This is a genomic window from Spirosoma rhododendri (assembly GCF_012849055.1).
GTDB classification, from domain to species: domain Bacteria; phylum Bacteroidota; class Bacteroidia; order Cytophagales; family Spirosomataceae; genus Spirosoma; species Spirosoma rhododendri.
The window spans coordinates 3,381,716-3,439,386 of sequence record NZ_CP051677.1 but is presented as its reverse complement, the minus strand read 5'-3'; the positions used below and the strand labels follow the sequence as shown (position 1 = coordinate 3,439,386).

General features: G+C 55.1%; 47 protein-coding genes and 2 pseudogenes (1 of these 49 cut by a window edge). 29 read left to right on the top strand and 20 right to left on the bottom strand.

The annotated features are described in order from the left end of the window. The first annotated feature begins 281 nt into the window (after nt 1-281). Complete coding sequence (locus tag HH216_RS14175; RefSeq protein WP_169551390.1) at nt 282-482, top strand: hypothetical protein; 201 nt, start codon at nt 282-284, stop codon at nt 480-482. 587 nt (nt 483-1,069) lie between these two features. Here HH216_RS14175 and HH216_RS14170 read toward each other — a convergent pair. After that, nucleotides 1,070-1,234 carry a hypothetical protein gene (locus HH216_RS14170; protein ID WP_169551389.1) on the bottom strand — a complete coding sequence of 55 codons (165 nt, stop codon included), beginning with the start codon at nt 1,232-1,234 and terminating at the stop codon, nt 1,070-1,072. A 537-nt stretch (nt 1,235-1,771) separates the two neighbouring features. Between HH216_RS14170 and HH216_RS14165 the strand changes: the two genes are divergently transcribed. The 4 genes from HH216_RS14165 (at nt 1,772) to HH216_RS14150 (ending at nt 5,679) form a co-directional block, all read left to right on the top strand. Then, nucleotides 1,772-2,206, top strand: a complete 435-nt coding sequence (locus HH216_RS14165) for a BLUF domain-containing protein (protein WP_169551388.1) — start codon at nt 1,772-1,774, stop codon at nt 2,204-2,206. A gap of 87 nt (nt 2,207-2,293) precedes the next feature. Continuing rightward, complete coding sequence (locus HH216_RS14160) at nt 2,294-3,937, top strand: sensor histidine kinase (protein WP_169551387.1); 1,644 nt, start codon at nt 2,294-2,296, stop codon at nt 3,935-3,937. A 386-nt stretch (nt 3,938-4,323) separates the two neighbouring features. Continuing rightward, nucleotides 4,324-4,893 carry a methyltransferase family protein gene (locus HH216_RS14155; RefSeq protein ID WP_169551386.1) on the top strand — a complete coding sequence of 190 codons (570 nt, stop codon included), beginning with the start codon at nt 4,324-4,326 and terminating at the stop codon, nt 4,891-4,893. Nucleotides 4,894-5,223: 330 nt separating this feature from the next. Continuing rightward, complete coding sequence (locus HH216_RS14150) at nt 5,224-5,679, top strand: nuclear transport factor 2 family protein (protein WP_169551385.1); 456 nt, start codon at nt 5,224-5,226, stop codon at nt 5,677-5,679. A 528-nt stretch (nt 5,680-6,207) separates the two neighbouring features. Here HH216_RS14150 and HH216_RS14145 read toward each other — a convergent pair. From HH216_RS14145 to HH216_RS14130, 4 genes and pseudogenes are all read right to left on the bottom strand, one after another. Further along, a complete protein-coding gene (locus HH216_RS14145; protein WP_169551384.1) occupies nt 6,208-9,420 on the bottom strand; it encodes an ATP-binding protein in 3,213 nt (1,070 codons plus the stop codon). A 507-nt stretch (nt 9,421-9,927) separates the two neighbouring features. After that, nucleotides 9,928-10,874, bottom strand: a pseudogene (locus HH216_RS25995) (PLP-dependent cysteine synthase family protein). 81 nt (nt 10,875-10,955) lie between these two features. Continuing rightward, complete coding sequence (locus HH216_RS26885; protein ID WP_169551383.1) at nt 10,956-11,117, bottom strand: hypothetical protein; 162 nt, start codon at nt 11,115-11,117, stop codon at nt 10,956-10,958. Between the two features lie 80 nt (nt 11,118-11,197). Beyond that, entirely contained in the window at nt 11,198-12,046 is an 849-nt protein-coding gene (locus HH216_RS14130; RefSeq protein ID WP_169551382.1) for an SMP-30/gluconolactonase/LRE family protein, read from the bottom strand. Nucleotides 12,047-12,337: 291 nt separating this feature from the next. On the opposite strand from HH216_RS14130, the gene HH216_RS14125 reads away from it, so the two are divergent. The 4 genes from HH216_RS14125 to HH216_RS25980 all read left to right on the top strand — a co-directional run bounded on the left by HH216_RS14125 (nt 12,338) and on the right by HH216_RS25980 (nt 15,865). After that, nucleotides 12,338-14,071 (top strand): PAS domain-containing sensor histidine kinase, encoded by a 1,734-nt coding sequence (locus tag HH216_RS14125; RefSeq protein ID WP_169551381.1) that lies wholly within the window; start codon nt 12,338-12,340, stop codon nt 14,069-14,071. Between the two features lie 230 nt (nt 14,072-14,301). Further along, nucleotides 14,302-14,880 carry a nitrogen regulation protein NR(II) gene (locus HH216_RS25990; protein WP_254448433.1) on the top strand — a complete coding sequence of 193 codons (579 nt, stop codon included), beginning with the start codon at nt 14,302-14,304 and terminating at the stop codon, nt 14,878-14,880. Beyond that, nucleotides 14,877-15,494, top strand: coding sequence for a sensor histidine kinase (locus HH216_RS25985; RefSeq protein WP_254448432.1), 618 nt, complete (start codon nt 14,877-14,879; stop codon nt 15,492-15,494). The genes HH216_RS25990 and HH216_RS25985 overlap by 4 nt, the downstream gene beginning before the upstream one ends. After that, nucleotides 15,488-15,865 carry a response regulator gene (locus tag HH216_RS25980; protein ID WP_254448431.1) on the top strand — a complete coding sequence of 126 codons (378 nt, stop codon included), beginning with the start codon at nt 15,488-15,490 and terminating at the stop codon, nt 15,863-15,865. Before HH216_RS25985 ends, HH216_RS25980 begins: the two co-directional genes overlap by 7 nt. A 75-nt stretch (nt 15,866-15,940) precedes the next feature. Here HH216_RS25980 and HH216_RS14115 read toward each other — a convergent pair whose 3' ends face one another. The 3 genes from HH216_RS14115 to HH216_RS14105 all read right to left on the bottom strand — a co-directional run bounded on the left by HH216_RS14115 (nt 15,941) and on the right by HH216_RS14105 (nt 20,217). Then, nucleotides 15,941-16,390: a response regulator gene (locus HH216_RS14115; RefSeq protein WP_169551380.1), complete on the bottom strand. Its 450-nt coding sequence runs from the start codon at nt 16,388-16,390 to the stop codon at nt 15,941-15,943. A 42-nt stretch (nt 16,391-16,432) separates the two neighbouring features. Further along, a complete protein-coding gene (locus tag HH216_RS14110; RefSeq protein ID WP_169551379.1) occupies nt 16,433-18,943 on the bottom strand; it encodes a PAS domain-containing protein in 2,511 nt (836 codons plus the stop codon). A 959-nt stretch (nt 18,944-19,902) separates the two neighbouring features. Beyond that, on the bottom strand, nt 19,903-20,217 hold the full coding sequence (locus HH216_RS14105; protein WP_169551378.1) for a winged helix-turn-helix transcriptional regulator: 315 nt from the start codon (nt 20,215-20,217) through the stop codon (nt 19,903-19,905). Between the two features lie 117 nt (nt 20,218-20,334). On the opposite strand from HH216_RS14105, the gene HH216_RS14100 reads away from it, so the two are divergent. Next, nucleotides 20,335-21,204: an SDR family oxidoreductase gene (locus HH216_RS14100; RefSeq protein ID WP_169551377.1), complete on the top strand. Its 870-nt coding sequence runs from the start codon at nt 20,335-20,337 to the stop codon at nt 21,202-21,204. 215 nt (nt 21,205-21,419) lie between these two features. On the opposite strand, the gene HH216_RS14095 is transcribed toward HH216_RS14100, so the two are convergent. Next, entirely contained in the window at nt 21,420-22,979 is a 1,560-nt protein-coding gene (locus HH216_RS14095; protein ID WP_169551376.1) for a M81 family metallopeptidase, read from the bottom strand. A 283-nt stretch (nt 22,980-23,262) separates the two neighbouring features. Here HH216_RS14095 and HH216_RS14090 point away from each other — a divergent pair. The 6 genes and pseudogenes from HH216_RS14090 to HH216_RS14070 all read left to right on the top strand — a co-directional run bounded on the left by HH216_RS14090 (nt 23,263) and on the right by HH216_RS14070 (nt 31,497). Beyond that, a pseudogene (locus HH216_RS14090) lies at nt 23,263-24,689 on the top strand (S10 family peptidase). A gap of 105 nt (nt 24,690-24,794) precedes the next feature. Next, complete coding sequence (locus tag HH216_RS14085; RefSeq protein ID WP_169551375.1) at nt 24,795-28,592, top strand: hydantoinase B/oxoprolinase family protein; 3,798 nt, start codon at nt 24,795-24,797, stop codon at nt 28,590-28,592. Nucleotides 28,593-29,018: 426 nt separating this feature from the next. Beyond that, on the top strand, nt 29,019-29,945 hold the full coding sequence (locus HH216_RS14080) for a nucleoside hydrolase (protein WP_254448430.1): 927 nt from the start codon (nt 29,019-29,021) through the stop codon (nt 29,943-29,945). Between the two features lie 56 nt (nt 29,946-30,001). Next, nucleotides 30,002-30,358: a family 16 glycoside hydrolase gene (locus HH216_RS26695; protein ID WP_332871401.1), complete on the top strand. Its 357-nt coding sequence runs from the start codon at nt 30,002-30,004 to the stop codon at nt 30,356-30,358. After that, nucleotides 30,355-30,891, top strand: coding sequence for a 3-keto-disaccharide hydrolase (locus tag HH216_RS26690; protein ID WP_332871400.1), 537 nt, complete (start codon nt 30,355-30,357; stop codon nt 30,889-30,891). Before HH216_RS26695 ends, HH216_RS26690 begins: the two co-directional genes overlap by 4 nt. A 129-nt stretch (nt 30,892-31,020) precedes the next feature. Continuing rightward, a complete protein-coding gene (locus HH216_RS14070) occupies nt 31,021-31,497 on the top strand; it encodes a Dps family protein (RefSeq protein ID WP_174842716.1) in 477 nt (158 codons plus the stop codon). Nucleotides 31,498-31,556: 59 nt separating this feature from the next. Here the strand turns inward: HH216_RS14070 and HH216_RS14065 are convergent, their stop codons facing one another. Then, the gene (locus tag HH216_RS14065) at nt 31,557-32,240 is read right to left on the bottom strand and encodes an NUDIX hydrolase (protein WP_254448429.1); all 684 of its coding nucleotides are present in this window, start codon (nt 32,238-32,240) and stop codon (nt 31,557-31,559) included. Nucleotides 32,241-32,371: 131 nt separating this feature from the next. Between HH216_RS14065 and HH216_RS14060 the strand changes: the two genes are divergently transcribed. The 6 genes from HH216_RS14060 (at nt 32,372) to HH216_RS14035 (ending at nt 39,181) form a co-directional block, all read left to right on the top strand. Then, nucleotides 32,372-33,247, top strand: coding sequence for an alpha/beta hydrolase (locus HH216_RS14060; protein WP_169551374.1), 876 nt, complete (start codon nt 32,372-32,374; stop codon nt 33,245-33,247). A 7-nt stretch (nt 33,248-33,254) separates the two neighbouring features. Next, nucleotides 33,255-34,811, top strand: a complete 1,557-nt coding sequence (locus HH216_RS14055) for a carboxylesterase/lipase family protein (RefSeq protein ID WP_169551373.1) — start codon at nt 33,255-33,257, stop codon at nt 34,809-34,811. 32 nt (nt 34,812-34,843) lie between these two features. Continuing rightward, a complete protein-coding gene (locus tag HH216_RS14050; protein ID WP_169551372.1) occupies nt 34,844-36,472 on the top strand; it encodes a carboxylesterase/lipase family protein in 1,629 nt (542 codons plus the stop codon). A gap of 173 nt (nt 36,473-36,645) precedes the next feature. Continuing rightward, nucleotides 36,646-37,215: a Crp/Fnr family transcriptional regulator gene (locus HH216_RS14045; protein WP_169551371.1), complete on the top strand. Its 570-nt coding sequence runs from the start codon at nt 36,646-36,648 to the stop codon at nt 37,213-37,215. A gap of 76 nt (nt 37,216-37,291) precedes the next feature. Next, nucleotides 37,292-37,879, top strand: coding sequence for an HD domain-containing protein (locus HH216_RS14040; RefSeq protein WP_169551370.1), 588 nt, complete (start codon nt 37,292-37,294; stop codon nt 37,877-37,879). A gap of 99 nt (nt 37,880-37,978) precedes the next feature. Continuing rightward, nucleotides 37,979-39,181: an NRAMP family divalent metal transporter gene (locus HH216_RS14035; protein WP_169551369.1), complete on the top strand. Its 1,203-nt coding sequence runs from the start codon at nt 37,979-37,981 to the stop codon at nt 39,179-39,181. An 85-nt stretch (nt 39,182-39,266) separates the two neighbouring features. On the opposite strand, the gene HH216_RS14030 is transcribed toward HH216_RS14035, so the two are convergent. Next, nucleotides 39,267-40,265 (bottom strand): autotransporter outer membrane beta-barrel domain-containing protein, encoded by a 999-nt coding sequence (locus HH216_RS14030; RefSeq protein ID WP_169551368.1) that lies wholly within the window; start codon nt 40,263-40,265, stop codon nt 39,267-39,269. A 185-nt stretch (nt 40,266-40,450) separates the two neighbouring features. On the opposite strand from HH216_RS14030, the gene HH216_RS14025 reads away from it, so the two are divergent. Next, nucleotides 40,451-41,269 (top strand): hypothetical protein, encoded by an 819-nt coding sequence (locus tag HH216_RS14025; protein WP_169551367.1) that lies wholly within the window; start codon nt 40,451-40,453, stop codon nt 41,267-41,269. Nucleotide 41,270: 1 nt separating this feature from the next. Here HH216_RS14025 and HH216_RS14020 read toward each other — a convergent pair whose 3' ends face one another. Further along, nucleotides 41,271-41,519 (bottom strand): tetratricopeptide repeat protein, encoded by a 249-nt coding sequence (locus tag HH216_RS14020; RefSeq protein ID WP_332871399.1) that lies wholly within the window; start codon nt 41,517-41,519, stop codon nt 41,271-41,273. A 226-nt stretch (nt 41,520-41,745) separates the two neighbouring features. On the opposite strand from HH216_RS14020, the gene HH216_RS14015 reads away from it, so the two are divergent. The 3 genes from HH216_RS14015 (at nt 41,746) to HH216_RS14005 (ending at nt 44,283) form a co-directional block, all read left to right on the top strand. Then, nucleotides 41,746-42,483: an electron transfer flavoprotein subunit beta/FixA family protein gene (locus tag HH216_RS14015; RefSeq protein WP_169551365.1), complete on the top strand. Its 738-nt coding sequence runs from the start codon at nt 41,746-41,748 to the stop codon at nt 42,481-42,483. A 151-nt stretch (nt 42,484-42,634) separates the two neighbouring features. Next, entirely contained in the window at nt 42,635-43,597 is a 963-nt protein-coding gene (locus HH216_RS14010) for an electron transfer flavoprotein subunit alpha/FixB family protein (RefSeq protein ID WP_169551364.1), read from the top strand. A 92-nt stretch (nt 43,598-43,689) separates the two neighbouring features. After that, a complete protein-coding gene (locus tag HH216_RS14005) occupies nt 43,690-44,283 on the top strand; it encodes a bifunctional nuclease family protein (protein WP_169551363.1) in 594 nt (197 codons plus the stop codon). Here HH216_RS14005 and HH216_RS14000 read toward each other — a convergent pair. Continuing rightward, the gene (locus HH216_RS14000; protein ID WP_254448428.1) at nt 44,280-44,768 is read right to left on the bottom strand and encodes a PPC domain-containing DNA-binding protein; all 489 of its coding nucleotides are present in this window, start codon (nt 44,766-44,768) and stop codon (nt 44,280-44,282) included. The genes HH216_RS14005 and HH216_RS14000 overlap by 4 nt on opposite strands. 93 nt (nt 44,769-44,861) lie before the next feature. Between HH216_RS14000 and HH216_RS13995 the strand changes: the two genes are divergently transcribed. Further along, entirely contained in the window at nt 44,862-45,833 is a 972-nt protein-coding gene (locus tag HH216_RS13995; protein WP_254448427.1) for a transglutaminase domain-containing protein, read from the top strand. A 433-nt stretch (nt 45,834-46,266) separates the two neighbouring features. On the opposite strand, the gene HH216_RS13990 is transcribed toward HH216_RS13995, so the two are convergent. Both HH216_RS13990 and HH216_RS13985 read right to left on the bottom strand, forming a co-directional pair. Then, nucleotides 46,267-48,282, bottom strand: coding sequence for a hypothetical protein (locus HH216_RS13990; RefSeq protein WP_408641735.1), 2,016 nt, complete (start codon nt 48,280-48,282; stop codon nt 46,267-46,269). Nucleotides 48,283-48,691: 409 nt separating this feature from the next. Then, nucleotides 48,692-49,450: an HpcH/HpaI aldolase family protein gene (locus HH216_RS13985; RefSeq protein ID WP_169551362.1), complete on the bottom strand. Its 759-nt coding sequence runs from the start codon at nt 49,448-49,450 to the stop codon at nt 48,692-48,694. A gap of 411 nt (nt 49,451-49,861) precedes the next feature. On the opposite strand from HH216_RS13985, the gene HH216_RS13980 reads away from it, so the two are divergent. After that, nucleotides 49,862-51,832: a KUP/HAK/KT family potassium transporter gene (locus HH216_RS13980; protein ID WP_169551361.1), complete on the top strand. Its 1,971-nt coding sequence runs from the start codon at nt 49,862-49,864 to the stop codon at nt 51,830-51,832. Nucleotides 51,833-51,885: 53 nt separating this feature from the next. Here HH216_RS13980 and HH216_RS13975 read toward each other — a convergent pair whose 3' ends face one another. The 3 genes from HH216_RS13975 to HH216_RS13965 all read right to left on the bottom strand — a co-directional run bounded on the left by HH216_RS13975 (nt 51,886) and on the right by HH216_RS13965 (nt 54,286). Continuing rightward, a complete protein-coding gene (locus HH216_RS13975) occupies nt 51,886-52,191 on the bottom strand; it encodes a hypothetical protein (protein WP_169551360.1) in 306 nt (101 codons plus the stop codon). A gap of 73 nt (nt 52,192-52,264) precedes the next feature. Beyond that, nucleotides 52,265-52,441, bottom strand: a complete 177-nt coding sequence (locus tag HH216_RS13970) for a hypothetical protein (RefSeq protein WP_169551359.1) — start codon at nt 52,439-52,441, stop codon at nt 52,265-52,267. 378 nt (nt 52,442-52,819) lie between these two features. Beyond that, nucleotides 52,820-54,286, bottom strand: coding sequence for a gluconokinase (locus tag HH216_RS13965; RefSeq protein ID WP_169551358.1), 1,467 nt, complete (start codon nt 54,284-54,286; stop codon nt 52,820-52,822). A 94-nt stretch (nt 54,287-54,380) separates the two neighbouring features. Between HH216_RS13965 and HH216_RS13960 the strand changes: the two genes are divergently transcribed. Further along, a complete protein-coding gene (locus HH216_RS13960; protein ID WP_169551357.1) occupies nt 54,381-55,937 on the top strand; it encodes an FG-GAP repeat domain-containing protein in 1,557 nt (518 codons plus the stop codon). A 175-nt stretch (nt 55,938-56,112) separates the two neighbouring features. Here HH216_RS13960 and HH216_RS13955 read toward each other — a convergent pair whose 3' ends face one another. Continuing rightward, the gene (locus HH216_RS13955; protein WP_169551356.1) at nt 56,113-57,093 is read right to left on the bottom strand and encodes a type I phosphomannose isomerase catalytic subunit; all 981 of its coding nucleotides are present in this window, start codon (nt 57,091-57,093) and stop codon (nt 56,113-56,115) included. A 315-nt stretch (nt 57,094-57,408) separates the two neighbouring features. Then, nucleotides 57,409-57,671: the 3' portion of an IS630 family transposase gene (locus tag HH216_RS25975; RefSeq protein WP_254448426.1), read on the bottom strand. It continues 253 nt past the right edge of the window; the window shows 263 of its 516 coding nt (coding positions 254-516); its start codon lies beyond the right edge, outside the window; its stop codon occupies nt 57,409-57,411.

Genomic DNA, 57,671 nt, shown 5'->3' with positions numbered 1-57,671 from the left:
TACGCAGACCAAAACAACCTGATGATTAGTACAAGCTATGCGCCGACCCGATTGGCGACCAAACCTCATTTTCAAGTACTCGATGGATTGCGCGGGGTTGCCGCTATCAGTGTGCTTATTTTCCATTTCATGGAATTTGTGGTCCCTGACTACAGCAAGAATTTTATTGCCCGTTTCTGATCGCCCTGGGAGCCGCTACAACGACGAGCACGTTCTGGAGCAGCATGTGTAAAAAACTGGGGGATCTGTCGTATCCGCTTTACGTAATACACTACCCGTTTTTGTGGATCTTTTTGAGTTATGTAGAGGCTGAAAAGCCAACCCCGGATCAGTTACGTATTGTCGTCCCGTTGGCCGCAACCGGAATCATCGTACTGGCCTATCTGGTACTGACTTACATCGACGTACCCGTTCGACGTTACCTCATGCGCCCGAATGCGCCGAAACTAGCCAACAGCGACGTGGTTAGTCCGCAGAGCTAAAAGATCGGGTAGATGACACCGAAGCAAACTGTTGCTGGCAGGCAATATGGGTTTGAAAAATTGGCACCACCAAGAATACCGTACTAAGCTGTACGCAGTACATAAATTTTACGATAAATTCATTCTGTTTCCTGCCCCTATGTGCCTGAAATAGGTTAACCGCTCATAAACGTCTTCGTCCTTATGTCAGTGGTGTTATTGGCCCAGGCTACTTTTATGGCAGTGGTGGCCTTCTTACTACAAGTCAGCTTAACGGTTGCCTTCACGCGCCAGGCTGTGTTAACCAAAGAGGGTAGTTTTTGCCGGGTCAAGTGTACAATGGCGGCTTTTATGTACGGGGCAATTGCGGTACTGCTGGCGTGGTCTATACTGAACAAGTATGTCGGGTAAACTAACCGGGGAAGCGCACAGCATTAACTCATAAGCCACTTTTTGACAATCTTGCTTTTCCTGTTGATGGCTGTCGACAAACAAATGGACTGGCACACCCTACCCTGTAAGACGAAGGAGCGCTTGAATCTGTATTCGTGCGATACTCGATGTGGTGATCACTGTCATCCGGTGTGTAGCGGTGTTTGCCGCTTTGGCTACTGAGGTAGCAACCGAGCCTGTACGAACCAGAAACTACGGATGGCGGTCAAAAGAGCTTTCCAGTCACCATCCGTTTCAGGCTTTGTGTGGTAGGCTGCAATGCCCTGCTGATAATACTGGCTCACTTCAGTCGTGTTGCCGCCGTACTCCAGCAGCAGCACAGGACGGCCCAGAACGAGTGGATGCCCCGTAAAAGCCTCTAATTCATATCCCGGAGAAGTATTGTGCCGCTTGTAGCTAGCTGCCAGGATCAGCCGGGGGGCAACAGTTCGATTTTCCAGATGACGGATTGATTCACTGATTGTACTGGTTCGATAACAGTAGCCTCCGGAAATGAATGCGCTGTTACGCTGGCTATACAAGAAGCAACATCCTCATCCGACTCGATTAATGGATTCAGGCAGCTATCCGCGACGGCCTTGCCGAGCTACATCGCTACTCCCGTTTTTACTCCGGAATGGGCGATTAAGACGCCTGAGCAACGGTTGTCGCTTTTGATGATCGACACATTGCGCAACGATAGCCTAAATTTATTGTCATGGCTAACATCCAGCGTTTGGACTGGTTGTATCCCTTATAAAGAGTATAGCCTACTTATTCACCGGTGTGCTTGATCACGATGCATATATTATGGTCAACCTCGCCCCAATCATAGCGCACAGAAGCAGTTTAGTTAATAGCGTAGTTTACCAAGCAACATGGATTATTGCATCACTTACTTTAGTTCCGCCGTCGAAACAACCACCGAACAAATCGTTGTTGACATTGTCGACTTTAGTCGGGATAAGAATGCCCGGTTGGGCATTACGGGCGTATTGCTCTACATAAACGGGCATATAGTACAGGTGCTGGAAGGCCAGCAACAAGCCGTTGAAGCCCTTTATAACAGTATTCAGGCGGACCCCCGTCACACCGATGTTCGCACCGTTATCCATCGGCCCATTACCCAGCGCCTGTTCAGCCATTGGTACATGGGATATGAAACACTGACCACTCATCAGTACGCAGAAGTGCAGGACATTATTTCCATCGATCCACAGCACGAGTCAGCCTGGGACATCGACCAGCCGGTGGTTGTGCGCATGCTGCGCGGTTTTTTTGACCTTAACAGTCGCCAGCGTGCAAATACATAGCACTACCAGCCTACACACAGCGTCAACTAGTGATTAAAGCCAGCGCCAAGTCGGTTCACTCTATACGCACTTGAGCCCCGTCACTTCATGACCGAACAAGATACGTTATTCCCTTTCTGGTCGGGCCATCAGGCCGAGCAGCAACGACTGAGGTACGCTATTCAGGCAGCGCAGGTGGGCACCTGGAACCTGGACGTCGCCCATCAACGCGTGTGGTGGGACAAGCGTTGTCAGGAGCTTTGCGCTTTCGACGGTCACGACGTCGTCGACTACGAGCAGTTCTTGGTGCTGGTTCACCAGGAAGACCGGCCGCGTGTTGACCAGGCCATCGACGCCTGCCTGGACCCCTCCTCGGCGGGCTACTTCGATGCGTTGTTTCGGACCAGTGAGCATCAGCCCGACCAGACTCGCTGGATTCATGCCCAGGGCAGGGCCTACATAGACATTGTCGGAGCCGCCTATCGCCTGTCCGGGGTCATGCGCGATGTGACGGCGCAGGTGCAGACACGCCAGCAACTCGAAATCAACAAAGCGCGTCTTCGGAGTTTAGTGCTCGATTCGCCAAACGCTACGGCACTGTTTGCCGGCCGGGATATCGTCATCGAAACAGTCAACACACCCATGCTACGCCTTTGGGGAACCGATGAATCGGTGGTCGGTCAGCCGCTACAGCAGGTACTGACTAACCTGGCAACGGAACCCGCTGTTGAACTGCTCCAACGCATCTACGACACCGGGGAGTCTTATCAGCAACCCGCCACCCAAATACACGGAGTCGTCAACGGGCACCGGCAGGAATTGTGGTTCAACCTGGCGTATCAGCCGGTATACGCGCACGACGGCAACATCTACGGGGTGCTTAGTACAGCTACTGACGTGACGGCACAAGTAGTAGCGCTGCGGGAAAGCGAGCAGCGCTACCGGCTGTTGTCGAAGGAGTTAGAGCATCGGGTGGAACAGCGCACACGCGAACTAGCCCAGGCTAATGACCAGCTAAAGCGGTCGAACGATAGCCTACAGGAGTTTGCTTACGTTGCTTCGCATGATTTGCAGGAACCCCTGCGTAAGATTCAGCAGTTTGGCGATCTACTCAAGAATCGGCATGCCACCCAGTTGGGGGAAGGCGTCGATTACCTGGAACGCATGCAGTCGGCAGCGGGTCGGATGTCGAGGCTAATTCGGGACTTGTTAACCTTTTCGCGCATTGCTACCAGCCAGCCGGTCGCCATGCGTGTGCCACTAAACGATATTCTGGATCAGACATTGGTCGATCTGGAGCTACTACTCAGCGAGACACAGGCGGTCGTTGACAGGGCTCCCCTGCCCGTCGTAATGGGCGATGCGCTTCAGCTAGGTCAGCTGTTTCAGAACCTGCTCACCAACGCGCTCAAGTTCAGCCGCGTCGATCAACGTGGAACTCCTGCTGTTCCTAACATAGTCATACAAGCGCAACTAGTTGCGTTCAGCGATCTGCTGCCCAACGTGAAGCCTGCCCGTCACGCGGAAACGTATCATCGGATTACGATCAGCGATAATGGCATTGGCTTCGATGAGAAATATCTGGATCGTATTTTTCAAATTTTTCAGCGTTTGCACAGGCAAACTGAGTTTGCTGGTACAGGCATTGGCTTAGCCATTTGCCAACGAGTGGTAACCAATCATGGTGGGGCGCTAACGGCTAGTAGTCAACCCGGACAGGGCGCTACGTTTTGTGTGTACCTGCCCGCCTAGCTCCTTTTTACGGCAGATGAGCTCAGTGCATTCGAGATGAGATAGCAGACGTGCTCAAGTAGTGAGGGCGTTAGCCTACCGTTTGGTCCTTACAGCTTGAGCGTGGGGAGTTCTGAATTCTCAGTTCTAGATTCTTGCCGAGTCAGGATCGTTGCTGCTACCGGAATGTACGGCGTTGGGGCGTGGTCATCAACGTCTTTTTCGCCAGCCGAACTGAGGTTGACGACGGCTAGTCCACTGTTTGCCTAATCTCAGCAAACGCTGGTTTGTTAAAACTTCGTAACAGCTTATAACCGCCTGACCACCGACGATAGTACGGTGCCGGTAGGTAACACAAAGTTGCGTTTACGTCAGTTATGTAAGCGGTATTCAACACATCGCTCACTATGATCACTACGTACTTTCCCCTCATCACATGGGGCATCTTTTGGCTGGGCTGGGCCGTATGGGGGTATACCACGCGCCAGCGTGTGCAGGTTCAACAGCAAACCGACACGAGTTGGTATCGGCGAATCCATGTAGCGCTGGTCGTGCTATCCTTCATCCTGCTGCTCAATCCACTACCCCTGTTGTTCAACAAACCGTTTGCCGGGGTGCCGCACTGGGTGCACTTAGTAGGAATGGGTTTGATGCTGACGGGTATGCTGTTCGGGGCGTGGGCACGCCACGTGCTGGCTGATAACTGGAGTGGCGCCATTCAGCAGGTAGCCAAGCAGACCTTAGTCACCAGGGGGCCCTACAAATACATTCGTAACCCCATTTATACCGGTATCCTCTCAGCCGCGTTAGGGACTGCCCTGTATCAACTTAGCTGGTCAAGCCTGACTGGCTTGCTGATCTTGTTTACGATATACGCTGTGAAAATAAGCCGGGAAGAGCAGTTTTTGCAGCACGTATTTGTTGGCTACCCGGCCTACAGTAAGCATACGTGGCGTTTACTTCCCTTTATCTATTGAGTCCGCAGTTGACGAGACCTACCGTGATTGGGGGCTCACCCAAACGTCAAGGTTTCCAGGCATAAACTACGCCTGACTGCACCAAATGAGCTTTTTAAGCGAGGATCAAAACAGGAGTAGGAGCCGTAAGCCGCCCAAATCAACCAGCCTGTAAGTCCTCGCTTAACACAGATGACCACTCGCCTGCCGTTTACTAAGCTAAGTGCGCGGCCTGGCGTTTTGTAGGCCATATTTAGGTGAATCAATCCTTACCCCGCTTACTCGCTCCACCGTACCTATGAGCAAGGGACTTGCCCGCTGACAGCTTTCGGCTTAAAACAAACCACACTTATGCGCAAATGCTTACTGATTTACGGGCTTCTACTGACCGGTCTGATCAGTCAAGCGCAGACCAGGGCCGACGTTGAAAAAACGATTAGCGACCTGGAGCAGATCGGAGTGAAAGGTATCCTGACCGCCGACACCAGCTTGCTTGTTCGAATTTGGGCGCCTGAATTTATGGTCACCACGCCCCGCAATACCATCGCTCTAAATCGAGCGGCCGTCTTCAAGAATCAGAAGCAGGGCTTAATTGATTACAGCTCCTTTGAGCGAGTCATCGAACAGATGCAGATTCAGGAGAATGTGGTCATTACTATGGGCTACGAGCTGTTTGTGGCCAAACATGATCTTCAGGAAGCGAAGGCCGGCCAGCCGACCAAACGCCGGTTTACCAATGTATGGCTGAAGCGAAACGGGCAGTGGTTACAGATTGGCCGGCATGCCTCGATCATTTGTGTGCCATAGCCAGCGTTGTATTATGTATTGCTCCAGCCAGAGGGGGCTTGACAGCTGGGAGCCGGCCAGAAACTCAAAGCCTTTCCGATTGCGCATCTCGCCCCAATCCGCACTCATACGATAAAGAGTATCCGAGCCCAGGCTGATTAATAAACCAAGCTCAGGCTGGGTTTGCTCAACGGCCTTCCGGGCTGGCAAATTGGCTGGTGACTGAGCCCTCTCGTCGTCCTGGACCGTTGGGTTAGGCATATGGCCCCCCGCAGGCTGGTCTTGATTCGTACTCATTCGACATGGCAACGCAGGTTTTCCCTGTTGATTCTGTAGAGGTGAAGTCAAATCAAAAATGGTTCGAATGCTGGAGTGGGTACGGCTGGCGTGGACTAAATTTTTGTCAGGCTGGCCGGGCCGACCCGATTCTTACACCGTCATAGATGGCCTGATTGGCCATGCGATCGTAAAGCAGACGTGGACGTACTCTATTTAGTGAGGTAGCCACTATGCCCTGGTAAGAGTTGAGCCTTTATCGAGCGTTTAGACTTACGCCAGGCCAGTTCTGCCCGCGCCTTTGTCCAGCAAATCCGTCAGTAAGATCGTGAGTGCGCCCAGATCCACCGGCTTGACTAAGTGCCCGTCAAAACCCGCTTCCCTGGTGCGCTGCCGGTCTTCCTCCTGGCCATACCCCGTTATGGCGATTACCACCATAGCCTGACCCCAGGCCTGCTCCCGAATCAGTCGGCAGGTGGCGTACCCATCCAGCTCCGGCATGCCAATATCCAGCAGGATAGCCGCTGGCTGTAGCTGCTGGGCGGCTTCGATACCCGATCGACCACTGGTCCGGCTATGGGCTTCGTACCCGTTCAGCTTTAGCAGCATGGCCAGCGTAAACCCCGCATCGGCGTTATCATCGATCACCAGAATGCGCTGAGGTGCGGCAGGCTCTCCGGGCCGGGGAGCGGGTTGCGCCGTCGGTTCAGCAGCCTTTGTCAGCGTGGGTAAGTAAACCGTGAACGTGCTGCCCTGGCCGATCCCTCCGCTCTGGGCTTCTACGCGCCCCCCATGCAGTTCCACCAAGCGCTTCACCAGGGTTAGCCCCAAGCCTAAGCCACCTTTCGAGCGAGCCACCGAATTATCCACCTGCACAAACAGCTCAAAGATGACCGATAGTTTATCCTGAGCTAAGCCAATGCCATTATCCCGCACCTGTACGATCGCTTCCTGCCCACGGTGTTCGAGACTCAGCCAGACCTGCCCTCCCTCACCGCTGTAGCGCAAACCATTGGTCAGCAGATTAACCACCACCTGGGTCAGCCGAGTGGCATCGCCCGCCAGCATAACGGGTGTGTCAGGCAGGCGGACATGAAGCACCCTACTCTGCTGCTCAAACTGAGCCCGCATGCTCTGCTGAGCCTGTCGGACCAGGTCCACCAGATTCACCGGCTCCTGGTGGATCACAATCTTGCCCCGGCTGATGCGGCTGACATCCAGCAGATCATCGACCATGCGCACCAGGTGATCCGTTTGGCGACTCATCATGGTAACGATCTCGCTACTCATCTGATCGATGCCCGTGGTGCGGGTCAGGATCTGCAAACCCGAACGAAGGGTAGACATGGGATTCCGCAACTCGTGGGCCAGCATGGCCAGAAACTCGTCTTTACGCCGATCCGCTTCCTGTAGCGCCTGTTCAGCTTGTTTGGTTTGGGTGATGTCCAGCACGAACTCGACGATTTCATCCTCACTGACCCGCTTGCCTGAAAAAAGGCCCCACCACCGGGAGCCATCCGGCCGGCGGTATTGCTTTTCGTAAGGGGTGCTTTGGCCGTTACTCCACAATTCGGCCAGGGCGTGCTGACTGACGGCCACAAATTCAGGCGGGGTTAAGTCCTGCCAATGCACTTTTCCACCCACTAAGTCTTCAGGGGATAACCCGCTCATGTGCCGGAAAGCCGAATTGACGTCCTGAAGAACGCCGTGCTGGTTAAGGAAAATAACCCCTACGGTGTCAATGGAGAGCGCTTTTTGCAACCGATCGTTGCTGGCACGCAACGCTTCTTCGCTTTCCCGCAGGGCGGCTTCGGCCCTGGCTCGTTCCACGGCTGCCCAGGTGCGTTCGGCCGTTTCATATAAAAGGTCAACTTCATGGTCAAGCCAATGGCGTGGTGTTGTCTGGTGAACGGAGAGGTCGGCCACCAGCGTACCGTTTTTAATAAGCGGTACGGCCACAACCGCCAGCACATCGATGGCATAAAACGCTTTTTGGGAATCCTCATCGACCTCCCGACTGACATCGTGAATGACCAGGCTTTCCCCTTTTTTGAGTAGTTCGCCGGGAGGGCCAAATGCCTTGAAGGGAAAACGCCCCGTTACCTTTTGAACCGACTGACTGGTATAATTATCGGTGGCGTCAAACCAGTCTTCTTCAAGGTTGATCTCCGCGTAGATGGCCCGGTCGACCCCTAAGTGCTCTCCGAGGAGTCGCATGACCACCCGTTGAATGGCTATCGGATCAGCAAGCGGACGAAGGGCATCATTCAGGCGTAAACGATACTCCTGTTGTTGCTCCCGTTGTTTGCGTTCGGTAACGTCCTGGAAGACAGCCGCAATGAAGGAGCTGCCCGCCCCACCGACGGGCGAATAGTGGGCGGAGAGCCAGCGCTGGGTGTCCGTACTGAAGCCTTCTATCCGTTCGGGAACCCCCGTCTGATGCACGCGCTGGAGTGCCCCGAACCAGCCGGGCTCGACATGGGGAAAAACCTCACTCGCCCGTTTGCCGTTCACCTGAACAAAACCCGTGTGCCGTTCGAACGCCTGGTTGGCTTCACGGTAAATGAGATCGGTGACCTCACCATGCCGGTCGAAGAGCAGTTCCTGTACGCAGAAGCCCTCGTCGATGGTCTCGAATAAGATGCGGTATTTATCGGTGGCTCTCCTGGCCATCTCGTCTTTGAGCCGTAGAACTTCCCCCTCGGCCTGTTTCTGGCGACTTATGTCGCGGGTAGTCATGGCTACCCCATCGTCGGTTTTGACCAGTGCCTGGTAGAACCAACCATTAAACTGCTCATGGTCATAGAACTGTTCATGCTCGTAAGCGGCCCCGGTTTGGGCGACTTCGACCATGTGGTCAAATATACCGGTCGGCACTACGCCGGGGCTTAGCTCCAACAGCCTTTTGCCGATGACGGGCCCGTTTTGGACCTGGGCTCTGTGGTTATTCATCACCCAGATAAAGTCTACGATGGCGCCGGTCTCATCCCGCACGGCTTTGAATACCTGAATCACATCCAGGGAACTATCAATGACCGATTGCAACAACGCCTGATTCTGCTGAAGCTGCTCCTGGGCCCGTTTGCGGGGGGTAATGTTGGCGGTGGTAGTGGCCACGCCATCATTGAGCCTGACTACCGATTGAAGAAACCAGCCATCAAACTGCTCGTGGACATACTGCTTTTCATACTGCTGGGGCTCACCGGTTTCCACCACGTGTTTAAAGGCGTCAAAAATGCCTTCTTCCACCACGCCGGGTTGGTGTAGCAAAAGGCTTTTGCCCACCACATCGCCGTAGATTGTTTGGGCCGTATGATTATTGAGAATCCAGGTAAAATCGACAATCTGGCCCTGTTGATCACGCACGGCCTCGAACACCTGAATCATATCCATTGAGGAGTCCAGCGTTGCCCGAAGCAGTGACTGAGTTACTTGTGGGTCGTTGGTCTGTTGCCCAGGTGGGCCATCGGGTTGGGAAGATGCCATGCCGTTGCGGTTAGATAGCTGAGCAGGATACTAAACTAAGGCATTAACTGACGGGATGGAGTAGTAGCCTGAAAGGGTTTAGGAATGGGCTGGTAGCCCCTGAGGATACGGCTCGTCTATCGCTCGCCCCCCCCCTTTCGGCTAGCTCGCGGGGCCGTCGGCCCCCTGGGTCGCCGGGTGGAAAAAACAGCTGGTAAAGTAGTGATGTGCCCTTGCAATCAGGCGGGCTTATTTTCCAGCTCCATCTCCCAAAAGGCTGGATATAGCGCAGTAGCAGAAGGTCTACCTCTGGCTGGGCGTAGGGTAAGAAAACCCGAAAGCGATCCGGTTTTGCCAGAAGAACGGCTCTGTGGTTTCCGACAAGCCTATTTTCCGGGTCGGGGAGGGCGAACAGATCGATGTGCTGATGAAGAAAATGGTGAATCAGGGGGCGGGTTGATGGCCGGCTATTCCCGAGCCTGAAAAACACGGGCAGGAAACGGACGCAGACACCCCCTGCAAACGCCCTCAGCTCTCGTACAACGTACCGGCCAGGTACTTCATCCCTGAATCACAAGCCACCGTAACCACCCTGTGGCCGGGGCCCAGTTCCTGCGCCAGCTGGACCGCTGCGGCAATGTTGAGCCCGCTCGACGTACCCGCAAAAATGCCTTCCTCCCGCGCCAGCCGACGGGCCATCTGCCGGGCGTCGGCTTCCTCAATCGGGCGGATCTCGTCGTAAAATTCGTCGGTCAGCAACGGGGGTACCAGGCCAACACCGATGCCTTCCACGTAGTGAGAACCGGCCTGCCCTTTAGACAGGAGCGGTGCCGAGGCTGGCTCCAGACAAACGATCCGCGTGGACTGACCGGCCTGACGAAAAGCCGTGGAGACGCCCATCAGCATACCCGCCGTCCCGACCGCCCGCAGAAGGTATCGATGGGCTGGTTGAGTTGCGCTAAAATTTCCTCACCAATGCCTCTGTATCCCTTTTTGGCGTGGGTATTGGCGAACTGGTCCGTGAAATAGAAGCCCGGCTGCTGCCCCATTTCCCGCGCTCGTTCGCGCATGGCAGGAACCAGGTCCGGCGTTATTTTGCCGTCTTTCCCTGGCACGATAATCAGGTGCGCCCCGAAGGCGCGCATCGTCTGTAGCTTCTCCCGGGCATAGACATCGGAGGTAATCACTTCGAATCGATACCCCTTTATCGCGCAGACGAAAGCCAGCGACGCCCCCGTGCTTCCCCCGGTGCATTCTACCACGGTCATGCCGGGTTGCAGGATGCCGCTTTGCTCGGCTCCCTCAATCATAGCAAACGCCATCCGGTCTTTGTAGGAGCCGGTCGGGTTGTAATATTCCAGCTTTACATACACCTCAGCGCTCTGAGGGCCAACGACTTTGTTTAGCTTTACGAGGGGGGTGCGGCCAATTGCCTGGAGGGTGTTGCCGGCAACGGGTGGAGTTGACTGGATCATGGTAATCAGTTAGTTAGTACTATCTTGTGGATCGTTGGGGCGGTTAGCAAGCAGGAGTTGCATCCGCCTGTATCTGCTGAATCAGCCCGGTGAACACCTGATGGGGGCTGGCCTGCCTGCTCGTACCGGCACGGGTACCTGATCGGCAAGCTGAGGCAGCAAGGCCATCAGACCCACCTGCGGCAGCGGTTCCGTGTCCAGAAGCGTAACCCGGTGCCCGCCAGCCTCGACCCCCTGCGCCACGATGGCATCGACTCCGGCCCGTTAAAGCAGTATCCCTTCGTTTACGGACGTCGCCGTTCCGGTCATGACAACGTTCCGTCTTACTTCAGTCTGTAGGCCTTGACGGTGTTATGGAAAAACGTAGGCACATAAAGCATTCGGGTCGCAGGGTAGTAGCCAATGTCGGCCGAGCTTATTTTCTGGGGAGACGTATCCAGTTTTAGCTCCGTTTTTCCATCGGCGTGAACGTACCACACTTTCCCGGCCCACTCTGTCACCAGATAAGTCTTGTTGCCCAGGGCCACAATACCATCGATACCGCCTGTGACGTTGGCCAGCGTTGTGAGTTTTTTGGTCGTTGGGTCCAGGCTCAGCAGCGAACCATCGCCGTTACCGATTAGCAGTTGATTAGTGTCAAATAAGAGCCCATTCGTACCTTTCAGGGGGTCTCCCTCTAGTACAATGCCCGCTTTTCCATTCGTTATCGCCCAGACTTTACTGTCGTTCGAGTCAGTAACGTAGACCACGCCTTTCTGGGTGTCGACGGCAATGTCGTTGAGAAACTTAGCCCCTTCAATGGGATAGCGGTTGAGGATTTTTCCAGTCGCGAGGGCGATTTCGGCGACCTGGGTCATTTCGGTCACGTACAGTTTATCGCCAAGTATACCCATACCTTTGGTCGAGTTGAGGTTGTCGGTAAATTTCAGCTGAATCACTTTACCATCCAGTCCTACTTTGGCAATGAAGCTGCTGTTGTTTTCCAGCCTGGGCGCGCCATTGATACAGGCTACGTAGAGGACATTTTGCCTGGGATCAACCAGCACACTTTCCGGCGTACGAAGCGTGGTATCAGATTCCCAGACGGGTTGCAGCATAAGGGACTGTGCCTGCCCAAATGACGTTAGCTGAACAAGCAGCCCCGCCAGCAGGGTAAGGAATGACTTTGCCATGCGTTATCGAGTTTAGTAGTATGAAAGTAAGCAAGTTTGCCAGGCTTCTACTACCCGATTCATAAGCAACGGAGGATATTACGCCATAAAACGGGTGTTTTTAAAGACGCTTACGATCTAGGTCAAAACACTTCGTCCTTTCTGTAACTTTGCAGTCTGCCAGCTAAAACCATCCCGATGGCCAGTACGCCTGATTCAACCGGTCAAGCCTCGTCCGCTCCCCACCTCGCGGTAACACCACAGCAGATCGACTATCACACTCTCTTCGAAGCAATTGATTAAGGCGTCTTTTTGTGCGATGTAATCGTTGATGAGGCCGACCAGGCGGTTGACCTGCTTTACCTCGACGCCAATCCGGCCGCTACCCGAATGGTGGGTTCGGACTTCAGAAATCGACGCTTACGGCAGATTGACCCCAATTACGAGGAATACTGGTACGACATATTCGGCCATACGGCTCGTACCGGCGAAGCACAGCGTTTGGAACGCTATGCGGCTCCCGACCAGCGGTGGTATAGCTTTTATATCTCTAAAGTTGGCGATGAGGCCAGCCGGCATATCGCGGTTATCTTTCAGGACATCACCGAGCGCAAACGGGCCGAAGACCAGCAAGCCTTCTTATTCCAGTTCTCCGACGCCTTGCGGGTGCAGCCAACCGCCGAGACGCTCGCTAACCGAGCCCTCCAGCTGCTCGCCGACTATCTACAGCTCGACCGCTGTTACGTCGGGGTCTACCAGCTCGATCAGGACCGGGGCGAAATCCCCTATCAGGTCGGTAATGACCGGGTGCCACCCATGCCCGACGCGGTTCGCCTGTCCGATTTTCCCGACGCTCTACGGGTGACTTTTGACCGAACGCTGGTGATTGAGGACGTGATGACAACCGCCGGGTTGACCGAGATGGATCGGCAAAATATAGGCGCGCTGGGCTTGCGGGCGCTGGTGGCCTCGACGTTGCGGATGGGGGCGAACAATCCACTCTGGTCCATCGTGGCCGTTTCGGCCCGCCCCCGGTCCTGGAAGCCCCACGAGATCAAGTTGCTTGAGGACGTGACTGAACGCACCTGGGCGGCCCTGGAGCGGGTCAAAGCAGAGGAAGCCCTGCGTCATAGCGAAGCAAAGTATCGCTATCTGGCCGACCACCTCGACCAACAGGTTCAGCAGCGTACCCAGGAGCTGGCAGCAACTAATGAAGAACTGGCGGCCACCAACGAAGAGTTAACCGCTTCCAACGAGGAGCTGGAATCGAATAACGAGGAGTTTATCGCCATTAACCAGGAGCTGGAAGAAACCAATGGCTTATTGACCCGTTCGAACGAAAACCTACAGACCTTCGCCTACGTAGCCAGCCATGACCTACAGGAGCCCCTACGCAAGATCCGGCAGTTTGGTGATTTGCTGAAGACCCGCTATGCCGAATCCATCGGTGAGGAATTGATCTACGTGGAACGCATGCAATCGGCCGCGGAGCGAATGTCCATCCTGATTAAGGACCTGCTGAACTTCGCGCGGATTTCCACCCGACGAGACATTGATAACCCAGTCTCGTTACCGGGCGTGGTAGCGGACGTATTGACCACCCTGGAATTACCGATTGCGGAGCTGGGAACCCAGATTCAGGTTGGCCGGCTCCCGACTGTTTCGGGCGATGCCGCACAACTAAACCAGCTCTTTCAGAACCTGCTGAGCAACGCCCTGAAATTCTACCGCCCCGGCGTAGCACCCAGTATTGTGGTCAGTGCAAGTCTGCTGCCAGCAGACCAGTTACCGCCTGGCATCAAACCCGGCCGGGATACAGGGGCTTATCACCGAATAACGGTAATGGACAACGGTATTGGTTTTGACGACAAATACGCCGACCGTATCTTCCAAATCTTTCAACGGCTGCATAGTAAGAACCAGTACACCGGAACGGGAATTGGGCTGGCCATCTGCGAAAAGGTAGTTACCAATCATGGGGGTACCATTACCGCCACCAGTCAACCAGGGCAGGGGGCTACCTTTACGATCTACCTGCCGGCCTAGGTCGATGTGGCAGGAACTGTTTTACTGGTAACCGCCAGATCGGTCTATTTTTAGCCACCCCCACTTGCTACAGAAAGACTGTCTTCAACTAATCTCCCCCCATAAGCAGAGGGACCGTTTGTGTTCATGTGCTTTTGACAAGGACGTTTGGCGAACCATTGGCTCACTGAAATGGCTGGATCGAAACTCTTCGTTTGAGGGGGGATTTAGTCATAAATCCCCTATAGCTCATGACAAGCACCAACGATGAGGCCCCGAATCCGCCCCCCTGTCAGTCGCTACTCCAAGACTACTGTCAAGTCCTGTGCAATGCCAGTGATCAAGGCCTCTGCCTGGTCGAATTGGTAGTCGACCAGGCAGGTAAAATCACCGATCTTATCGTCCGTCAATACAATCAGGCCTTCAGTCAACAGTCGGGCCTGAGCAACGTCGTGGGCGAAGCCTATAGCCAGATACTGCCCCGGTTCGAAACCTACTGGTTTGAGGCCTATGCCCAGGTGGCCAAAACCGATAAGCCGATTCAACTGGAGCAATACGTCCAGGACTTGGACCGCTGGATCAGGACCAAATTATCCCGGGTAGGCCCGCTCGGTAGTCGGTTGGTGGTCGTAGCCTTCGATGATGTAACCACGATCAAGAAAAGGGAACTCGCCCTGCTGGACGCCGATCGGCGCAAAGACGAGTTTCTGGCCATGCTGGGTCATGAACTGCGCAATCCGCTGGGGGTGATCGCCAATACGCTGACCTATCTGGAGCTGTCCGGGGGGAGGACCCCCAACTGTCTTATCCATCCGGTGTTCAGCGCATGAGCCGACAGGTCAGGCACCTGAGCCGCATGGTCGACGATCTGCTGGAGGTTAGTCGCATCCGCCAGGGCAAGATCCGGCTGCTGCGCCAGCCGCTCGACCTGGGTCTGCTCTTATCCCAAACCGTTGAAGCTGCCCAATCGCTGCTTTCGCACTACGAACGACATCTGGAGGTAGCCCTGCCCCCCGAGCCGCTGATAGTTGATGGGGATGCTACCCGGCTTTTGCAGCTGGTGATGAACCTGCTGGGCAACGCGACGAAGTATACCGATGAAGGGGGACATATCTGGATCAGTCTGGAGCGGGAGGCTGATCAGGCGGTGTTGCGCGTGAAGGATGATGGAAAGGGCATCCCGGCCGACGAGCTGACGGCCATCTTCGAGCTATTTGTGCAGGGGGAGACCTCCATCGATCGCCCGCATGGCGGCCTGGGTCTGGGCCTGGCCGTGGCCAAACAGATTGCCCTGGGCCATCAGGGCCACATCCAGGCCCGAAGCGGGGGCCCCGGACAGGGCAGTGAGTTTATCCTCCGCTTACCCTTGCTCACGCAGGAGACAATTCCCTCAGTGCCTGAAGCCGAAGCCCCCCGAAGTCCCGCGATGCGGTACGGGTGCTGATCGTGGATGATAATCGGGAGTTAGTTGACCTGATGGGTAAGATCATGGAGCGGCAGGGCTATGAGGTGCATCAGCGTTATAATGGACAGGACGGCATTGGGGCGGCCGAATTGCTAAAGCCAGACGTGCTGCTGCTGGATATTGGCATGCCGCAGCTGGATGGATATGCCGTCTGTGCGCATATTCGTCGGCAATCCTGGGGGAAGCAGCTGCCCATCATCGCCCTGACGGGCTACGGTCGGGAAGCCGATAAGCAGCGCAGCTGGGCTGCGGGTTTTGACGGGCATGTGCTGAAACCCATCGATTACGCGAGCTTACCCGAGCTATTGGCTGAGACGATAGCGGCCAAAAAAGACGAGCTGGATAAATAACGCTCGTAACTCAGTTAGTGCGCCTGCCGGGTACGAATGAACGGCCCTCCGGCTGCTTCCCAATCCGGGCATTTCTCATTGAAAACTTCGCGGGTGTAAACACCGCTTCCAATAAGCCACGATCAGGCTGAGTTCAGCCTGTAGCTCGGCAAAACTTCGGCCTTTCAGGTGATAGCCCTGGATGGTGCCCTGGTAAGCCTTATTGACCAGTGCATTGCTACCCCAGGTCGAGAAATAAACAAACGGAATTGCCTTCATCCGCAGCACCGGATCGGCATCGATCCGGTCGCGTAGTTCAAAACCATCCATGCCCGGCATGAGTACATCACACAGGATGACCAGCGGGACTTCGTCGGTCGCCTGTAAATACTGAAGCGCCTGTTGGCCGTCTTGAAAAAAACGAACCGGATTTGCAATCGACGCAGCACCGAGGGCTTTTTTAAGTAGAATATGATCATCGGCATCGTTCTCGATATGAATGATCGGCATCTGGTCCAGGGGATCGACTTTATCTGAATCTACCATCGAAGGGTATAGGGTAAGGGAATGAGCGGGTAAAGTTGATAATTAAGCGGGTAAGTACACACAGAAGGTAGCTCCCTGCCCCACCTCACTGGAGGCCGTGATACTCCCACCGTGGTTTTCTACCACGCGCTGGCAAATCGCCAGGCCAACGCCCGTACCCGCATACTCATTTCGGCCGTTGAGCTGTTGAAAGACCTGAAAAATACGACTCAGGTATTTGGTGTTGAAGCCAATGCCGTTGTCGGTCACACTGATCTGATGATAGAACGGAACCGTTGTGGTCGGGTGAACTTCGGCCGGTAACTCATCGGCCGAACGATGCGTATACGCCACCTGAATGTGGGGCTGCTGGTCAGCTTTCACAAACTTGAGGGCGTTACTCAACAGGTTGCCAAACAGCTGCGCGAGCTGCGACTTATCGCCCCGGGCAGTGGGGAGTTCGGCCACCTCCAGTTGGGCGTTTGTACGCTGAATCGTCTTGTAGAGGCTGGCTACGACACCCGCCATGATCTCACTCAGCGACACGGACCCGAACGCCTGCTGACGGGTTGAGACGCGCGAGTAGGTCAGCAAGTCCCGAACCAGGGCGGACATGCGGGCGGCCGCGGCCGCAATGCGTCGTAGATGGTCACCCACGGCGGGGTCGGCATGGGTAGCCAGCTCTAATCCCAGCAGGTCGCTGAAGGTTTGAATCTTGCGCAGGGGCTCCTGCAAATCGTGGCTGGCAACGTAGGCGAACTGCTGCAAATTGTCGTTAGACCGTTGTAGGTCGTTGTTAAGCCGGGTCAGTTCCTGCGTGCGGACCTGTACCCGGTTGTCCAGCTCGGCGGCTAAGTCCCGATAGCGCTGTTCGCTTTGCCGCAGTTGCTGACTGGCCAGATACTTGTCGGTAATATCCACGGCCATGTTCAAAATGGCGTACACCTGCCCCTGCCCATCCACCAGCGGCTGATAGACGAAATTAAACCAGCGGGTTTGCAGCCGACCATCGATCAGCAGATCGGCAGCCTGTTCGGTGCTACGGTAGGTCTCCCCCGTCGCGTAAACGACCTTCAGCAGTGGAATGAAGGGCTGATCGGCTAGTTCGGGCAAGGCGTCGGCTATTTTCTGGCCGATCACCGCGGTGGTCTTACCCCATAGATTGACGATGGTCTCATTGGCCAGCGTTATGTGCATATCCGCTGTCTCGAAGACGGCAATGCCAAAGGGGGCATCCTCCACCAAACGGCGAAACCGCTGCTCACTTTTTTCAATGGCCTGCTGGGCCAGCACTTGCCCGGTTACATCAACGGCCATAATCAGGATGCCGCTAATTTGTCCGGCGGTATCCCGGATGGGGGAATAACTAAAGTCAAAATATACCTCTTCGAGTCGGCCCTGCCGGACGAGTTTGGCCAAAACCGCCTTCCCGTAAAAGGGAACACCCGTCTCGAAAACGGTGGCCATCAACTCAATAAAGGGCTGCCCTTCCAACTCCGGTATTGCTTCCACGATGGGTCTGCCAACGATCGATGGGCCTTTACCCCATACTTCAAAAATGCGCTCGTTGCCCAGCTCGATGATCATTTCCCGACCTTTGAGTTGCCCGATGGCCATGGGCGCCTGTTCGACAACGTTACGAAACCGGGTTTCCCGCTCGGCCAGCTGCTGACGGGCTACGACCTGCGCCGTTGTGTCAAGAGCAACATTGATAACTCCGTAAATCTGGCCCTGCTCATCAACAAGCGGATTGTAGGCATGGTTGAAGTAGACCTGCCTGGGCTGGCCGTTTTCGATTACGTGAGCCATGCCTTCCTGGTGAAGAAAGGGTTCTCCCGTGTCAAAGACATGCTGCAACTGGGCCAGAAAAGGCTGTCCCTCCAGTTCGGGTATCGCCGTGTGCAGCGATTTACCGATCACCCTGTTGTCTTTACCCCAAATGGCCAGCATGGGCGGGTTGACCTGCTGGATGACCATCTCGCGGCCAACGAAGACCGCCGTGGCCGTGGGAGTCGCCATTACCAGATTCTGGAAGCGGGCTTCGCTGGCTCGCAATTGTTGCTGCAAGCGGGCCTGCTGAATCATTCTTCGACGGGCCGTCAGCAAGGTCACCACCTGGTTAGCCAGAATTTTTAGTGCCTTCAACTGCCCCTCGTCCAGCTGCCGCACTTGGAAATCGATCACGCACAGCGACCCAAGCGTGAAGCCATCATCATCAAGCAGCGGTTCGCCAGCGTAGAAGACAATATGAGGATCGCCGGTGACCAGGGGGTTGTGCTGAAAACGCGCGTCCTGCCGGGCATCTTCCACGACGAGGGAACTGCTTAGGGCCTGTAGATTATGGGCGCAGAAGGACTGCTCGCGGGGCGTTTGCCGGAAGGAAAGGCCCCGGTTGGATTTGAACCACTGTCGGGCCTGATCGACGAGCGTAATCAGGGCTACTGGCGTTTGGCAGATTTGGGCGGCCAGCCTGGTAATGTCTTCGTATTCTTGCTCGGGTAACGAATCCAGCACAGCGTAGCTTTCCAGGGCCGCTAATCGCTTGTCTTCTTCGTCCGACGAGGGTATATACATCTAGGTATGGGTCACAGTTTACCGGTAAAAATACGGTAAATTAATCGGCATGCTAACCGGCTCCCCGATACAGACAACCGGGCTGGTTAGCTACAGTGTCTGAACCCAGGCAATGACAGGTTAGCAATTGCGTCAGATACCTCTGACAGACAGGCCTGATGACGCACCAGTTGCTATCTGTATTGGCTGGGTTGGTGGCTGACGCAGGTGGGCCAGTACTGGATAAATGCCACGTTGGGTCATCGCCCTAATCGATGACTGCGGCATGAAGCGGGGTACGGGGAGTAGGGTGAACATGGCTGGTGGAGGGCTCAGTACCCATAAAAACCAGAGCCAGGCGGGCTTAACGCTTGCTGTCACGCTACCCAGGGGAGCCGTGATAATGTTCGTGGTGGCTATACTGAACTTGGCAAACGTACTGAACAGTAAGTAGTTCTACCAGGTGGTGTTCAGGCAGGACCCTACCTTGACCGGCCTCTCTAGGCGGACGGGGGCTTCTTTTCAGCTGCGTATCAGCCCTGTTGTAAGCATTTAAGCTCATCTGACACGATCTCTATCCTAAGATCAATCCCGGCAAGGCGTACCCTCATCCGCTCCTGACGATCCATTGACCGTTGCGTGATCTGCCTGCACATCTGCGTGGTGGCAGCTGTTGTCTGTAGTAATTCGCGAACGGTGGGATGGTCCATGAACAGTGAGAAGCCCGTGACGAGTCGTTATCTACCCCCATAGGTACGCAGGAAAACCCTGATTTTCAACTACTTTGTCGTTTTAGATCATTTCACCCTGGCTTCCGTCGCTGACAATCTGGAGTGGTGCGCTCCCCATATCACGTTGATGACACAATCTACGTTGCGGATTAGAACTAAGAACCAGCCATCCCACAAAACACTCCACCTGAGACAACCTTCTATGGATGCACTCGAAAAGCTCGCAAAATGTAAACTTTCCGAGTTTGACTAGCTAACACCATTTTTCAGATCGGCCATACGTGCCAACAAAGGGCAAAGATTATGACCAAAACCGGTGAGCGCGTACTCTACCCGGGGAGGACGTTCCTTATACTGTTTCCTACTGATTAAGCCATCCGCTTCAAGCTCTCTGAGTTGTTGAGTTAACACCTTCCTGGAAATAGCGGGTATCCGAACAAGGATTTCCCCAAAACGCCGATCGTGTCGGAGAAGCACGTGCAGAATAGTCAATTTCCACCTTCCTGCAATCAGATCGATCGTCGCCGTAACAGCGCAGTCATTGGTGTCTATCTTTTTTGCCATTAGTCACGTTTAGGTTACCACTTTTTGTTTTGACGCGAACCATCACTAGTCACTTTTAATAAGCTATATCGGTTGTTCATGGGATAAGTAGCTTATCGTTAATCGTAAATAAAGATCATGATTTTAGTAACGGGTGCAACAGGCAATTTAGGGAAAGCAACCATTCATTCACTAGTAGACAAGGGTATAGCTACATCCGACATCACGGCGTTGGTACGAGATGAAACAAAGGCAGCCGACTTGAAGGCAAAAGGGGTTCAGGTGAGACTCGGTGACTACCAGGATGTTGACTCATTGAAAAAGGCGTTCCACGGTGTAGACAAGCTACTGCTAATATCGTCTTCAGCCGATATTGCTTACCGGTTTGGGCAGCACAAGAATGCGATTGATGCCGCCAAGGAAACGGGAGTCAGTCACCTTATTTATACGAGCTTCGAGATGAACGATTTAAATCAGGGCACAGCGACGGAAAATGTTCAATACCACGCCTATACAGCTGGCTATTTAAAGCAGGCAGCCATTCCTTATACCGTGATGAGTAATACACTGTATGCTGATTTGATTCCTTTTCTTATTGGAAAGGACGTGTTGGATAAGGGAGTCTCTATCCCTGCCGGAGCCGGTAAAACCCCCTTTTTACCCCTAACAGAAATGGCGGAGGCATTGGCCGTTGTACTAACTACTCCGGATCACGAAAATAAGGAGTACGTTATCGCAGCAGAAACCGCTTTTTCGTTTGCGGAAATTGCTGCCATGTTATCCGATAGTACCGGGAAGACGATCGCCTATCACCAACCTGAAACAAGTTTATACATTGCGCAGCTTGTGGAGGCTGGCCTTTCCGCAGATGATGCAGCCTACATTGCCCGGTACGCCAAGGCGATTGCGCACGGGGAGTTTGATACGGGTAAAAGTGACGTAAAGCACCTTCTGGGTAGGAGCCCGGTCAGGTTAGACGATTTTTTGAGAAACCTATACGGTGAATAAACTTTTTAAGAACGCTGTCATCATAGGCTACTACCCATCCTTGACCGTTGTTAAAAAAACAATCATCTCAACAAAGGCTCATTTCACACAACACGTCCACGATCTATTGAGCGCGATGAAACGGTCAGCTTATCGTAATCAACAGATTGTCTATTTCAACACGGAGGCACAAAGACTTTTCTCCGTGGTCTCTGTGCCTCCGTGTTGAAATAATTTTACTTCGCGTCGCCCGATACGGGGATCCAGCGGGTCGAGAGGTCGGGCGTTTTCATCGTCGCGGCATCCAGCGGGAACATGGGGCGCTGAATGCGCTTGTAGCCCAGGCGGCTCAGGTCCTGATCAACACCGCCGGGCGTCAGCGCCATCATCCAGCCTTTCTGCATGGCGTACAACTCGGGTTCCAGATAACCAATTTTCACGACGACCAGACCTGCCTCGCGCGGCTTCAGCCCTAGCCGGGTAAAATCGGCTTCCCGATGGTAAGGCTTCCGCTTTTTGGTCACGATCACATGGGCGCTACCTACCTTCACCACCGCTTCCACCTCGGCATCCCGATCGCCGTGTACAATTGACTCGACCGTACCGGTCAACCGAACAGGCGGGGCAAACCGGTGATCGACGACAGCGCCCGCCGTGCCGTCGACAGTACCCCCTACCCCGGCGGCAATCGCTTTTTTGATGAACAGCGAATCCGGAATCGACGCATAAATCAGGGCGGGGCTATCCGCCTTTTTAAACTCCGGCCGGGCCAGCAACTGCGTAATCGTCCAGGTTACGTCGCCAGCACCACCAGCGGTCGGATTGTCGCCCATGTCGCTGATGAAGTACGGGTGCGTCGGGCTTTTCATGGCATTTGCCAGACAATCTTCCAGCGTACTCGTTGGGGCCACGAACGCGAACTGATTTCGAACGTCCCAGAATGCCTTCGCCAGCGTTTCCGCCGACTGACTTACCTTCGCTTTATCGTCGCCGGTTACCATCACCACGGCATGGTTACGCGGCTCGTCGGCCCAGGCATAGCCAATCCAGATCGCGGCATCGACAATACCCGGCTGATTGGCGATCGGCGCTACCTGCGCGTACAGGCTCTTCCCCGGCTCGACACGCGTACTGGTTTTTTCGCCCGGCAACAGAATCGGCACCGGAATCCAGGCTTTGTAAGCGGGTTTACCCTTCCCGCTCTTGAGCCGTTCGAGCAGGTTCGTGACAGCCCGCTCTTTCGTCTGCATGGCGTCTTCGTGGGGTGCCATCCGATAGCAGGTCATCAGGTCGGTATTGCGCGCCAGCCGCTGTGACACGTTGCCGTGCAAATCCATCGAAGTCGAAATCAGTGTTTTGTAGCCAATTACGTCCCGAATGCGTTGCAGAAAATCACCTTCGGGGTCATCCAGCCCAACAACACTCATCGCGCCGTGAATGTCGAAATACATGCCGTCGTAGGGCCCGTATTTCTTCAGCGAATCCAGCGTCTTTTTCACCAGCGACTCATACGCTTCGCGGGTAACGGCTCCCCCCGGCAGCGACTTCCCGACGATGGCGGGTAGCCACACCGCCTGCTTCCGCAGCGGGGCCATCGGCATCATAAACGGATACGCGTTGAATACTTCGGGCCCGTAGCGGGCGTGAAAGGCAGGTTCTTCGGTACGGGCGGGTGAAAACGTGCTTGATTCGATACCCAAACCGGCAATGGCAATACGGGGTAACGGAGCGGTTTGCGCAATGAGATTACTGCACACAAAAAGGCAGCTTACCAGGGTCAGAATAGTTTGTTTCATAGAGGAGTTGTATCGCCTACGGCAAGCGTCCAGCCATAGACATAAGCTGCCGCAAGTTAGGGCTTATTCGGCCAGATGCCCGATTGAACACCCAAAACCAACGGATAACCCGTATTTTGCGAACGTTTATCCTGTTCATCGACCGCCATCTCACAACGCCATGCGCCGAATTGGTTTACTTACTTCCCTCGTTGCCCTAACGATTTCAGCTTCGATTGCCCAGAAGCCCACTACCGACAAAGCCCAGCCAGCCGCCGACAAAGAATTTGCCGCCGACCGGGCCATGAAAACCACCCGCACGCTTGATCTGGACAAGCAGGTGGTTACCAACGGACAGGTGACGATCAAAGGGCAGCGGGTGCCCTACAAAGCCACTGCCGGAACGATTCCGGTTTGGGACGATGAAGGCAAAGCCGCTGCGGGTGTGTTTTTCACCTACTTTGAACGGTCTGACGTTTCCGACCGAACCAGTCGCCCGCTGGTGATTTCGTTTAACGGTGGCCCCGGTACGGCATCCGTCTGGATGATGCTGGGCTACACCGGGCCGCGCATTCTGAAAGTCGACGACGAAGGCTACCCCGTTCAGCCCTACGGTCTGCGCGACAACCCGCATTCGATCCTCGACGTGGCCGACATTGTGTACGTCGACCCGGTCAACACGGGTTTTTCGCGTCCGGCCAACAAAGACGTTCCGGCGGCCAAGCTGTTTTTCGGTGTCAACGCCGACATCAAGTACCTCGCCGAGTGGATCAACACCTTTGTCAGCCGCTATAACCGCTGGTCGTCGCCCAAGTATCTGATTGGCGAAAGCTACGGTACCACGCGGGTGTCGGGGCTGGCCAACGAACTACAGAACAGCCACTGGATGTACCTCAACGGGGTTATTCTGGTATCGCCAACGGGTCTTGGTCTGGAGCGGGGCGGTCCGGGACAGGGGGCGCTCAAACTGCCCTACATGGCCGCAACAGCCTGGTACCACAAGGCCCTGCCAGCCGATCTACAGGCCAAAGACCTGACCGCCATGCTGCCGGAGGTCGAAGCGTTTACGATGTCGGAGTACCTGCCGGCCCTGTCGATGGGGGTTCGCTACCCGAGCAGAAACGCAAGGACATCGCGGCCAAAGTGGCCCGCTATTCGGGATTGTCGACCACGGCCGTGATGCAGAATAACCTCGACGTACCGCTCAATTTTTTCTGGAAAGAACTGCTCCGTGATAAAGGTTTCACCGTTGGTCGGCTCGACTCGCGCTACCGGGGCATCGACGCCAAAGACGCCGGTACCGGCCCCGATTACAACGCCGAGCTAACGTCGTGGCTGCACTCGTTCACGCCCGCCATCAACATGTACATGCGCGACGAGCTGAACTACAAGACCGACCTGAAATACTTCATGTTCGGCCCGACCTTCCCCTGGGATAATGCCAACAACCGCACAGGCGAAAACCTGCATCAGGCCATGTTGCAGAATCCCTACCTGCATGTGCTGGTCCAGTCGGGGTATTTCGACGGGGCCTGCGACTACTATAACGCACAGTATAATCTCTGGCAAATCGACCCCAGCGGCAAGCTGCGTGACCGGATGTCGTGGGAAGGGTACCGTAGCGGCCACATGCTCTACCTGCGCCGGGAAGACCTCGCCAGCAGCAACGAGAACCTCCGCAAATTCATCCAGAAAAGCACCCCAAAACCCGGCCAGCCGGCGAAATATTAAGTTTGAGGTTTGTAGTCTAAAGTTTAAGGTTGCTAGCGCAGACGCAGTTCAAATCGGTATATCAGCGCAACGTTAAACGTTGAACAGTAAACTTTAAACCCCACTATGTGGCACATCTGGATTGATACGGGCGGGACGTTTACCGACGGCCTGGCCCGTGACCCAAACGGGCATATACACCGCGCAAAAGTTCTGAGCAGCAGTCGCCTGCGGGCGCAATGGCGCGATGGTAAACTAACGGCTCCGTGGCTAACTGCGCCCATCTTCAGTGGCTATCAGCTGCGCGTACTCGACACAAACGAAACGGCGCGGGTTACGTCGCTATCGATCAACGGCGAGTTAACCGTTGACAATCCGGCTGTAGTAGCCCTGCCGACGGCGACAATTGAACTGTTCACGGGTGAGGAAGCACCCGTGCTGGCGGCTCGACTCCTGACGCAAACGCCCCTCGATCAGCCGTTTCCAACGCTGGACATGCGGCTGGGTACGACCAAAGGAACCAACGCCCTGCTCGAACGACGCGGTGGGCGAGTCGCGCTGCTCGTTACCCGTGGTTTTCGCGATCTGCTGCTGATCGGCACGCAGCAGCGCCCGGACCTGTTTCAGCTGGCCATCCCGCCCGCCGAAACCCTGTACACCGATGTACTGGAAATCGATGAGCGGTTGCAGGCCGACGGTACGGTACTGACGCCCCTGCCCCAACCCGACGCCTTACTCGACCAGCTACGTCAGCTTCAGCCCGATGCCATCGCTATTTCGCTGGTACATGCCTACCGCAACCCGGCTCACGAACAGCAACTGCGCGATAGACTCCGACAGGCTGGCTTCAACCGGATCACCTGCTCGACGAATGTGTCGGCCACGCCCGGCTATGTTGCCCGCACGCAAACCACCGTTGTCGATGCGTATCTGCAACCGGTTCTCGATACATACTTAATCAACGTCCGGCACCAATTGGGCGGACAACCGGTACGGATTATGACGAGTGCGGGCGGACTGGTGCGGGCCGACCTGTTTCAGCCTAAAGACAGTCTGCTGAGCGGACCGGCGGGGGGTGTCGTCGGGGCCGGGGTTATTGCGGCCGCGCTCGATCAGCCGGGGGTACTGACCCTCGACATGGGCGGTACCAGCACCGACGTCGCCCGCATCGACGGTACGCCCGACTATCGATTCTCGACGCACATTGGCCCGTTCGAGTTGCAACTCCCCGCCCTGGCCATCGAAACCGTAGCCGCCGGCGGGGGTTCGATCTGCTGGTTCGACGGCATTGGTGCTGACAAACAGGCCGGGGGTCAACTGCGCGTCGGGCCGCATAGCGCGGGGGCCAATCCCGGCCCGGCCTGCTACGGCGCTACCCCCATCGGCCAAACACCCCGGCTGACGATCACCGACGTTAATCTGTTACTGGGTAAGCTTCACCCGCAGCAATTTGGCATCCCGATTTTTCCCGATCGAGCACAGGCGGCTCTGCACGCTATTGTCGAACAGATTGGTCAGCAAACCGGAACGGCTCCCGATCCGTTGGCGGTACTGCGTGGTTTTGAGGAAATTGCCAACGAACTCATGGCGGGGGCGATACGCAAGATCAGTGTGTCGCGCGGCTTCGATCCAGCCCAGTACCCGTTGCTGGTGTTCGGCGGAGCGGGCGGTCTGCACGGTTGCGCCATTGCCCGCCTGTTACAGATGGAACGCCTGATTCTCCCCTTCGACGGCGGCTTGCTGAGCGCTTACGGCATCGGTCAGGCACGCATCGAACGCACCGCTACCCGTTCCATCCTGCGCCCCCTCGACCCGCTGATCGACAGTCTTGACGAGCTGGTTAATCAGCTGACCAATGAAGCGACAGCGGCCCTGCGGGAGGATGTAGGCGTTTCCGAACCAATCGAAACCCGGTCAGCGCAGGCATTCCTACGCTTGCAGGGGCAGGAAGCAACCGTGGACGTACCCGTCAGTCATCGGCTGGCCGACGACTTTGTTGCCCAGTACCAGCAGTTATACGGCCATTACCCCGCCGACCGGCCAATCGAGCTGGTCAGTCTGCGCGTCGTTGTCAGCACGGTAGCTGACTCCGGTGCGGCCAGTCAACGCCCGCGGTTGCATCGGCAGGCCGTACCCGCTTTTCAGGCTGGCCGCTACCCCGCTTACGACTGGACTCGTTTGCAGGAGGGCGACACATTTCGCGGTCCGGCCCTGCTGCTCAACACAACCTCGTCGGCCTTCATCGAATCCGGCTGGCGACTCATTGTCCAGGCCAGCCGCGACGCTATCGCCGAGTATATTGCTGACGTGGAGACGGTACCCGTGGAAACGGCCACCGCAGATAAATCCAACCGGAACACAGTGGTTGAACTGGAACTGTTTACGCAGCGGTTTCGGGCGATCGCGGAGGAGATGGGCGCTCAGCTCCAGCGAACCGCTTTCTCGACCAACGTCAAAGAGCGACTCGACTTCTCCTGCGCCTTGCTCGACGGCGAGGCCCGGCTGGTGGCCAATGCACCGCACATTCCGGTGCACCTGGGCAGTCTGGGCGTTTGCGCGCGGCTGTGTCTGGCCGAATTGCCACTCGGCCCCGGCGACGTACTGATTACGAACCACCCCAAATTTGGCGGGTCGCACCTGCCCGACGTAACGTTACTACAGGGTGCCTTTACCGACACGGGCGAGCTTATTGGCTATGTCATCAACCGGGCGCACCATGCCGAGATTGGCGGAAAAGTACCCGGTTCAATGCCGCCGGACGCGACCTCGCTTATCGAAGAAGGGGTCGTGCTGAAGCCGCAGTACGTCGTTCGAAACGGTGTTTTTCAGTGGGATACCCTGACCGATGGAGTACTCGGTCTGGGTAGTCGCTTTGCGAATGCACCGTATCCGACCCGATCACTGGCCGAAAATCGCGCTGATATTGAAGCGGGGCTGGCGTCGCTGCGGGCGGGAGAAACCGCTTTACAGCAACTCGTTCGGCAACAGGGTCTGTCGACGGTTCAGCACTACATGGGTCTACTGCAACAAACCGCGACACAGGCTATCCGCTCAGTCCTGACACCCCTCGACGGGCAGTCGTTTGCAGCCACCGAATCACTCGACGACGGTCATACGATTCAGGTCAGCATGCGGGTTACCGACGGTCGGCTGCGGGTTGACTTTACGGGCACGTCGGGCGTTCATCCGCATAACCTCAACGCCAACGTATCCATTCTGCACAGTGCTATTCTGTACGTACTGCGACTGTGGGTCGACCGTGACATTCCGCTCAATGAAGGGCTGATGATGCCTGTCGACATCATTCTGCCCGACAGTTCTTTTCTGAATCCACTGTTTTCCGACGACGATGCGGCTTGTCCGGCGGTGGTTGGTGGTAATACCGAAGTCAGTCAGCGGCTGGTCGATACGCTGTTAAAAGCCTTGGGGCTGGCAGCCTGTAGTCAGGGGACGATGAACAATTTTCTGTTCGGCCGCTCCGGCGACGCGGGCGCGTTTGGCTACTACGAAACCATCGGCGGGGGTGCGGGCGCGACAGTCGGTGCTGATGGCAGGTCGGCGGTGCATCAGCACATGACCAACACCCGCCTGACCGACCCCGAAGAACTGGAGCGACGCTACCCCGTTCGCCTGCATCAGTTCGGCATACGACCCGCATCGGGCGGAGCCGGAACCTGGCGCGGGGGCGACGGTATCATTCGCGAAATCGAATTTCTGGAACCAGTACAGGCGACGCTGGTCAGTCAGCACCGACAGGTCGCCCCCTACGGCCTGAACGGTGCCCAGCCCGGCGCAACGGGCCAGCAAACGCTACTTCGCCCGGATGGCACTACCGACGCATTACCCGGCATTTTCACCCGCCCGATGCAACCCGGCGAACGCATCCGACTCGAAACCCCCGGTGGCGGTGGGGCTGATTCTTGAACTGTGATTTTTTTGATTGATCTTGAACTGTGATTGTCGCTGATTACTTTGATGGACTATGATTTAAAACAATCAAGGCAATCAGTCATGAACTGTGATTCGTCTGATTACGCTGATGGACTGTGATTTACTTTATAGAATCAGCGAAATCCGTAAATCAGTATTAATCACAGTTCAAGAATATCAGAACTGTGATTAATACTGATTTCACTGATAGACTATGATTAAAAAAATCAACGAAATCCGTAAATCAGATGAATCATAGTTCAGGCAATCTTGATCTGTGATTGTCGCTGATTACTTGACCACGATTAGAAAAATCAGCGAAATCAATTAATCAAACAAATCACAGTTCAAGAAAAACCATAGTTCAAGACGATCTTCATGACCACCGCCCGGTACGTATACCTTGCTCTACTCCTTAGTTTGGGAATCACAATGTCAATGGCGCAGACGGCCGGACGCGAACGCACGAAAGTCATTTTCGACTGTGACCTCGGCGACGACATCGACGACGCGTACGCGCTGGCGCTGCTCTTTGCCAGTCCGGAACTGGAAGTGCTTGGCGTAACCACCTGCTACGGTCGCACCGACGACCGGGCGCGGCTGGCCTGTCAGCTGCTTTACGATTGGGGGCTCGACAGCATCCCGGTTGCCGTGGGCCGTGACACGCGTGCGATGAATGAACGCGCCAACTGGTACGCCGATCAGTTTCACTATGCGAAAGGTTTTTCGCGCAAAGTACCGATCCGGGAATCGGCGGTCGAGTTTATTCAGGATAAACTGCATCAGTATCCCGGTCAGGTGACGGTTATTTCCGTAGGGCCGGTCCAGAATATGGCCGATCTGCTCAAGCGCGAACCGGGTGCGCTGGGTCTGGCGAAACGAGTGGTAGCTATGTTCGGCTCATTTTACGTCGGTTATAACGGGTCGCCTACGCCCAATGCGGAATGGAACGTCGTTGTCGACCCATCGGCAGCACAGCAGTTTGTCAATAGCGGGGTTCCGATCACCTATGCCGGACTGGACATCACCGCCTTCGTGCGGGCCGACGCGGCTTTTCGCCAGAAGCTACTCATGCGCCAAAGCCCGCTGACCAACGCCCTGTGTGGCTTACAAACGCTGTGGAATGCCGACCGGGACCCGGTACTGTTCGATGCGGTAGCTGTGGGGATGGTGCTTTGGCCCGACCTGTTCAAGACGCAGCCCGCCCACGTTTCCGTCGATGAAAAAGGGTTCACCAAACTGACACCCAACCAGTCTCCGAACGCGGACATTGGCACGTACATCGACACGCCAAAATTCCTGGAGCGGCTCATGCGCGTGTACATGCAACAGAACCTGCGTCGGTAGAATTGGCGCACAATTGCGTTATCAGGCTACTTCGTTCGCTCTTATTCCTCCGAAGCATGAAACACACTCTATTTTTTCTTTTCATTTTGACAGTCGTATCTACTGCGCAGGCCCAGAAGGGCGCGACCGACAACGACTGGCTCTACCTGTTCAACGGCAAAGACCTGACCGGCTGGGACGCTAAAGTTGCGGGGTATCCGCTCGACGATAACGTGGGCAACGCCTTCCGCGCCGAAAACGGGATGCTGCGTATCGTCTACGATCAGCCCGCTTACAACCGCTTCGACGGCAAATACGGGCACCTGTACTACAAGAAACCGTTTTCGCACTATATCCTGCGCTTCGACTACCGCTTTCAGGGCGAGCAGGTGCCGGGGGCGATAGCTGGAACGTGCGCAACAGTGGCGTCATGATCCATTCGCAGTCGGCGCAAAGTAACGAGTTGAAGCAAGCCTTTCCGGTGTCGCTGGAGGTGCAGTTGCTGGGCGGTCTGGGTAAGGGGACGCGCCATACAGCCAACCTCTGCACGCCCGGTACGCAGGTTCACTTCGAGGGTAAACTCAATACGCAGCACATCATCGACTCCGACTCCAAAACCTACGACGGCGATCAGTGGGTGAGCGTTGAGGTAGTCGTACTGGGCGATTCGGTTCGGCATCTGGTCAATGGAAAAACGGTGCTGGCCTATGGCAAAACGCAGATCGGCGGGGGCTATGTCAGCGAGGATTACGACTGGGCAAAGGCGGGCATTACCCATCCGGAAGAGTGGCTTCGACGCGCCAACACGCCCCTGACCGAAGGCTACATCGCCCTGCAAAGCGAAAGCCACGCCATCGACTTCCGGAACATCAAACTGCTCGAGCTAAAGGGGTGCATGGACCCGAAGGCCAAAAATTACAAAGCCTATTTTCAGGAATCAGATCCGAAAGCGTGTCGGTATAAGTAGGTCGGTAGCTGTATGTTAACCGGCAAGACGATGGTCAGAACAAACAAACAGCCCGCACAGTGGTTAATTTATCAGAAGCCGGTATAAGCTATTATACCGTCGTCGTAACCATTAATCTTAACAATTGCTATGGCATTGCAACCCAATATTGGCCTTGACGCAGACGTGCTTAAGAAGGATAACGAACTTCTGAACGCTTTCCTGGCCGACCTACACGTACTATACATCAAAACCCGTAAGTTCCACTGGGACGTTGCGGGCCCAAGCTTCAAAGAATATCACGAGTTTTTTGAAGAGCAATACAACGCACTGGAAGAAGAAATCGACCTCGTAGCCGAGCGCGTCCGTCAGTTGGGCGGTCGTCCGGTAGCGACGATGAAAGACTTCCTGGCCGAAACCAGCCTGAAAGAAGATTACGACGGCCACATCGGTACGCCCGACATGTTCAAGCGTCTGTTGGCTGACCACGAGCAGATCATCCGTGAACTGCGCGAAGATGTCGACAAGACCGACGAACTGGGCGATGCAGGTACATCCGATTTCCTGACGGGGCTGATGGAAGAGCACGAGAAGCATGCCTGGATGCTGCGCAAATACCTGTCGTAGTAACCTGCTTCACTAATTAAAAGGGGGCTTGCTGGTTTCGACCGGCAAGCCCCCTTTCTTTATACCGGCTCCAACGGCCGAAAGCGGTACAGGAATGGCGCTTTGTGGGGTGTTCCCCGCCGACGTTCGGGTAGTCGTTCGAGATCACCGGACGCGATGGTTTTCTTGTAGAAATTACGGGCATCCAGCGCGTGCCCCAGAATGGTCTCGTGAAGCCGCTGCAACTCAGGAATCGAGAACGCTTCCGGCAACAAATGACCAATGGGCTGCTCGTTCAGCTCCTTTCGCAACGATTGAAGCGCGACTTCGATGATCTGATTATGATCGAACAGTAAGTTCGGCAGTGTATCGAGCGACCACCAGGCGCAGGCTTCCGTTAGATGATCGGGGGTGGGCTCTACTTTCGAATACTCCACCAAGGCATAGTACCCGATTGAAATGGCGCGGGGCCACATATCCCGTTCATCGAACGATAAACCGGCCCGACGCCACACGTCCACCTGATCGTACCGATTTACGTCGCCGAAGACGTGGAACTGCCGCAGATAAAGCTGGGTTAGCCCCGTTCGCTCCTGCACCACGCGTTGCGCAGCCACATCGACTGACTCCTGCATGCGAATAAAGCCACCCGGCAAACTCCATTCGTCGGTTCCTTTCCAGCGCAGCAACAGCACCTTGAGTTCATTCTCGTGAAAGCCAAAAATCACGCCGTCGATCGACAAAGCGCGTATGTAATCAGTCATCATCCCGTTCTTCACCCCCAAAGTTTATACAAAAGCCATATATAGCACAAAAAAACCTTTGCGTAATTTTTACGTACTGGTAGGTTTCGTAGCTTTGACTTAAATATAAACGACGTCTGTTCATCAGCTTTATGTTTTTACCCCGTCTAGTGCTTCTGGCTAGTCTGTGCGCGTTATCATTTGGGGCATTTAGCGCCACTGTCGATACGCTGGATATATCGAGCGCGTCCATGAACCGCACGCTCCGGGCCGCCGTCGTCGTGCCCGATGCGTACAGAGCCGGACAGCAGCAATTCCCGGTGCTGTACCTACTCCATGGTGGGACGGGCAACTTCCGCGACTGGCTGAGCAAGACGCCCGACAAAACGCTGTTACACCGGCTGGCTGATCAATACAAGCTCATCATCGTTACACCCGAAGGCGACCCGACCAGCTATTATTTCGACAGTCCGCAGGTCAAAACCAGTCAATTCGAAACGTTTATCAGCCGCGAACTGGTCGACCGGATCGATAAGGCGTACCGAACCGTTCGCGACCGGAAAGGACGGCTTATCGCGGGGCTGTCGATGGGCGGGCACGGGGCCATGTTTATTGCCAGTCGCCACCCCGATCTGTACGCGGCTGCCGGCAGCATGAGTGGGGTCATGAATATCAACACCGCTACCTGGAAAGTCCCGGCGGAGTTTGCCAAGTCCCGCGCCGACAATTTTACCAAGCTGCTGGGTCCACCCCAAACGGGCGACGCACCCTACCCCGGCTACACGATGGTAACGCTGGCCGACAAGCTGAAAACCAACAACCTGCCCCTGATTTTCGACATTGGCGTCGACGACTTCCTGATCGAAACCAACCGCGATCTGCATCGGCAACTGCTGGCCAACGGTACACCCCACGACTACACCGAACGGCCCGGCGCCCACACCTGGGAATATTGGGAAAATGCCCTACCCTACCAACTGCTGTTCTTCAGCAAAATCCTGAAAGCCAACGCGGTCAACGTACCCTAACTCGTTCATGAAACAAGCTATCGTAGCCCTGTGCCTGACAACTATCGCGCTGACCGGTCTGCTGGCGGTTAGTCCGTCGGCCAAAGACGAGCCGGTTGTACAGGTTACTGGCGGACGGATCACCGGTGTACCGAACCGGGCGGGCGACGTGTACAGCTACAAAGGAATTCCGTTTGCGGCTCCGCCCGTTGGCGTATTGCGCTGGAAAGCCCCACAGCCCGTTGTGCCCTGGTCGGGTGTGCGCCGGGCCGACGCCTTTGGGCCGAGCCCCGTACAGGGCGAACCAAACCCGTTTGGCCCGTGGAGTGCGGAATACCTGATTCCGAAAGCGCCTATCAGTGAAGACTGTCTGTACCTGAACGTCTGGACTAGTACGCAAGCCGCCCGGAAGAAGCCGGTGCTTGTCTGGATCTATGGTGGCGGCTTTGGCAGCGGGGGCAGTGGCGTTCCGATCTACGACGGCGAAGCGACCGCCCCAAAAGGCATTGTATTTGTCAGCGTCAATTACCGGGTGGGGCCATTCGGCTTCTTCGCCCACCCCGAACTAACCCGTGAATCGAGCAATCAGGCATCGGGTAACTACGGGCTGATGGATCAAATTGCCGCGCTGAAGTGGGTTCAGCAAAACATCGCCCGATTCGGGGGCGACCCTGCTAATGTGACGATTGCGGGACAATCGGCCGGGTCGATGAGCGTCAACTGTCTGGTTGCGTCGCCTTTAGCGAAGGGTTTGTTCACCAAAGCCATCGCCCAGAGCGGAGCCCGTTTTGCTACGCCCTACCCATCACTCCGGGAAGCCGAAGCAGACGGGCAGAAAACGGCTCAGGCATTGGGCGCTTCCACACTGGCGGAGTTACGGGCGCTTCCGGCCGAAGCACTGTTGAAGCAGAGCCAGGCCATGCGCGGACCGATCATCGACGGCTACGTCCTGCCCGCTTCCATTGCGCAACTCTTCGCCGACCGAAAGCAGAATCCGGTTTCCCTGCTGACCGGCTGGAACGAAGACGAAGGGCTCGCGTTTGGTCCGCAAAAGAGCGCGGCCGATTACAAAGCGCAACTCGACCAGCAATACGGCAGTCGGGCCGAAACGATGCTGCGCTATTACCCGGCCGGTAGCGATGCCGAAGCGGCTCAATCGCAGCGCAACATCGCCCGCGACCGAACGTTCGGTGCGCAGAACTACCAGTGGGCGGTTACGCAGGCACAGCAGCGGTTACCGGTTTACGTGTATCGGTTTACGCGCAAGGTACCCGCCACGGGCGAGTATGCCAGCTACGGCGCATTTCACACGGCCGAAGTCCCGTACGCGTACGATAATCTGCGCTTTATCGACAAACAGCTTCGCCCGCTGCGCCCCGCCGACGATCAGCTGGCACGTGCGATAGCGACGTACTGGGCCAACTTTATCAAAACCGGCAACCCAAACGGTAGCGGTCTGCCGCATTGGCCCGCCTTTTCCGCTCCCAACGATTCCATCATGCAACTCGACACGGTGATTCGGGCCCGCCCCCTACCCGACCGCGCTGCGCTTACGTTCCTATTCAGCACCCTTCGTACACCTTAGTCATTTACATCCTGTTTCTAAACCCTGTTTTTATGAATCGCTTTACACTCAGTCTGCTCGTGGCAGCAAGTATGGTTTCCGGACTAGCTACGGCCCAAACGGCTGGTCAAACGGCTATGCCCATTCAGGCGGGTACCGGCATTGCTACCGTCTCGACCGAATCAGGTCCGGTACGCGGCTACATCCACAACGGTACCGCTACGTTCAAAGGCATTCCCTACGCCCGCGCCGACCGGTTCATGGCCCCCGAAAAACCCACGCCCTGGACTGCCGTTCGCTCGTCGACCGTGTATGGTCCGGTCTGCCCCATCGACGCGCTGAGCGGTGCAGGTGCCGACGACATCGAGTTTGCGTTCCAGCACAACTGGGGCGTTACCAACGAAAACTGCCTGAGCCTGAACGTCTGGACTCCGCAGGCAACCTCCGCGAAGAAACGGCCCGTTATGGTATGGCTCCACGGTGGTGGCTTCGCGATGGGTTCTTCGATGGAGCTGCCTTCGTACGACGGCGAGAATCTGGCGAAGAAAGGCGACGTGGTAATGGTATCGCTCAATCACCGGCTGAACGTGCTGGGTTTTCTGGACCTGTCGGCCTACGGTGATAAGTACAAAAATTCGGCGAACGCGGGCCTGCTGGATCTGGTCGCGGCCCTGCAATGGGTCAAGCAAAACATCGCTCAATTTGGTGGTGACCCGAACAACGTGACCATCTTCGGCCAGTCGGGCGGGGGCGGTAAGGTGACCTCCCTGATGAACGCGCCTTCGGCGAAAGGCCTGTTCCAGAAAGCCATCGTGCAAAGCGGCAGTTACGTGTCGAGCTTCATGGAGCCCAGCGTAGCCCGGCAGGTCAGCGCGGCCCTGCTCGGCGAACTGAACCTGCAACCCAATCAGGTCGACTCACTGCAAAAGATGCCTTACGAACGTTTACTGGCAGCCAGCCGCAAGGCGCTGCAAAAAGTGAATGCCAGCGCGAAAGCCAGCGACCGGGGTGCATTCGGCGTCACCTGGGGCCCCATCCACGACGGTAGTTTCCTGCCGTACCAGCCCGCTGATGCCGCAGCCATCGCCCTGTCGACGCAGGTTCCGCTACTGGTTGGCTCGACCAAAACCGAGTTCGGCCCGTTCAATCCGGCCAACCGCATTTCGAGCATGGAGCAGGCTAAAACTATCGCCCAGCAGCGCTACGGTGACAAAGCCGACGCGTACATAGCCGCCGTCAAGAAAGATTACCCCGAAACGACCCTTCCCGCCGATTATATCAACATCGACACCGGTTTCCGGGCGGGGGCCATTCAGCAGGCCAATCAGAAAGCAAATTCGGGCAAAGCACCGGTCTATATGTACCTGTTTACCTGGAGTTCGCCCGTTAACAATGGCATGTACAAGTCGATGCACTGCATGGAAATGCCGTTTATGTTCGACAATATCAGCCGGTGCGAAGAGATGACGGGCGGCAGTCAGGAAGCGCATACGCTGGCCGACAAAATGAGCCGGGCCTGGATCGCCTTCGCCCGCACCGGCAATCCGAATCATAAGGGTCTACCCAACTGGCCAACGTACACACAAGACGGCGGAGCCACGATGCTCTTCGACCGAAACTGTCAGGTGAAACCCCATCCTGATAAAGACGTGCTGAGCGCAGCCACGGGCAAGTCGATGTAAGCCAGCCCAACTTTTCACATACTCAAAAAGCCTGTACCGCTGTTGTCGTTGACCAGCGCGTACAGGCTTTATTGTACAGAGTATGGTCGAAAAACGACTGGATCGTAGACCTGACAGGTTTTAGAAACCTGTCAGGTCTACGATCACCACGCTTTACGCACTAGCTTTAGCCTATGAACGAACTCATCGATTACCTGAGTCAATTCGGGCAGCTCGACGCGCAGCAGCGGGGGCTGATACAGGCAACCGTGACGCCCAAGGCTATTTCAAAGGGAGCTTATTTTGCCGAAGCGGGGAAGATATCTACCCAAATCGGCTACGTGACCGACGGCGTTTTCCGGGTCTGCTACTACGACAAGCGGGGTGACAGTTTTACCCGCTACTTCGTCTATGAGAATCGATTCGTCGTCGACATCAACAGCTTTCGCGACGAGATGCCCTCCGCCGAATATATCGAAGCCGTCACAGATTGTTCACTGCTGGTTTTTTCCAAAGAAGACTTCGCCCGGCTGTCGGCACACATCCCCGGCTGGGACGATATCTTCGTTAAAATCACGTCGTACGTGCTGGAAAACAAATTGAAGTTCACCAGTAACATGCTCGTTCAGGATGCGCAGCAGCGGTACCTGAATTTTCTGGACCATTACCCCAAGCTGGCGAATCGCGTTCCGCTCCATATGCTGGCATCCTACCTGGGCATCACGCCATCATCGCTGAGCCGCATCCGAAAGAACATCGCCTGACGCATTTCTTGCCAAATGGCAATTGCGTTCCCATCGTCACGCGTCAATTTTGTCCCGTAATTATCGAGACAATAGCATGACCGACGACCTGCTCAAACAGATAACATTTATCAAGGAAGTAGATAAGCTCAAGTACATTCTCCGCAAGACGAAACTGTTCAACAGCAACCGCAACGAGAACGACGCTGAGCATAGCTGGCACTTGTCCCTGATGGCCCTCGTGCTGGCTGGGCACGCCAATCAGCCAGTTGATCTGCTCAAGGTTATCAAGATGCTGCTGATCCACGACATTGTCGAGATAGACGCGGGCGACACGTTCATCTACGACACCCAGAAAAGCCACGACAATACCGCTGAAGAGCGTGAAGCCGCCAACCGGATTTTCGGCCTGCTACCGGCCGATCAGGCCAGTGAACTGATCGCCGTTTGGGAAGAATTTGAAGCGGGGCAAACGCACGAAGCCAAATTTGCCCGTGCTATGGACCGACTCGAACCGCTGCTACAGAACACCTCAAACAACGGGGGTACATGGGCTGAGTTCGACGTGCGCTACGACACCGTGTACGCCAAGAAAAAGGTCATTCAAAACGGCTCCGACACGATCTGGCAGTACGCCGAGCAACTGCTCAACGAGAATGTTGAGAAGGGTATTTTGAAGAAGTGAAGCTGACCGGTTACTCCAGCCGCGGCCTATACGAAAACCGCCGAGATTGCTTGTAAACGTGTGCGTACGGCGTATTTTGCGGAATCCTTCGCTGTCGCTATGCCAAAAAACGTTTCCTTTCGCTCGGGTCTGGGTAGTATTCTGTTCTGGTCGGTTATTTCAGCCGCCTTCATCGGACCGGGTTCGGTAACGGCCTGCGCCATCGCCGGATCGCAGTACGGCCTTCAACTGCTTTGGGTGCTGACCTTCGCGACGCTCGGCACCGTCTGGCTCCAGGAAGCCGCTGCCCGTCTGACCATTGCTACCGGCTCCGATCTGGGGCAGGTTATAACGCAAACATACACGGGCGCACGAGGTCGGCGCATAGCGTGGGCTCTGTTCGGCGCTATTTTTCTGGGCTGCGCAGCTTATCAGGCCGGTAATATTCTGGGTGCCGTCTCGGGATTAGTGCTGTTGACAGGAGTATCAGCACCGGTAATCACCCTGGCCGTCGGTGCGGTCTGTATTGTTCTTCTCTGGATCGGGTCGACGCAGGGACTGGCGAATATGCTGGGGCTGGTCGTCTTTGCGATGGGGGGCGCGTTCGTTTACGTCGCCTTCGGCACGCCCGTCACACCGGCTGCCCTAACGAAAGCGCTCATTACACCGGCGATTCCCACGGGGTCGCTGTTGCTCATCAATGGCCTGATCGGGACGACGATCGTGCCATACAACCTGTTTTTTGGCTCCAGCATTGTCCCAACCGATTCGGCGAGTGGGCAGTCGCTGAGTGAAATGCGGTTAGGTATCTGGGTGGCGGTAATCCTCGGCGGCATTATTTCGGTTGTGCTGCTGCTGGCCGGACTGCTTATTCCCACCGACTTTTCCTATCCGCACATGGCGCAGGTACTGGCCGACCGCATTGGTCCGTGGGCCGGTTCGTTGTTCGCGTTCGGGCTCTTCGCGGCCGGATTTGCCTCCTCACTGACAGCGCCACTAGCGGCTTCCGTTACGGCCAACAGCTTGCTGGGCGTCCCGAAAAATGGCGTGGCTTACCGGGCTATCTGGCTCATCGTCATGGCAACAGGGCTAACATTTGGCTTATTGAACGTAACGCCGATCCCCGTCATCCTGGCCGTGCAGGCCATCAACGGCATACTGCTTCCCTTCGTCACCGTTTTTCTGTTCATCGCCGTCAACAACCGGACATTGCTAGGCCAATACTGCAACACGCTAACGCAGAATCTAAGCATGGGTTTGGTCGTACTGGTCACGGCGGTGCTAGGCTTATGGAACGTCTGGCTGGCGATACGGGCGTTTTAAAGAGTGAAAGAGCGAACGAATGAAAGAGCGATGATACCGGATGGCAATCGCTCTTTCATTCGTTCGCTCTTTCACTCTTTATTCTCTACTCTTTAATCTTCTTCTCCAACTGCTCGATGCGCTTCTGTTGCTCAATCAGGTGAAGCGTCAGCTCTTCGTTCTTTTGCACCAGCGTTGCCAGTAGTGTCATCAAATCAGTGCCTTCTTTCACCATTTGGCTGGCGCTGGGGATGCCGGGCAGGTGTCGGTTTTTCTTGACAAACTGCTCGACTTCGGCCAACGGCTGCGGCTGATAGGTTGGTGCAAACACATAGTCGGCCCACTGGTTCTCGCTGGCGGGTTGTACGCGCGTCGCGACGGCTGACAGTTGGCTACCTAGCAATACGTCGCCCTTATCGCTGACCGTCAGAAACTTACCCGCCGTACCTGCCGATGCGGTCGATTGAGCCGTCATATTCGTCAGACGCAAACCGCTGCTACCATCCACACCCGCCGTCAGTTCGAGCCGGTTCTGTGGGGCCGACGTACCAATGCCGACGTTGACGTTGTTGCCCAGCACCATCGCGTTACTGCTTAGCACCCGGGCGTTGGCCCCAATCGCGGTCGCGTTCGACAGACCTGCGCCAACACCGATAGCGTTTGAGCCGATGAGCGTATTATCGCCCCCACCAATCGCGTCGAAACCAGCGTTAGGACCGATAATCAGGTTGCGACTACCCCGCTGACTACCGCTGCCCGCGTTGAAACCGATAAACACGTTGTCGCTACCGTCGGTGTTGAGTTTACCGGCTTCGTAGCCCACAAACGTATTGTGACTACCAACCGTGTTGGGTGCCCCGGCTTTGTACCCCAGGTACGTATTATACGACCCTGACGTATTACCCTGCCCCGACTGGCTACCCACAAACGTATTGTACGTCCCCCCTATCACGGCACTGGTACTTTGCCCGATAAACAGGTTGACGTTGCCACTGACGGACTGGATACTGACGACCTGATTATCAGGCGTCACAATCTGACTTTGCGCCTGAACGAACGTAGCGGTACCCGTCAGGAACAGTAGCGGAAGGAAATGTTTTCTCATAAGTACGAAGCGATAGACACGGATTCAGCATCAATTTTGTTACCAATGTAACCATTCCACCGTCATTCTAAGTAAATTTCATCCATGAGTACGAATCGACCGCAGTTTATTCATTGGCTCATAGCACGTTAACAACCATTCCCGTACATTTACAATCTACGTCCTCCGGTCGTTTATCCTTGGTTATGACACACACCATCACATTCCGTCTGTGCCAGTTGGTCGGCTTACTCAGTTTATTGACGGCCTGCGCGCCTTCGGTAACTACGACAACCACGTACCGCCTTCGCCCGGTTTCGGGCGACGTGACAACCCTGGATGGAAAACCCGTAACCCGGGCGGAGAACAACGGCGTGGCCGTTGTCGCGTCGTTTGAGCGCGAAGAAGCTGATCTGGTAGCGCTGGACGTGGAAATCAAGAACCTGTCCGATCACGCCATCGAGGTCAACCCCGCCGATTTCCGGCTTGTTGCGCTGGGCGAAGCGCGGGATACACTGACCGACCCCGCCAACGACGGTTTGCCGCTGATCCGACAGGCAGCCGATCCGTCGTACGAGTCGGGGCGGGTTGATCTGGCGCGTAAGGTGGAAGAAAAGCGGCTGAAGCGCGCCAAAATTCTCAATACGGTGCTGATGGTTGCGGCAATTGCTTCCGATGTGTCATCGAGCAGCCGTAGCCGGTCGTATGGCGAGTACGTCAATAACCGTATCTCGCATAACGTCGCCTACCAGGCCATCGCTGTGAAACGGGCGATCAACTACGGGAACTTTGCCAACCGGATGCAGCGGCTCGATTACGAAGATTACCGCTGGCGCGAACTGGCACTGCACGCGCAGACTCTGCAACCAACCGAAACCATACGCGGTCTGGTGTACCTGCCCAAGCTAACCGCAGCCCGCTACCTGTCCATCAACTATACGATTCCCGAACAGGCATCGGTTCCCCTCCTGTTCGAGCAACAGCAGGGGACGCAGACCGTATCGACTCGCCGGCGCGGTCGGTAGGTTACCATTCGTCCTCATCATCCTCAAACGCCCGCTGAGCCCGCAATAGCTCCAGCAGGGTTTTCTGGTTCTGCTGCGTCCGGGCCAGCTCAATTCCTTTGTCATACAACGCAGTTGCCCGGTCCCGATCGCCCGATTCGGCCTGTAGTGCAGCCGCATGATAGTAGGTCGGCAGATAGTCCGGGAAGCGGGTCAGCAACTCGTCAAAATACACGCGGGCCTGCGCCGGTTCCTCGGCCAAGTATTCCATTGCGAGCGCGTAAACATTGAACGGCTCGTCGGGTTCTTCCTGTACAAAACGAATTAATTGTTGGATCCGCTGGTTATTCATACACAAGAAAAATAGTATGCATGCATACTTTCTTTTAGAACTGTTTGTAATTTAGCCGCTAAATTAACGGGCTTTCCGACTAATATCCGGCTACTACAAAGCCGAAATAAGTGGTCTGCGGCTCATCAAACAAAACCTCACAGGCATGAAGATTCTAGTGTGCGTGACGAGTGTACCCGACACGACGACCAAAATCACCTTTACCGATAACAACACAAAGCTCAACAAAGCGGGCGTGACATTCATCACTGGTCCCTACGACGACTACGCCCTGGCGCGGGCCGTCGAGTTGAAGGAACAGGCGGGCGGCACCGTAACGGTTTTGAACGTGGGTGGCGCCGATGCCGAGCCGGTCATTCGCAAGTGTCTGGCGATCGGTGCCGACGACGCCGTCCGGGTCAACGCCGAGCCGACCGATGCTTATTTTGTGGCCGAGCAAATCGCAGCCGTCGCTAAAGACGCATCGTACGATCTGATTCTGATGGGTCGTGAATCGATCGATTATAACGGTGGGCAGGTACACGGTATCGTCGCCGAAATGCTGGGTTTACCGTCGATTTCACCGGTTATGGTGTTGAATATCGACGGCGACACGGCCAAAATTACCCGTGAAATTGAGGGTGGTAAGGAAGAAATCGAAGCCAAACTGCCACTCGTACTGGGTTGTCAGGAGCCGATTGCGGAGTGGAAAATTCCGAACATGCGCGGCATCATGACCGCCCGGACAAAGCCGCTGAAAGTAGTTGAGCCGGTTGCCAACGATCAACTTACGGCAGTCAACCACTACGAACTACCTGCTCCACGCGGTGCCGTCAAAATGATCCCCGCCGACGAAGCCGAGAAACTCATCCAACTCCTCCACACAGAGGCAAAGGTTATTTAAAGTTCTACAGTTGTAGAGTCGCAGCGTCATAAAGTTGGCTCCGCATGATGGGCTGGCGCAAGTCACACCGACGGTAGCAACTTTACAACGCTATAACTATCCAACTCTACAACGTTAAAACCCCTACAACTTTAAAACTCAGATCGAACTCATGTCCGTCCTCATATTTGTTGAACTAGACGAAGGGAAACTTAAGAAATCGTCGCAGGAAGCCATTTTCTACGGTGCTAAAGTGGCTGAAATGACCGGTACGACCGCCACCGCCATTACCGTTGGGCAGGCCGACGAAACCGAACTGGCTACGGCCGGGCGGTTTGGGGCTACAAAGGTGCTGCACGCGGGCGACGCTAAACTGAACGAGCCGAACGGCATGGCCTACGCCACTGTCGTAGCCGCAGCCGCGCAGCAGGAAGGCAGCACGATCGTTGTGCTGGCGAAATCGTCGCTGGCCGACGCCATGACCGCCCGACTGGCGGGTAAACTGAAAGCGGGCCTGGCGGCTAACGTCATCGAATTACCCAATCTGAGCAATGGTTTCGTTGTCAAGAGCAGCATCTACACCGGTAAAGCGTTCGCGTACAATGAGCTAAAGGCCCCGGTTAAGATACTGGCAATCAAGAAAAACACGATCACGCCCGAAGAAACCGACGCCACAGCAACGGTTCAATCGTTCGCGCCCGCCCTGAACGACAGCGACTTCGTGATTAGCGTAAAAAGCACCGAAAAGGCAACCGGCGACGTCCTGCTGCCGGAAGCAGATCTGGTCGTTTCGGCCGGTCGTGGTCTGAAAGGGCCAGAAAACTGGGGTGTTGTGGAAGACCTGGCGCACGCCCTGCACGCAGCGACGGCCTGCTCGAAACCGGTATCGGACCTCGACTGGCGCCCGCACCACGAGCACGTCGGGCAGACGGGGATCAAAGTCAGCCCGAATCTGTACATTGCCTGCGGTATTTCGGGAGCCATTCAGCATCTGGCTGGCGTAAACTCCTCGAAGGTGATTGTTGTTATCAACAAGGATGCCGACGCGCCGTTTTTCAAATCGGCCGACTATGGCATAGTTGGTGATGTGTTTGAGGTACTTCCCCGCCTGACGGCGGCAGTAAAGGCGTTGTAGTCTGATCTGTGGGCGTCGATAATCGCGGGGAAAAGCCAATTACCCGCGATTATCGACACTCAACGAACGATCAAAACTGCTAAATTTGCGCTGTGGATAAGATTAAACTGGAAATATTAGCCCTCTCGCCAAGCCAAACCCAAACGGGTTCATTTGCGCTGTTGCTGGGAGAGGAATATGGGAACCGCCGATTGCCCATTCTGATCGGCATGTTTGAAGCGCAGGCCATTGCGATTGAAATTGAAAAGATTGTGCCGAATCGCCCAATGACGCACGACCTGTTCAAGCAGATGGCCGAGCAGTTTAAGTTTACGGTCCGGGAGATCGTAATTTCGGACCTGCGGGAAGGCATTTTCTACGCCCGCATCGTTTGCTTCGACGGCGTTCGTGAAACGGCCATCGACGCCCGCCCGTCCGACGCCGTCGCGATCGGCATTCGCTTTGGTGTCCCCATCTATACGAATGAATCCGTGCTCTCAGAAGCCGGTATCACTAATACGCCGAGTGAGGAAGAAGGTCAGGAAGAGCTGGTCAGTTCGACCAACCGTCCGTCGAACCGTTCGTTCAGCGACCAGTTGAAGAACGCGTCGTCGGAAGAGCTTCAGACCATGCTCGATGCTGCACTAGGCAACGAAGAGTACGAGCGAGCTGCCAAGATCCGCGACGAAATGAGCAAGCGCAACTAAGGTCGCTTTTTCACAACCGATTTCTTGCGTACGACCAGTTCCCGATACCCATACGTGGGGTCGGGTTCTCTTGTATAGACGAGTGTGGGCATCACGCCGATCAATAACTCAGCGGTCGTGTAGATACGACAGCCAGGCATCAGGTGCCCGCCCAGTGTGCGCCCCGTCGAGTCGGCCGCTGACAGATGCAGGTGACTGCCATTCGTCGACAGCGTACCCACCAACGAAACGATCTCGAAGTGCCCCTGCCAGGTTGTTGCCCCATCCTGATTCGCCAGCCGCAAACTCAGATCGGTCAGACTTCCAACGCACGTCAGCAGGGCCCCCGCTTCGATATGATGGGCAGCTACAAATGCGTCCAGTTCAGCTTTCAGATCTTGACCCGGTCGCAGGCGTATAGTGTACGTTTGCATCGCAGCTGACTGGCTTTGTGCGGGTTTGCGGGGTTCATCCGCCGATTGCGCCAACGTGGGTTCGTTCTTCATAAGGAGACTACAGAAAAGCAATAAAATCAGACGCATATTTGTTATGACGTTGTGAGACAGCTATGTGGTATACGAATCAATAAAATCGGGTCTTTGCTGACCGTTCTGCTACTTGTTGCCGGGTTTGCGTCGTCTGCTCCGGCGGCCATTCCCCGCCCCTCGAAGTACGTTTCCATCGACTACAGCACGATCGACGCGTATGCCCGCAATACGCCGGAGTCAGAAGCAAAAACCCTGGACAAGCTTAGCCGCTATTTGACGGCTCCCGCCCGCACTGATCTGGCCAAAGCGCGGTCGGTCTACAGCTGGATAGCGTCGCACGTACGTTATGACGAATCGGCTTTCCAGGGGCGAATGTATTCATCGGAAACGGCTTATGCCAGTCGGGTGCTGAGCAGCCGGAAGGCCGTATGTACTGGCTTTGCGTTGCTCTACAAAGAATTGATGAACCGGGCTGGTATCGAAACGGCGAACATCAAAGGGTACGCCCGCACCAACGATTTTGAGTCGGGTATGCCGATCACGCGCGTCGATCATGAGTGGAACGCGGTCAAGCTTGACGGAGACTGGTTTTTACTTGATCTGGCGTGGGCGCAATCAACGGCTAAAGTGCCTGGTACACCCAACGATTTTTACTTTCTGACCGACCCCGTTCCGTTCTCCGCCAATCATTTTCCCGTCGATTCGCGCTGGCAGCTGCTCGACAAACCAACCAGCAAAACTCAGTTCGACCGCTATCCCAAGGTGTACGACGCTTATTTTCGGCTCGGCCTCGACACCGATTTTCCGCAGGAGGGACTATTGCGGTCTGGCGAAACACTGACGTTGTCGCTCCGTAGCGATCAACCCGTTGAATTTAGCTGCGCGATCGGTCCGTATAACGGCACGGTACTGACTTCATCGGCAGTGAGCGTTCGTCAATCTGGCAACGTTTATCAGCTATCGATTCCGATCAGCCGCCGGGGTAAATCGACGGTCTGTCTTTTCGCAAAGCCGAAGGGTAAAGTGTCGGAGCGGATCAAATCATACGAAGGCATTCTTTCGTTCACCGTCGCGCGTGACTAGCTTTTGCAATCGTGGGCGAACAGGTCTCTGTCTGGCACAAGTCCCTCCAGAGGTTGTTTAGGGAAGCATTGCCCGGGTCAAATTGCCTTTGTTATCATCCCGACGCGGCCGGGCGGCCGGTGCCGAGGAATAATAAAAATGCTTCCACAAACAACCTCTCGGAGAGCAGGACTGTTAAGTGCTGGCCCGTTATCCCACAGAGAAAACGTTTGAAGATTCCTCCTATTATGGCTCCGGATACCCGGCCCATGGCAGGAGGAATCTTCTGTGTCCGACAGTATTATCCCAGTGCTTCCGAGGATCTCTTGCACGTCTGGCTAAAGCCATGACAGGAAAATCGTTTTGTCTAATGGCGCTTGCAACAACCTTTTAAACCATAAAACGAAGAAAGCCGGAGCGTTGGCCCCGGCTTTCTTCGTTTTATGCTGATCGCTTATTCCACGCCGAACATTACGTCCGACCGGCGACCACTGTTACCAGCCCGACGGCGCGTTGCCTTCTTGGTTGGTGCAGGCGGAGCCAGCAGTTTCGTTTTCTGCGCGTCGGTCAGCGGCTTCAGATCGGTGATGCTGTAGCTGTTGTCGCTGATCGTCGTGTTGAAGCTTCCAACTGCTTGCTCAGGCTGACCGTTGCATGGCAGTTTCGTAACCGAGAACACAGCGCGGAAGTACTGTACCTGCGGGCGTACCCGGCGACCTTTGAAGCGAATGGCGTTGCCGCTTTCGATCTTCGACTTCTCAGCCTGTAGTTGCTGAGCCAGGTTGCCTGGCAGATCTTTCAGGTTCAGGATAACCGTGTTGGTATCGAACTCGATAGCGCTCGTTGCCAGACGACGGTTCAGACCACGGTAACGCAGGCGGGTAACTGTGTCGCCAACCGACGTGATCGTACCGTTACAGTAACAGACGTTAGCAACTTCGCGGGTGTATGGGGTCCGGTAGTACACTTCCAGACGCTCCAGACGGTGACGGTATTCGCAATCGGTGTCGCCACCTTTTGGCCGCAGTACCGAGAAGCTCGTCGTAGCCACCTCACTCATACAGGTACCACACTTAGCCACCTGACGGTTGTGAACCGTTACGTAGTAGAAACCGGGGTTCATCTGACCGTTCGAGAAATAACCCGTTGGGAACGTCAGCGTTGTGTCAGTGCTGTTTTCAACCTGTGCAATGACCTGATCCGAAGCACTCGTCGTTACTGAATCCGGACGGTAGTACAGACGAGCTGTAAAGGTTTCGTTTTTCGGATTCGGCGTTGTGCTGCGCCAGCTGATGGTTGGAGCCGTAGCCGATGTATTCATCGTCTGACCCGTCCGCTGAGCCGATGCGCTGTCGAGGTACGACAGCGATGCGCCTTTCAGCGATGCGTTGTTGAACTGTACGTTCAGCTCTGGAATCTGCTCGCAAGTTGGGCAAACCGTTGGTGTCTTCGGGATCAGCTTCTTCTGAACAAAGCCTTTGCGAACGGCCAGACCGGCGCTGAAACCACCATGCTTCCGCTTGAACTCGTACAACTGATCGTCGATACCGTTGATGATGTAGTAGTTCAGCTGCGTGAAGAAGCCTTGTGCCTGTACACCAATGTTCCAGTTGTTGCGGAGTGGGAAGAATACGCCCAGCGACAGCAAACCACCGGGGTGGTATACGCGGGTGCTTGGGTTTACCGAACGGATCAGACCACCACCATCAACGAATGAAGGCGTGCCGGGCAGCGACAGCGTCGACGGCGTGTAGGCAGCGATCGTTGCGGCTTCCGTGCGGAACAGACCACCGCGCAGACCCAGTTCGAGGAACGTGGTTGCTTCGGGGTTCCGGCGGCTCCGGGCAATCGTGAACGCCAGAACAGGTCCGATCGTCAGATACATATCTTCCGATGCACGCTGCTTGATGGTCACCTGGTTTTGGTTGAAACCGCGTGATGCGGCCAGACCGTAGAGGTAATCGCGGTAGATGCTGCGGGTGTAGTAGTTCTGGTAACCGAACGCCGTACCCAGACCGAAACGCAGACGACGCGTAGCTGGGGTCAGGTAGTAGTCGATGTTACCGGTAACGTTGAGTCCCGCGCCGTTGTAAAGCGTGTTGTCGCGCTTAGTAGGACCAAACGTGTTTTCCCACGTTCCACAATAGGCGAAGTTGGGGCCTGCAAACAGACCAACACGCCATGGAGAGAGACGGCGGACCAGAATAAATGTTTGGAAGGTAGTGTCGCAGTCGTCAAGCTCGGCAACATCACTGGCCTGCGTCTTGAACTCGTCGCGCCGAAGCGTGTCGGTGTAGACGCCCTTTCCGAGCCGGTAGATGTTTTCGCGCGGATAAGCCGAATTAGTAGGAGTGGTAGTCCGCACTGTATCGGCCGACGATTGAGCCTGTACGCCGTTTTGGGCAGCGCAACTCAGCAACACGAGTCCAGCCAGCATCCGCAGGGGGTGTCGTTGGATAAATGTTCGCATAGGGTACGTAATTGAATTTTGACGCAATGTTTCAAACTAAACTTTAGAACGTTCGCAAGTTGTGGGGCAAACTTAGGGAACGGTTTCCACATTAACCGGAAGCTTGATAATATGTTTTACCTCCTTGTTATGATCTGTGCATCATCAATGCGACTAATCAATAGTTGGAAACACTTAAAAAAAGTAAAGTTCAGACCGACTCGATTTAGCTCGACGAACTAAGTTTCGCTGGTATATAGATGACAATTTTGCCGTCCAAGTATAGGCATTAACTTGAAATTACCCAATACAAACGACTTCATCAGGTACAAAATCCGATCTAACACACATTAATCCCTCAAATTTTTAATTATATCTGGCAAAATTTATATACAAATGGATTAATTTTTCCAGACACCTTTAAAATCAATCAGCGATTTTTTGTGAAATCGGCGGCCGCACTGTGCAATAAACCAGCCAGTGATACCAGGCAAAAACGCACGCCCCGATCGAACAGCGCACGGGCCTGATCGCCGGTAACAGCCGTAGTTCCAACAATCATACCGGCGCGATTTATTTTTTCAACAGCCCCGGCAATGGTCCGTTTTACTTCATCATGACTGGCTCCGTCGTAAAATCCCATCGACATGGCAAGGTCGCGCGGACCGATTACGAAGCCGTCGATACCATCGACAGCCATCAACTCGTCGAGGTTGTCGATAGCTTCCTGATCTTCAATCTGCGGCAACACCAGAATCTGCTCATTGGCAAATTCAATGTATTCGCTCTGATTCATTGTACCGAGCAAATAATCAGCTGAGCGCACCGGCGCGAACCCGCGCTTTCCTTTTGGTGGGTAATTAATGGCCTGTACCAGGGCTTCGGCCTCGGCCGCCGTACGAACCCCCGGCAGCATAATGCCCATAACACCGGCATCCAGAAACTGAAGAATCAGCTTAGGGTCATTACTACGTACACGAGCCAACGGGGTGATTCCGCTTACTTCACAAGCCCTGACGATATCCTGCACCTGCGCCGTTGTTACGGGGCTGTGCTCACCATCAATCATGTAAAAATCGAGACCCGAAAAGCCGCAGAGTTCCGCAATGGTTGGATCAGCACTGTTGGATAAAACGCCGACAACAGGTTGATTACTACTGAGACGGGTCTTGACGATATTGTTTTTCATACGTAAATCAGGCAGGTCACTGCACATAAACAGGCAGGCTAACCAACTTATAAAGACAATTTAGACCGCAATCTATTTGAAACAAACTGATCGGCAAGCCAATTACCTGTCTGTACATTTTTACTGCATTATGCCTGTGTCTATTTCGGATCAGCCTGTGCATACTAGAGGACTCCGTTCCGGGCTGTTGGTAAATCAAAAAAACGGGCGACATCGTTTACTTCCCCATCGGTTATGTCACAGTCATCCACTTGTCATCTATATATCAGGCAGGATAATAAAACGGGGGCTGTATAAAATCCCGGATAAACTCTGATAATCAGCAGGTCGATTTTCTATTAATGCAATTTTAAAAACCACTGCCCTTATCAAGTAGTAATTTGTCCGAATCTGACACGTACTCCCTTTACTATGTCTTCCCGAACATCTATCGATAAAGTTTCTATTCAGGGCTTACTCGTTGCAGTCGGTATCGTGTTTGGCGATATCGGTACCTCTCCCCTCTATACGATCTCGGCCGTTGTGCGCGGCAAAGCGCTGACAGAGACGCTGGTGCTGGGTACGCTGTCGTGTATTATCTGGACACTGACCCTGCAAACAACCATCAAGTACGTTATTATTACCCTACGGGCCGATAACAACGGCGAAGGAGGAATTTTTTCGCTGTACGCGCTGGTTCGGCGGTTTTCGGGCAAGTGGCTGATGGTTCCGGCTATCATAGGCGGGGCCTTTCTACTTGCCGACGGACTGATTACGCCCCCCATCTCAGTTTCATCGGCTATCGAAGGCCTGCTGATTTATTATCCGAAGCTGGATACCGTACCTATAGTAATTGGAATTCTGATTGCGCTCTTTGTGAGTCAACAGTTCGGTACGCAGCAGCTTGGTCGGTTGTTCGGCCCGATCATGCTGGTCTGGTTCACGTTTATTGGTGCCATCGGTCTGTACGCATTACTGAGCGAACCCGGCGTGCTGAAAGCGATCAACCCGCTCTACGGCCTACGGTTCCTGCGCGACTATCCGGGCGGATTCTGGCTACTGGGCGGTATTTTTCTGTGTACGACCGGAGCCGAAGCTTTGTATTCCGATATGGGACACTGCGGACGTGGCAACATCCGTGCGAGCTGGGTGTACGTCAAAATTACGCTGCTGCTGTCCTATGCGGGTCAGACGGCTTACCTGATGCAACACCTGGGTGAGCAGATGAATGAGTCGGGGGCGTTTTACAGCACAGTACCAGGCTCGCTAACAGTGTTCAGCATCATCATCGCGACGCTGGCCACAATTATTGCCTCGCAGGCCCTTATCAGCGGAGCCTTTACACTGGTGGGAGAAGCCATGCGGCTGAATTTCTGGCCCCGGCAGCGCGTCGCCTACCCGTCCGACGAACGGGGACAGTTGTACGTACCGTTCGTCAACTGGGGATTGATGGTCGGTTGTATCCTGATCGTGCTGCATTTCCGCGAATCGAAAAACATGGAAGCAGCCTTCGGCCTGGCCGTTACGCTGACGATGCTGATGTCGACCTTACTTATTAGCTCTTACCTGCGGGTCAAGCGAGTCAACACGATCCTGATCGTGTTGGTAACGGCTATGTTTCTGATCGTTGAAATCACGTTTCTGATCGCCAACCTCGTCAAGTTTGAAGAAGGCGGCTGGATTTCGGTCACGCTGGGACTGTTGCTGATGGCGATGATGGTGTTCTGGTATCAGGGCGAGTCGCTCACAAGCAGCCTGACCCGCTACGATACGCTGCCGGGTAACCTGCCCGCGCTCAAAGAGCTGAGCAACGATAACGCGATTCCTAAATACGCGACGCACCTCGTTTACTTAACGTCGGCCGAGAGCTACGATAAAATTGAGAATGAAACGCTGTTCTCGATTCTGAACCGAGCCCCCAAACGCGCTGATATTTACTGGTTTATCCACGTCTGCGTGGAAGATGACCCCTACGTGATGCGCTACAAAGTCGACACGCTGGCCCCCGAAGACGCTTACTTCGTCACGTTTTACCTGGGCTTTCGCGTCGAACCGCGCCTGAACCTGCTATTCCGGCAGGTCGTGCAGGACATGGTTGCAGACAAAGAAGTAACCATCGACGCTAAATACCGGTCGTTGAATATTCACCGAATCGGGGGTGATTTCCGGTTCGTACTGTTCCGCAAGTTTCTTTCGTTTGACAACGAGCTGACTATCAAGCAACAGTTGATTATGACCGGCTATCTGTTGCTCAAGCGCATTGCGCTACCCACGAAGGAAGCCTACGGACTTGATACCAGCAATGTCGTGACGGAGGCCGTACCGCTGGTCATTCGTACGCCGAAGCGGTTGCCGATGCACCGGGTTCAATCCAGCCTTAAGCATCCCCTCAATCAGCAGTAGCAGGCAGTGGCAGGCAAAACAACCTGCCACTGCTACCGTACTTCAATAGCGATTTAGGCGAACAGGCCCGGACGCTGGAACTCGCCCCGCCAGTTCATATCGCGCCGACGAAGTGCCTGCGCGATATGGATTATTTCTTCGCCCAGCTTTGCCTGCATTTCAATCGACGACTGATCGTACTGATCCTGCCGTACGGTTTCCCAGCTGAATAACTCTGTCTTGTCGTCGTAGATGCCGATGGCTTTCCGGCTACCCGAATTAGCAATGGTAACGAGGGTGGCTTTGGCTTCGTCGAGCGTGTGCCGACCTACGTGGTGATACTGTCCTTTGTACTGGTAAATGACTGAAAAACGATTCATGGTTGTATGGTTTGCGCTCATCTGCGTCTGATGCGGTGAAAGCATCTGCCGACGAGCCGGTTTGTTGACTGAGTTAGAAACGACTGTTTAACACATTACCCCCGAACGGAACGGCCGTGCGGGCCACTCCTTCGAAAATAGCCTTGTTGCGGACGGCGAATACGTTGATGCGACGCGCGGCCAACGTGAAAAATTTATAAAGCTGCCCCTTGAAGTCGCTTGCCGATTTTATAGTGAATGAATTAGTCATGCCAAGTCTAATTAGTTTGTTATCAACGAGTAGAGAATATCACCTACCCACTTTCTTAGACACACAAATAACCAATTAGTAAGCACCAATAGTTTTTCTAAATTAGAATAGTACAAAAATCACTTCTGATTTTTCACTGAAAAGGTGAATTGTACAACACATTCTTTATCTATACCTATAATATATATTGTACTATTCTTATAAAATTTTCCTAAATAGGGCCATAAAGCAATAATTTCTATAATTTTATCAAGACAACAGCTATAACTAATTGCCCCTTTTCGGATAGAATTGCTCACAAAAAAGCGGTTACCGCCGGGGTTTTTATCCCGATGATAACCGCTCTTCAAACCCGGTGTACGTACCACGCCTACGAGCCTATACCACCTGCGACCGGGCCGTTTCCCACTGCTTAAAGATTTTCTGGTAAGCCCGGCTGTTCGCTGAATCCGGCTCAATCGTATTGCCAAACGAAACGCGGTCAGCGGCTTCGTCAAGCGACTTTACGATACCCAGTGTTTTCATAATCAGCAGTATCCCCCCCATCGAACCGCTTTCGTTGCTGGCATTCAGCCGAACGGGGATACCCGCCATATCGGCCAGCATCTGCACCCACAGGGGCGACTGCGCAAACCCACCGTTGGCGTGAACAACCCGCGACGGCCCCGTCTGCTTGGTCAATAGTTGATTGATACTAAGCATGTTGAACAGTACACCCTCCAGTGCCGCCCGTACGAAATGGGCCTGTGTGTGCCGAAAATCGATGTTGAGATAAGCACCACGGGCGGCTGCGTTCCAGAGGGGGGCGCGCTCGCCTTGCAGGTATGGCAGAAACAGAAGCCCATCGGCACCGGGGGGTACCGTACCGGCTTCATCAAGCACAGCCTGCGTTTCTTTTTGCAGCAATTGCTCGATCCATTCGAGCACGTTGCCGCCGTTATTTGTCGGTCCGCCAACGACGTAATGATCGCGGTCGAGCCAGTAGCAGAATAGTCGCCCGTCAGGGTCGCGCAGGGGTGTTTTCACCGTTTGGCGGACGGCCCCACTCGTGCCGATGGTCAGGGTTGTGATACCCGGTTTGATTCCTCCCGCACCCAGATTTGCCAGACAGCCATCCGACGCCCCGATAACCAGCGACACCTGATCCGAAAAACCAAGTTTGGCCGTATCGTCAGTGGTCAGCAGTGGTCGCTGTTGCGTGGTTGGCACGAAAGCCGATAGCTGATCGGGCCGGACGCCCGCGTACTCGATAGCCAGCTGACTCCACTGTTGTTTGGCCGGGTCGAACAAGCCAGTTGCGGTGGCCATAGAGTAGTCGATCTCAAACTGCCCCGTCAGCCGATGCCAGAGGTATTCTTTGATAGACCCAAACCGCGCGGCCCGGTGCAGCAACCGGGGGTCGTGCTCTTGCAGCCACGCCAGCTTGCAGAGCGGAATCATGGGGTGAATGGGCGTACCCGTCTGCTGATAAATCGAGTCGCCGAGGGCTTTCTGGCTCGTACGCAGCTGGTTAGCCTGTTCTTCGGCCCGGTTATCTGACCAGAGAATGGCATGACTCAGTGGCTTTCCCTGACCGTCCATGGCCAGCAGACTGTGCATCGCCGTGCTGAACGCCACGTGGGTAGCGACGTGCCCCGCCTGTTTCAACTGCGCATTGACATCGGCCATCACCTCGGCAAACGCATCCCAGACAGCGGTCACGTCCTGCTCAGCATAGCCCGGTTTGGGGTTTATGGTGTCGATGCTGGCGGACGCGTGAGCCAATATCGTATTTAGATCGGTGGGTACCAGCGCGAGGGCTTTGACGTTGGTGGTTCCCACGTCGACCCCAACAAAACAATCCATAGAAGGTGGGTTTATTCGTTGGTAAAACAACGCATTTTCGGGCGTTCCGGCTTGCACGGTTTATAAAAAAACCACGATCGGCTTATCTTTGTCCATGCGACTTATCTGGCTGGCAGCACTTTTTCTGGCGTTTTCTCTGCTCTTTTTCACCTGCCAGTCGTCATCTACGCAGCAGGAGTCGGCCCCTCCGCCCCCACCTCAGCCAACTGCCCTGACCGGTCAGCAACTGGCCCGCACGTATTGTGGTAACTGCCACGCCCTGCCCGACCCATCGCTGCTCGACAAAAAAACGTGGCAAACGGGCGTGCTACCGCAGATGGCCCTGCGCATGGGACAATCGAATCAGCAGATGCAGGCACTGGGGCAGTTCAGCGATCAGGCAGAACTAACACGGATAATCGAAGCCAACATCTTCCCCGATCGCCCGACAGTAGCCCCGGCAGACTGGCAGAAGATCGTGGCTTATTACACAACGCAGGCACCCGACAGTCTGCCCCCGCAGGCATCGCACACGCCCTTACGCGTTGATTTACCCCTTTTCAAACCAGAATCGTCGCCCAAATCGGTCGATGCGCTGGTAACGCTGCTGCGTTATGATTCGCTGACGAACCGCATCTGGGCCGGTACGCAGCGCGGGCAGTTGATTGGTCTGAACCAGTCACTCCAGCGCGTCGACTCGATGCAGTTCAGCAGCCCCCCGGTCGATCTGGCAACGTCGCAAACAGCCGGGTCGTCGCTGCTGCTGGTTGGCGTGCTGAACCCCAACGATCGGCTGGCGGGTAGCTGGGGACCGCTAAACCCGCAGACAAAAACGGTGTCGCCCCAGATTCAGCAGCTCGACCGACCCGTACAGGTCACGACCGCCGATCTGAACCGCGACGGGCGCGACGACCGGATCATCTGCCAGTTTGGGCATTATCTGGGTAAACTAAGCTGGTTTGAACAGACACCCACCGGATACCGCGAACACGTGCTCGACCCGGTACCGGGCGCGCGGCAAACGATCGTTCGCGATCTTAACGCCGACGGCTGGCCCGATGTGCTGGCGCTACTGACACAGGGCGACGAGCAGGTCGCGGCTTTTTACAATCAGCACGACGGCACCTTTCGTAAGACTACTCTCCTGCGCTTCCCACCCGTGTATGGGTCCAGCTTTATCGAACTGGCCGACATTGACCGCGACGGTGCCCCCGACCTGATTTACACCAACGGCGACAACGCGGATTACTCGATCATCCCCAAACCGTATCACGGCGTTCGTATTTTCAAAAACGTCGGGCAGTATCGGTTTCGGCAGCAGTGGTTTTACCCGATGTACGGCGCGACGCAGACGCTGGTGCGGGATTTCGACCGGGACGGTGACCTCGATATGGCAACGATTGCGCAGTTTCCTGACTACGACCGCCAACCCAACGCCAGTTTCGCCTATTTCGAGAACCGGGGCAACGGACAGTTTCAGCCCCGCACGTTTGCCAACAACAGCCGGGGGCGCTGGCTGACGATAGACGCAGGTGACGTTGACCAGGACGGCGACCTCGACCTGCTTTTGGGTGCTTTCTTCCGCCCTACCCACCCGCGCCATGCCGACCTGATGAACCAATGGCGACGGCCCGGCGCGGGTGTTCTGCTGCTTCGCAACACGTTGCGGTGAAGACCTCACCCCAACCGAATCGCCGGACCGCCCTCTCCTAAAACAGGAGAGGAACTTTCACTATTTTTTCGAAAGATGTTTCCAGTTGGGCTATCATACCACTGATGAAACTTTTCTGCCTTATAAGATTAGCCCCTCTCCTGTTTTAGGAGAGGGGTTGGGGTGAGGTCTACCACTACGGCACGTACGTTTCCAGCACGGTCATGTCGCCATCGGGAACGAGCGTGACCCGCTGCACAGACGCTGGAATCAGCGCGCACTGACCCATTGTCAGCGATACGCGGTAGCCGCCTTCGGCTTCGATGGTCAGGCCACCGCCCACGCAGATGAGTACCACAAACGAGTCGATTTGGGTGTAGTCGTGCGCTACTTCCTGAGTAAAATTCAGAACGTTGGTTACGAAATAATCGCTCTTGACCGCGTTGACGCTTTCGTTTTCCTGCGGCTCGTACTGCGTCTTGTAATGATCGTAATGGTGGTAATCGATCGCGTCGACGGCCAGATCCGTGTGCAGCTCCCGCTTTTTACCGGTTGTTTGATCGACACGGTCAAAATCGTAGATGCGGTACGTCGTGTCGGAAGTCTGCTGAATTTCGGCCAGCAACAGCCCTTTACCGATGTAGTGAACACGACCGGCGGGCAGGAAAAACACGTCGCCGGGTTTGGCGGGCTCGATATTCAGCAGATCCTGAATCGTGTTGTCGGCGACGGCTTTGACGTACTCATCTTTCGACACCTCGCGGTTGAAACCCGAATTGAGTTTAGCCCCTTCGTCGGCCTGCATGATGTACCACATCTCTGTTTTGCCAAAGCCGCTGCCACGCTCCTCGGCCAGCTTGTCGTCGGGGTGCACCTGAATCGACAGATCGTCGTTGGCGTCGATAAACTTGATGAGCAGGGGAAAACGGTCGCCGTATTGTTCGTAGACGTGCTTGCCAACCAGTTCATCCTTGTACTGCGCGACCAGATCGCGCAGCGACTCCCCTTTCAGGCTACCCTCTTTCACGACCGACACGTTGCCTTCGACGTCGGATACTTCCCACGTTTCGCCACAGTTCGGCAGGGGCGCAAAGTCTTTACCTAGAACGGTTTTGATTTTCTGGCCACCCCAGATTTTGTCTTTGAAAATAGTATCGAACGTCAGCGGATACAGCATTGGGTGCGTTGATTTTGGCTTCGTCAGCCGTTGTTTCAGGTTATTTCTCCTGCAATTAACCGCAATCCCGCCAAACTGTCTACAGGATTTACGTACAGGGCTATTCAGCTATGGACATCCCTACAGCTTGTTCCCGCCTGCCGATTGTGCTGAAAAGTGTACTGCACAGCCTGTATTACTCCCTGTATTAAGAGACAACGTACTCATTTCCGTTTCTCTTTATGCGAAAAGGATTTAAGGCATAGGAGAGCCGCCAATCCTCCCTCTGTTTGAAAACGGCCTTCCGCACCTGCCCACTTTTTATAGATGCGTGAATTAGTCTGTGAAGAAGGCAATCTCCTTCTTTCGAAAGAAACAACGAATACGATTTCGATCTGCTTGCAAATAATCAACTTCATTCATCACGGCGGCTTGAAGCGATTCCAGAGTTGTGAAGACTCGGTTCTTCAAGGATCGCTTCAACTGGCTCCAGACTAATTCCACCGGATTGAGTGCGGGACTGTAGGCTGGTAAACGCTCCAGATGGACCCGCCCCGGTCGGCTTTGGAGCCAGTTCCGAACGGTTTGCGACCGGTGGA

Coding starts and splice junctions, on each gene's coding strand:
- HH216_RS14165 (WP_169551388.1), top strand. CDS start 1,772: ATGGATTATTGCATCACTTACTTTAGTTCCGCCGTCGAAACAACCACC.
- HH216_RS14160 (WP_169551387.1), top strand. CDS start 2,294: ATGACCGAACAAGATACGTTATTCCCTTTCTGGTCGGGCCATCAGGCC.
- HH216_RS14155 (WP_169551386.1), top strand. CDS start 4,324: ATGATCACTACGTACTTTCCCCTCATCACATGGGGCATCTTTTGGCTG.
- HH216_RS14150 (WP_169551385.1), top strand. CDS start 5,224: ATGCGCAAATGCTTACTGATTTACGGGCTTCTACTGACCGGTCTGATC.
- HH216_RS14145 (WP_169551384.1), bottom strand. CDS start 9,420: ATGGCATCTTCCCAACCCGATGGCCCACCTGGGCAACAGACCAACGAC.
- HH216_RS14130 (WP_169551382.1), bottom strand. CDS start 12,046: ATGGCAAAGTCATTCCTTACCCTGCTGGCGGGGCTGCTTGTTCAGCTA.
- HH216_RS25990 (WP_254448433.1), top strand. CDS start 14,302: ATGACAAGCACCAACGATGAGGCCCCGAATCCGCCCCCCTGTCAGTCG.
- HH216_RS25985 (WP_254448432.1), top strand. CDS start 14,877: ATGAGCCGACAGGTCAGGCACCTGAGCCGCATGGTCGACGATCTGCTG.
- HH216_RS14115 (WP_169551380.1), bottom strand. CDS start 16,390: ATGGTAGATTCAGATAAAGTCGATCCCCTGGACCAGATGCCGATCATT.
- HH216_RS14110 (WP_169551379.1), bottom strand. CDS start 18,943: ATGTATATACCCTCGTCGGACGAAGAAGACAAGCGATTAGCGGCCCTG.
- HH216_RS14105 (WP_169551378.1), bottom strand. CDS start 20,217: ATGGCAAAAAAGATAGACACCAATGACTGCGCTGTTACGGCGACGATC.
- HH216_RS14100 (WP_169551377.1), top strand. CDS start 20,335: ATGATTTTAGTAACGGGTGCAACAGGCAATTTAGGGAAAGCAACCATT.
- HH216_RS14095 (WP_169551376.1), bottom strand. CDS start 22,979: ATGAAACAAACTATTCTGACCCTGGTAAGCTGCCTTTTTGTGTGCAGT.
- HH216_RS14085 (WP_169551375.1), top strand. CDS start 24,795: ATGTGGCACATCTGGATTGATACGGGCGGGACGTTTACCGACGGCCTG.
- HH216_RS26695 (WP_332871401.1), top strand. CDS start 30,002: ATGAAACACACTCTATTTTTTCTTTTCATTTTGACAGTCGTATCTACT.
- HH216_RS26690 (WP_332871400.1), top strand. CDS start 30,355: ATGATCCATTCGCAGTCGGCGCAAAGTAACGAGTTGAAGCAAGCCTTT.
- HH216_RS14070 (WP_174842716.1), top strand. CDS start 31,021: ATGGCATTGCAACCCAATATTGGCCTTGACGCAGACGTGCTTAAGAAG.
- HH216_RS14065 (WP_254448429.1), bottom strand. CDS start 32,240: ATGACTGATTACATACGCGCTTTGTCGATCGACGGCGTGATTTTTGGC.
- HH216_RS14060 (WP_169551374.1), top strand. CDS start 32,372: ATGTTTTTACCCCGTCTAGTGCTTCTGGCTAGTCTGTGCGCGTTATCA.
- HH216_RS14055 (WP_169551373.1), top strand. CDS start 33,255: ATGAAACAAGCTATCGTAGCCCTGTGCCTGACAACTATCGCGCTGACC.
- HH216_RS14050 (WP_169551372.1), top strand. CDS start 34,844: ATGAATCGCTTTACACTCAGTCTGCTCGTGGCAGCAAGTATGGTTTCC.
- HH216_RS14045 (WP_169551371.1), top strand. CDS start 36,646: ATGAACGAACTCATCGATTACCTGAGTCAATTCGGGCAGCTCGACGCG.
- HH216_RS14040 (WP_169551370.1), top strand. CDS start 37,292: ATGACCGACGACCTGCTCAAACAGATAACATTTATCAAGGAAGTAGAT.
- HH216_RS14035 (WP_169551369.1), top strand. CDS start 37,979: ATGCCAAAAAACGTTTCCTTTCGCTCGGGTCTGGGTAGTATTCTGTTC.
- HH216_RS14030 (WP_169551368.1), bottom strand. CDS start 40,265: ATGAGAAAACATTTCCTTCCGCTACTGTTCCTGACGGGTACCGCTACG.
- HH216_RS14025 (WP_169551367.1), top strand. CDS start 40,451: ATGACACACACCATCACATTCCGTCTGTGCCAGTTGGTCGGCTTACTC.
- HH216_RS14020 (WP_332871399.1), bottom strand. CDS start 41,519: ATGGAATACTTGGCCGAGGAACCGGCGCAGGCCCGCGTGTATTTTGAC.
- HH216_RS14015 (WP_169551365.1), top strand. CDS start 41,746: ATGAAGATTCTAGTGTGCGTGACGAGTGTACCCGACACGACGACCAAA.
- HH216_RS14010 (WP_169551364.1), top strand. CDS start 42,635: ATGTCCGTCCTCATATTTGTTGAACTAGACGAAGGGAAACTTAAGAAA.
- HH216_RS14000 (WP_254448428.1), bottom strand. CDS start 44,768: ATGAAGAACGAACCCACGTTGGCGCAATCGGCGGATGAACCCCGCAAA.
- HH216_RS13990 (WP_408641735.1), bottom strand. CDS start 48,282: ATGCGAACATTTATCCAACGACACCCCCTGCGGATGCTGGCTGGACTC.
- HH216_RS13985 (WP_169551362.1), bottom strand. CDS start 49,450: ATGAAAAACAATATCGTCAAGACCCGTCTCAGTAGTAATCAACCTGTT.
- HH216_RS13980 (WP_169551361.1), top strand. CDS start 49,862: ATGTCTTCCCGAACATCTATCGATAAAGTTTCTATTCAGGGCTTACTC.
- HH216_RS13975 (WP_169551360.1), bottom strand. CDS start 52,191: ATGAATCGTTTTTCAGTCATTTACCAGTACAAAGGACAGTATCACCAC.
- HH216_RS13970 (WP_169551359.1), bottom strand. CDS start 52,441: ATGACTAATTCATTCACTATAAAATCGGCAAGCGACTTCAAGGGGCAG.
- HH216_RS13965 (WP_169551358.1), bottom strand. CDS start 54,286: ATGGATTGTTTTGTTGGGGTCGACGTGGGAACCACCAACGTCAAAGCC.
- HH216_RS13960 (WP_169551357.1), top strand. CDS start 54,381: ATGCGACTTATCTGGCTGGCAGCACTTTTTCTGGCGTTTTCTCTGCTC.
- HH216_RS13955 (WP_169551356.1), bottom strand. CDS start 57,093: ATGCTGTATCCGCTGACGTTCGATACTATTTTCAAAGACAAAATCTGG.